Here is a 48,957-nt window from a genome sequence, read left to right on the forward strand (position 1 = left end):
GTGCCCGTCAGGGCGGATAGGATGATTGATATTTCCCCGCACTTGTGCGTGAAAAGCTCTTTCTGCACTTTGAAGCATTCATCTTCCCCCTTGTCGCCTTCGGCGACATCCCCCCTTTCAAGGGTGGATGAACCTTTTCGCCGCTTCGCGGCTTTTTTCAGTTTTTTACATCAATGGTCCATGACGAACCAGTTGATGGGCACATCCAGTTCATCGGCTCTTTCCTGCATTTGCCGAAGGATATCCGAACATACTCCATCGTAATTTTCGTCAATCATTTTATTGTCATAACGGACTACTTTCAGTCCCAGTTCATTGAGCCTGGCAGTCCGGATTCGGTCTTCTTTTTCTCCTTCTTCGCTCCTATGCTGGCTGCCGTCTATTTCTACGACCAGCATCAGTTTGTCACAGCAGAAGTCGACGATATATTCATCATTGATGATTTCCTGATGGGTAAAATCTGCAATTTTCTTTTCCCGCAGGGTTTTGAAAATGCCATAATAGAGGATATTTTCCTGAGGAGTCATGTTCCTCTTCAATTCGTATCTGCGCTTCTTCATATAGGGACTCGGTTTTGCAAACATGATCATACCCTCCTTTATAGTTCACATTTTCTTTGAGTATAGCAGAAATAAAGGAGTATGGTAAGAAATATACGATTCACCGGATAGGATGATTGATTGCTTCATGCACTTGTACCTGAAAAACTCTTTATGCTGTAAGCATCAGTCTTCCCCCCTGTCGCTCCGCGACATCCCCCCTTTCAAGGGTGGATGGTCCTTCCAGGCGGCCATAGGCCGCCATATGCGAAAACCTTCCCTGGATAGGGAAGGTGCCCGTCAGGGCGGATGGGATGATTTTTGCTACCACTGCACTTGTGCTCGAAAAACTCTTTCTGCTGTAAGCATCAGTCTTCCCCCCTGTCGCTCCGCGACATCCCCCCTTTCAAGGGTGGATGGACCTTTTCGCCGCTTCGCGGCTAATGAAAAACCTTCCCCGGATGGGATGATGGATGATTCCCTGCACTTGCGCTTCTGGCCGGCTTTTCCTTTACTTTTTACCGATGGAGTCACATATACGGAGTACCTTTCATCAATCAGCTTCCTATGTGCCTTGTACGATAGATGAACTTACCCGGCTCTGCGGGCCACCCTTCCGGCACTCGGAAGGGTGGTGACCGGTATCATGATTTACTATTTCCTCATAAGTGCCATGAGCGTGCAGTGCAGTGAGGTCCTTTCAGCACACTCCTTTATCCACACGATTGTCTCTACCGGTCAGCATACTTATCGGTTTCCAATACAAAATGGCCGACCCATGAATCTGGCCGCTGCCTTCACGAAGAACGATACAAAAAGCCTCCCGGCCTGAATAGACCGGGAGGCTTTTATTTCTAAATACTAACTGCCAACAACTACTTACCTTTCTTCAGTTCTTCCACAGCCTTCAAAAGTAGTGCGATCTGCTCGTTCTGTTTTTCCATCTGTTCGTTTTGTTTATCCAGTTGTTCCTGCATGGCGGCAATCTGCTTTTTCTGGCTGCTGATTTCTCTGGCCATGGCTGTGCGGGAAGTGGGCATGTGACTGCCCTGGCCGAGGCGGACGGAGATGCCTGCGTTCATCATGTTTTCTCCTCCGCCGAAGCTTCCGCCTATGGAGAGGAGGGTATCTTCATTGGGCCGGTAGAAGGCGCCCACTGCCGCTGCATTGGCATCTCGGTAGTTGCCATAGCCGGCGGCGAAGTCCCATTTGTATTCGGGGTCAAAGTCCAGCGGGTGGAGGGCAGAGAGGGCCGCAGCGCCTGCGCCCACCCGGTTCACGCGGCTGGAGAGTCTGGTAATGGCTCCGCCGGTGACATTGGCAAGGTCCTGAATCTGGCTGAAATTGACGGCATCGGTGGGAGCCGATCCGCGGTCCACATGATGAATCTGCCTTCCTCCCATATCCACCTTGTCTTTTGTGATGGTGGGACCGTCCTTGATGGAAAGGCCATTCGTATCGATGGTGGTATTTCCTGCCTGTAAGGTTGTGGCATTCACTGTCTTAGCATTCACAAGGTTCGTCGTTACGCTATTCAGGTTCTTTAAATCCCTGCTCAAAGTGACCTTCAGGCCTTGCGTTCCGCTGCCATCACCCAGATCAGCAATGCTCGTGGAAATATTTCCATCTGCCACTGTAACATTGCCATCCTTATAAGTTCTCGTACCATCACCAATGATGGCAATGTTTGTACCTGTCTTCCGGATTACTGTCCCCGTTGTTTCATCAGCAAGGCCAAATGTACCTGCGCCGTCAGTCCCGTTTTTACCATCTCTTATGGTCGTAGTGGATGTATGCTTTTCATTATTTTCATCATAATATGTCATGGTAATTGTTTTTACACCGTTACCGTTATCGACGACCTCAGCTGTAGAAGGTTTCCCATTTGCTCCGGCAGGACCCCGGGTACCGGTATCACCCTTGTCACCTTTTTCACCCTGCGGGCCTTGAGCACCTGCATCGCCCTTAGGTCCCTGAGCTCCGGGGTCGCCTTTTTCACCCTGTGGTCCCTGTGCTCCAGTTTCTCCTTTCCCGCCCTGCGGGCCCTGTGCGCCAGTATCACCCTTAGGTCCCTGGGCCCCGGGGTCACCTTTTTCGCCCTTTTCGCCTTGCGGACCCCGGGCACCTGTATCGCCTTTAGGGCCTTGATCTCCGGTGTCACCTTTATCGCCCTTTTCACCTTGCAGGCCCTGGGCTCCAGTATCGCCCTTAGGGCCTTGAGCACCAGGGTCGCCTTTTTCACCTTTTTCACCCTGAGGTCCCTGTGCACCGGTTTCTCCTTTCTCGCCCTGCGGGCCCTGGGCTCCGGGGTCGCCTTTAGGTCCCTGAGCTCCAGTGTCACCTTTAGGACCTTGAGCTCCGGTGTCACCTTTGTCACCCTTTTCGCCCTGTGGGCCCCGGGCACCTGTATCGCCTTTAGGACCCTGGGCTCCGGTGTCTCCTTTGTCGCCCTTTTCGCCCTGCGGGCCCTGTGCGCCTGTATCTCCTTTAGGGCCTACAGCTCCGGTATCACCTTTAGGTCCCTGATCTCCCGTGTCGCCTTTTTCACCCTTTTCGCCCTGCGGGCCCCGGGTACCTGTATCGCCTTTAGGTCCCTGAGCCCCGGTGTCGCCTTTAGGACCTTGAGCTCCGGTATCACCCTTAGGACCCTGAGCCCCGGTGTCGCCTTTGTCACCCTTTTCACCTTGCGGACCCTGTGCGCCTGTATCGCCCTTCGGCCCTTGAGCGCCGGTGTCACCTTTGTCACCTTTTTCTCCCTGGGCGCCTGTATCGCCCTTAGGACCTTGGGCTCCGGTATCACCTTTGTCGCCTTTTTCGCCCTGCGGGCCCTGGGCTCCGGTTTCACCCTTCAAACCTTGAGCTCCGGGGTCACCTTTGTCGCCTTTTTCGCCCTGCGGTCCCTGAGCACCTGTATCGCCTTTAGGACCCGGGGCTCCGGTATCACCTTTGTCGCCTTTTTCACCCTTTTCGCCCTGCGGACCTTGATCTCCGGGGTCACCTTTGTCACCCTTTACGCCCTGAGGTCCCTGGGCACCGGTATCGCCTTTAGGTCCCTGGGCTCCGGGGTCACCTTTTTCGCCTTTTTCACCTTGCAGACCTTGAGCTCCCGTATCACCTTTGTCGCCCTTTTCTCCCTGTGGGCCCTGTTCACCGGTATCGCCTTTGTCGCCCTTTTCGCCCCGTGGACCCTGTTCGCCTGTATCGCCTTTTTCACCCTTTTCTCCTTGCGGGCCCTGGGCTCCTATATCGCCTTTTTCGCCTTTGTCGCCTTTGTCGCCTTTTTCACCCTTCGGACCTTGGGCTCCGGTGTCACCTTTATCGCCCTTAGGGCCTTGAGCACCAGGGTCGCCTTTTTCACCCTTTTCACCTTGCGGGCCTTGTGCACCGGTATCGCCCTTAGGGCCTTTTAGATTATCATCGTTTTTAATATACTCTTCATCTAAACCCACCTGAATGACCTCATTATTTTCTCCATCAAGAGAATATTGAGCCTTCAAGCCTTTGCCGAATGCTATGCGGATATTGCTGTTATCCATTTTTTGAGTAACTTCAGTACCACCGCTGTATGTTGTACTAAAAATATGACCACCATTGTAAATACGTACTTTTGAGGCTCCACCTACTGAATGTATAGCCGCTCTCAACTGGGCAACATTGACGGCATCGGTGTCATTCCACCCGGCGGCTACATTCGTAATCTGGCGGGAAATATTTTTATTGGAATCGCCTATGGAGACAGCTCCACGGGTAGATTTCCAGGCGATGTTTTCTGAAACGGACCTCTCTCCGGTCAGCGGGTCATAGCCCGCCCCGGCGGCTGCGTCTGCCAGAGACTCTGAGCCAAGAGCCACAGATCCGGCCTGGCTTGCCATCGCTCCCACTCCGATTGCCACGGAGTCAGTCCCCGTGGCTCCGTCATTGGCATAATTTTTCTTCGTGCTGTCCGTGGAACCGACGCTGTAGAAATGGGTCGTCGCTTCTTTCAGCTGGGCCACGTTCACTGCATCCGTATCCGCACTGCCCGCAGAAAGGCCTGTAATCTGGCGGGTAACTATGGCACCCAGATCAGAATTTATATTTCCGACAGCAATCGCATTGCCGCTGGCTTTCCAAGCAGGAGTGAGATTATTAATATCCGCTTTACCTGTAGTTGCATGGAAACCATAAGCATTACCATTATCGAAAGTTCTTTGTGCAATAGAACCGGAACCCAGAGCCACTGCATCTTTCACTTTTACCCAGGAGCCTTTCCCAAGGGCGATAGAGTTTTCCACATCCGGGCCTTCAGTGCTGTACTTTCCCGGGGTTCCTGTCCTTTTTTCCGCTGCCACACCGCCAAGGGCTGCAAAGCTGTTACTCCCCAGGGCGATAGAACCATCCCCGAAGGCCAGGGAATTCGCGCCCTGAGCCATCGATTTATTTCCGAAAGCCGTGCTGTTTGATCCACTGGCACGGGTATCCGTTCCCCAGGCAGTAGAGTTATCTCCATAGGCCTTGCTTCTGGTGCCGAAAGCCACGGCCTGTTCGCCGTCGGTACCCTTGTCATTTCCCGCCTGCGTATTCAGTCCGAAGGCCGTGGTATTTCCCGCCGTCGCTTTTGTGCCATCTCCCCAGGCAGTCGAATTCTTTCCTGAGGCCTCTCCGCTCTTCCCGAAAGCCGTACTGTTTTCCTTCGTCGCTTTGGTACTATTTCCCCAGGCAGTGGCATTCAGCCCTGCGGCCTCACCGCCCTTACCGAAGGCCGTGCTGTTTTCCCCTGTCGCCTTTGTCCCATATCCCCAGACGGTGGCATTCGTTCCGGAGGCATCTACATTTACCCCCTGCACGTTCAGTCCCACGGCGTATATATTTCCTGTCATGGCAGCCATGGTGAGGAGCAGGAGAAGTCCCAGCCTGCCGGCCCGGGCGCCGCTCCCTGCATGATTTCTTACGATTTCCGAAACCACTGTATAACAGTTCCTCGCCCTGCTCCAGATGACTTTATAGATTTTATTCATGACAATCCCCCCTTTTGAAACTCCCGCAGTGAACTCTCCCTGCTCTTTGGGAAATAAAAAAACAGCAGAGTACAGGACCTGGTCCGCCGTACCTGCTGTTCACATGCATTCAGATGGAATCCATCCTTTCCATGAAGAAAGCCGATTCCATATATTATGCCTTTAGAGAGCACTCTATGGTTCCAATGATTTCCATCCCGCTGCTATGATTTCACGCCCCTTCCGGGGTCCGGCAAAGTAAGACGAAAATTATCCTTTATTTAATTTCATTATAGCATGATGATTATTTCTGCTATACGAAATAATTTATTAATTCTTTATATGTCAATTGCCTCAAAATTGCATGAAACCGCGCATTTTACCTGCAATACTTCTGATGACGTCTGATTTTCATATTTCCTCCATCCCATCGTCCGCCGCCCGTAATAAAGATAACGATTCCGGAACGAAGGAGGAAATAAAAAAGCCGCGGCATAACCGCCACGGGAAGGAAGTCAAAAATCCCACGAAAAAATCCCCCGGTCTTTCGACGGGGGTATCATCGGTCAGTAAAGATCAATCGGCTGCAGGGACTTTGACCTGGACACGCAGGGACGGAGCTGCCGTTTGACGGAGGTGGTCCACAAGTTTTTCATCTCGTGATGGAACTGATTCTTTTGATATTTTTGGTCTTTCGACCGGAGGATTTTTCGTTTTTGTCTGCAGACATTTTCAGGAGAAAAGAAATCTGATCCGGTCCATCCTTCCGCCCGTTTCGATCGATTCTGTACAGCCGGGTTTCCGAAGGATTTTCCGGGGGCCCTTTCTTTCGCCCTCTGCCTGTATAGTACATAAAGAAGATTTTATTTTCGGAAATTTTATATAAAATTTTCTTATAAACAACTCGCACGGGAACTTATAATCGGGCGGACTGGCCTCTCTGCCGCTTTGCGGCTGAGAAAAACCTTCCCCGGATGGGACAGTCGACGAAGCCGACGGATGGGATGATTAATGTTTCTCCTGCCCTTGTGCCTCTATCCTTTCGAGAAACTATATCTCCGTCCCCAATGGCCTGATTTTCCCTTCCGGGATGAACCGAAAGATTTTCTTTTTCCCTCCTGACAATGGAAAGCCAAAGGCTGCCGCCGGTAACGGCCGGCAGGTTTATTTCCTGATTCCTACCGTTTCTATTTCCTCTGACTGATTTCTTACAAATCCTATATATAGCGTACATTTTCACCAATTATACTGAAGATAGTATAAAAAGGAGTTGTCATTTATGGGAAAAATATCGTATGATAAGGTTATAAAGAATAAGGAACTTCAGATCTATATCAGGCAGGGCAACGACGTACTTGGCGCCCTGGGTTATACGGACCATTCCATCGCCCATGTTTCCAAAGTAGCGGAGACCGCGGGGAGGATTCTGAAGAAACTGGGCTATGACGACCATCTGATCGAGCTGGCGAAGATTGCGGGGCTCATGCACGACATAGGAAACTGCGTGAACCGGACGGATCATTCCCACTCCGGGGCGCTCATGGCCTTTTATCTTCTTCAGAAATGGAATGCGGATCCCGAGGATATCGCTATCATTATCACGGCCATCGGGCAGCATGATGAAGCCACAGGGACAGCCGTTGACCCGGTATCGGCTGCGGTGATCCTGGCGGACAAGTGTGACGTCCGGCGAAACCGGGTGCGGAATCCGGTCATCAATACGTTTGACAAGCATGATAAAGTCAATTATGCGGCCGAGTCTTCAAAGCTTAGCATCGATACGGAAAAGAAGACCATTATTCTGGATATCAAACTGGATGAATCCATCTGCACCATTATGGACTATTTTGAAATATTCCTGCAGCGCATGATCATGTGCAAACGGGCAGGTGAAGTGCTGGGTCTCCAGTTCAAAGCAAAAGCAAATGGGCACAAGATTTGCTGATTTCCTTAAAAAATTTCATAGAGGATGGTGGATGGAATGGTAAAAACCTATGTCATCGACACAAACGTACTGATTCAGGCGCCGGATGCCCTCTTCTGCTTCGATGAGCATGAAAGGCTTCTGCCCCTGGTGGTATTGGAGGAGCTGGACGGCCTGAAGAAGGCAGACGGCGAGCGGGGCGCCAATGCCAGGAAAGTCATCCGGACTCTGGAAAATCTCCGGCTTTCCGGGGATATCCTCTCCGGGGTACCGCTGCCCGGTGGCGGCTCGGTACGGATTGAAACGAATTGTGTCCATGAACCTCTTCCTGAAAGTCTTCCGGAGGACAAGGCGGATAACCGGATCCTCAAAGTCTGCATCCATGCGCAGAAGGAAGGAAAAGACGTCATCCTGGTCACAAAGGACCTGGTGCTCCGGCTGAAATCGGAAATGCTGGGCATCCCGGCGGAAGATTTCTCCAATGAACAGGTTTCCAGCGATTCCGGAAATTACCTGGGCCGCACCACCTGCTACATCAGGGCCGATGTTTCCTCCGCTTTCCAGACCCAGGGCGTGTCATTAGATAATGTATACATAACGGATGAGGAAGGAAATATCCTTCCCCCCGATCTCACGGAAAATGAATTTGTCACTTTAAGAAACGACCTCAATCCCCAGGCCACCCAGCTGGGGCGGGTGGAAAAAGGACGCATCGTGCCCCTCACCTTCGCCGCCGCTTCTCCCTATGGCGTGAAGCCTCACAATGTGGGACAGGTCTTCATCCAGGAAGCCCTCATGATGAGCGCCCAGAGAGCACCTCTCGTCATCGTGAAAGGTCCGGCAGGGACGGCCAAGACCTTCTACTCCCTGGCCGTGGGCCTTGAGAAAGTGGTCAATAACATGCGGGGCGAATACAGGAAAATGCTCATCTGCCGGCCCAACGTGCAGTTTGATAAAGATATCGGCTTCCTCCCGGGGACGGAAGAGGAAAAAATTTCTCCCCTCATGCGGCCCATCATGGATAACCTGGAACAGCTCATGGACAGCGGAGAAGACAATTACCGGGATGAAATGATGCTGCAGGATACGATTCAGGAAATATTCGAACAGCACTACATCGAAATGGAAGCCATGAACTACCTCCGCGGCCGTTCCCTCGTCAATACCTACCTCATCATCGACGAAGCCCAGAATATGACACCGAACCAGGTACAGGGCATCATCACCCGTGCAGGACGGGGCACGAAGATCATCCTCCTGGGCGACCCCAGGCAGATCGATAATGCCTTCCTCGACGAAAGGACAAACGGCCTCTCCTACGCGGCAGAAAAAATGAAGGGCTCTCCCCTCTGCTGGCAGATCACCCTCCTCAACTCCGAATGTGAAAGGTCCGCTCTGGCCCTCGATGCGATTGAACGGTTCTAGTGAGTCATCATCTATATAAGCGATTCGTTTCACTTGTGCGGATCGTTCTTCGTTGTTCGTGATTCGTTCTTCGTTAAGGTGGCGCCTTTGAAATATGGAAGGCGCCATTTTTATGTGGGAAATATGGGTTGCAGCTGCTTTTGAAAAGGAAAAGTGTTTATCAACAGCCTTTGTGTCGGGAGAATCGGGAATCCCGGGGCTATCGGGAAACCCGGGGTGGTGGCGCCCTTTGGGCGCAGAATATATAGGCCTTCGGCATAAATATTCCCGATTTTTAAATAAAGAGAACCTGCCCCCGCCCGGTCTGCATCTTCTTATTCGATGATTTTCCTGTTTGAAATTTATAAAATCAATTTTATAAATTCTGCTATATTTATTATTTTATAAAATTCATTTAACGAATTTTCTTATTATGGTATACTATATCTGAAAAGGATGGTGAGAACTATGATTGAACGCAGACAGTATATCGAAACTTTGAAGCGATTGAAGGACAAGAATGTGATCAAAGTGATCACGGGGATTCGTCGCTGCGGGAAGTCTACGCTGCTCCTCCTTTTTGAGGAGTATCTCCGGGAGACGGGGACTTCGCCGGACCGGATCATTGCGGTGAATCTGGAGTCCGGGGATTTCCGACATCTCCTCACCGCGGATGCCCTCTATGAATACATCGAAAGCCGGATGGGAAAGGACCAGCCTTACTATGTATTTCTTGATGAAATCCAAAACGTCCCTGATTTCCAGCGAGTGGTGGACTGGCTCTATGCAAAGCCGAATGTGGATCTGTACATCACCGGATCCAATGCTTTCCTCCTTTCCGGCGAGCTAGCCACTCTGATTTCCGGCAGGTACATCGAGGTTCGGATGCTTCCCCTGTCCTTTGCTGAATATTGCTCCGCCTTTCCTGAAGAGCACAATACGCCGAAGCTTTATGCCCGCTATCTCCTGAACAGTTCCTTCCCCGGTGCTTTGGAATTCACGGATTCCAAAGATATCCGGGCTTATCTGGAAGGCATTTACAATACGATTCTCGTCAAGGACGTGGCTCTCCGTAAAAGGGTATCCGATATTTCCCAGCTGCAGAGCCTCATCGAATTCATGTATGACAATATAGGAAATATTGCTTCCTCCACGAAAATCGTCAATACCCTGACTTCCATGGGCCGGAAAATTTCCGTCCCCACCGTGGAATCCTATATTTCCGCCCTCACCAGCAGCTTTATTCTTTACCGGGCTGACCGATATGACGTAAAGGGAAAAGAGCGGTTGAAGAACAGCGCGAAATACTATGCCGCTGATATCGGTCTCCGGTATTTCCTCCTCGGTTCAAAGCAGAGTGACAGCGGACATATTCTGGAGAATATCGTCTATCTCGAGCTGCTCCGCCGGGGCTATGAAGTCTATGTGGGCCGGGTGGGACAGTCAGAAGTCGATTTCATCGTCCTCCGTGATGGCCTCACGACGTACATCCAGGTCTCCCAGTCCATTCTGGATACTCGCACCAGGGACCGTGAACTGGCGCCGCTCCTTGCCATCCATGACCATAATCCCAAAATCATCCTTTCCATGGATTACCTCCCCATGGCATCCTACAACGGCATCCGTCAGGTCAATGTATACGACTGGCTGCTAGAAGAAAAATGATTTGTAAAATTCATTTTATAAAATCTTGGAAATAAGGAAATTCGTAAAATCTATTTAACAAATTTCCACGATAAAAAGACTGTGAATCATTTTCATGATTCCACAGTCTTTTAAATTTGTATGACATACTAACGACTATGACTACATCCGCAGTTCTTCTTTCAGTGCTTTTTGGAGAACTTTGGAAAAATTGATATGTTGGGCTTTGGCTGCTTCGTCCAGCCATACGGGAATGGTCAGGGTCTTTTTCACCGATTTCTCAAAGTGATCCCGGGCATAGGATTTCACATCTACCGTGACCATATTCACAAATCCTTTATCATCATCGTCACAGTCAATCTCCTGCAGTACTTTCTTCGGATCGATAGAGCTCATGACGGAAGCTTTCGGAAAGGACTCATGATTTTCCAGAGATGTATAGAGGTACCCGGCGAGACAGTCTACTGCCATGGCAAAAGCATCTTCCAGATTCTCTCCCTGGGTGGCCGTATAGTCCAGGTCCGGAAAAATCACGGTATAGGAACCATCTTTATTTTCATAGAAACATGCGGGGTAAATGGAAATCATACCCATCCCTTCTTTTCCTGAAATACATTCTCTCCAGAATTCGATATGTGGAGTTTTAATGTCTCATCTTTTGGATTTACCGAGAAATACAAGATGCCGAGCGGAGCAATTCAACATATAAAACTCTGCGCCGCCTTTTTCTGTCGCGGCGCACCGCCCCCAATTCCTGATCCCCAATTCCTAATCCCTTTTCAACGAAAGGATCTGTCCTGAATGGGGAAAAGTATTCCGGCTATTCTTCTTTTTTCTTCTCTTTCAGCAGAAATGTGACGAAGAGCGCCAGGAGCGCTATGGGGATGAGGGTGGCCAGGCCTACCTGGAGGCCGTAGATATCGCCTATTTTACCGACCATGGGGGCCATGGCTCCACCGATGGTGATGCCTATTCCCAGGGTGATGCCGGAGGAGAAGCCCACGTTTTTCGCCAGGTACGTCTGTCCCAGGACGATGGTGGGTCCGTACATGGCAAATACGCCGAAGGCTACGGGCAGCATCAGGATATAGGAAAGGATGGGTGTGCCGCTCAGGATGAAAAGGATGAGTCCTGGAATGAGGATCATCAGGCTGTAGCGGATCATATGGACGTAGCCTACCCGGTCGGAGAGGGCACCACCGCAGTAGGTGAGGCAGGCTCCTATGGCAAAGAAGAAGGAAAGGGCCATATTTCCTTCTCCTGCGGTTTTACCAAGCTGGGAAATCCAGAAAAGTGGAATGAAGGTATTCAGGCAGGCAAAGGAAACGGAGCGGGCAAGGATGAGGAAGAAGAGTTTCCCGAAGGATTTCCAGTCGTTTTCCGCTCCTTCTTTTGTTTCTTTTTTCTTTCCTTCCGCCTCTTCCGAGCGGGAAAGGATGAAGCACCAGGTATAGAGGAGTGTGGCGATGACGCCCAGGATGGCGTAGAGCCACAGGCACTGGCGGCCCAGGGTATAAGCGAGAGAGGCAATCATGGGTCCCACGGCAAAGCCCAGGTTCCCGCCCACCGCGAAGAAGCCCATGGCCCGCCCTTTGGCTGGTCCGGTCATGCGGTTCACGAGGAGCGCCCCTTCCGGATGGAAGATGGCGGAACCGATGCCGGAGAAGAGAGCCAGGAGCAGCACCGCTTCATAGGAAGAGGCGGTGGTCCCCATAAGGCTGATGGAAATAGTCACCATCAGTACGCCAAGGGGCGCCAGGAAGGGCAGCTTCACCTTGTCTGCCAGATAGCCGAAGACCGGCTGCACCACTGAGGCACACATGGTATTAGCCAGCATGACGGTTGCCGCTTCGTAGTAGGAAAGGCCCAGCATATTGATAAAGAGCGGCAGCAGTGCCGCAATGGACCCCTGCCCCGTATCATTGATGCAATGGCAGAGAGATGGAATAAAAGGTCGGATTTTATCTCGGATCATAAGAACCTCCGCAGGCCATACGCCATACCGTCTTTCCGGAAAATACATAGAATCTGATTTACAGGGAAAAAGCGCCCGCACCTCTTCAGAAGGGCCGCTTTACCCTTTTTCCCGCTCCCTGAGAAGAAATGTGACCCAAAAGGCCAGCACGGAAACGGGGCTGAACCACGGAAGAACATAGAGAAGCCATCAGCATGACCGTAGCCGCCTGATAGTAAGACAGGTCCAGCAGGCTGATGAAAAGAGGCAGAAGTGCGGCAATGGACCCCTGCCCCGTATCATTGATCAGATGGCACAGCGCAGGAACAAAAAGCCGGATTTTTTCGTGAATCATGAAAGCCTCCGAAATTTGAGATGATTCTTATTATATCACCAATTCAAAAGCCGGAAATTTACCCATATTGATAAAATATAACATTTATCACGGTTTTGACAGTTTTACTGAACATATTGAACGATATAATTTTATATTTCTGCATTATTTTTTCCGTATTTAGATGAAATAAAAGGCGGAGCCCTCTGCCCCGCCTTTCCAATCATTCTTTTCCGGTCCGAAAAGTCTTTCCATGCCCTGCCGGGTTACCAGCCAGGTACCGCCGGACTTGTTGCATTCATTTTCCATAAACCTCGGTGGATACCCTTTTTGCCCTGAGCAGGCAAGTTTGACCGTCTGGGCAGTCACTTTCCAGCGCTGTGCCGCTTCCGTAGTCGTCATCACATCATTAATCATTCAGATAACCTCCAGGATACAAAAATATTTTCCAATTAAACTGCTTTTATTTCATCTTTCTCTTTCAGGAATTTCTTCAGCAGGAAGGTGAGGAAGTATGGGAAAGTGTAGAACTTCCCGTTGAAACCGATATTTTTATTCCCCAATTTGATGCCGTAGTGGATGTCTTCATAGGTATCTTTGGTGATCAGGCGATTCAGGGATGGGGTGGCTCCGTCCTGTGCCTTGATTTCCACAGGCACCAGGGAGTCACGGTCGCGAATCATGAAGTCCATTTCTACTGTGGATTTCGGATTCCGGTAGAAAAAAAGAGGAAATCCTGCTTTGGTCAGCATGTCGGCCGCCGCATTTTCATAGAGGGCACCTTTATAGATGTTAAAGTTCTTATTGAAACGGAGGTCTTCCTGTACTTCCTCATCAAGCGATGCCACGAGAAGGCCCGGGTCGCCGAAGTAAAGCTTGAAATCTTTGGGATTGTAATTTCCTTTGAGCGGCAGCTCCGGCAGGTCCAGGTTATAGCAGATATTGACGATGCCTGCGTTGGAGAGCCACTCCACCACCCCCACATAGTCCCGGTTCCTGGCATTTCTGGCCACTTTGGAAATCTGGAATTTCTTGTTTGACTGTCCAAGAAATACAGGAATGGCCCGATAAACATTGAGTATTCTGGCCTTATCCAGACCGCCCGCGTATTTCGTAATATCTTCCTCGTAGTCCTGAAGGATCTGCTGCTGCATGGCAAGGATACCGGAATAGTTACCCTGTTCCATGAAGCGGGCAGCAATGGCCGGCATACCGCCTGCTACCAGGTATTCCAGAAAGATATCATGAAATACTTTCATCCATGTCTCCGGAAGAGGGGTAAGATTTTTCATATGATTGTAAATGACATCAATCTGTGCCTTCCCATAGCCATGGGCCCAGAGAAATTCTTCAAAATCAAGGGAATGCATGACTACGTCCTGCTTGTAACCCACACTGTTTGATTCGATTTCCCCATAATTGATGCCCATGAGGGAACCGGAGCAGATGACATCATAGCGCCCATCTATTTTGAAGGCTTTCAGGCTGGTGGCCCCGTTGATGCATGCCTGGATTTCATCAAAGAAAATGAGGGTCTTATGGGGAATGAGACGAATTTCCGGATGGATGAAGGTCATATTTTTCAGAATTTGTTCCACTTCATAGCCATCATCAAAAATAGTCCTGTATTCTTTCTGCAGGATGAAATTGATTTCTATATAGGATTCATACTGAGTCTGTCCGAAATGGCGGATGGCATCGGTCTTTCCAATCTGCCGGGCTCCTTTCACAATGAGGGGCAGGTGGTACGGATCCTCTTTCCAGCGAATCAGTTCTTTATCCATTTTTCGTTTCAGTCGTTCCATAATGTCCTCCCACATTTTTCTGATACTTTTATATGTATTCTATCACAAAATTCCATATGTTTTCACAGTTTATTTACACATTTTCCATATTTCCTGTTTTCCCCTCCACGATTTATAATAGTTATAGTCTGAATGAAGGAGGTTCATCATGGTTCGCAAGGTCATGAAAGTGCTGCCGGCTCTTTTAGCCGCAGCTATCATGTGTTCTCCGGCATTGGCTCCGGTTGAGGCAGCCGATGCCGGAGGTCTCGCGGGAATCGCGATTCTCCCGGGCATGATGAATGACAGGAACAATCATTATTACAAATATGAAAATCCGGCAGGCGCCATGGAGAAGAAATATACGCCCCCTGGACCGGAGAAAGTCTCCAGGGCTTCTTACAAGGCGGAAGGGACGGCATGGAAGAAATATGAGGTCTGGTACCCGAAGTCTTTGAAGGAAGGAAATAAAACCTGCCCCATGGTCATCATGGCCAATGGGACCGGCACGAAGGCTTCCGCTTACGGAGAAGTTTTCAATCATCTGGCCACCTGGGGATTCATCGCAGTGGGCAATGAGGATGACAATTCCCGCACCGGCGCATCGTCTTCCCACGCTTGATTATATACTGAAGCTGAATGAGGATCCGGGGAGTATTTTTTATCATAATATCGATACGGACCATATCGGTATCGCCGGCCATTCTCAGGGAGGCCCGGGCGCTTATAATGCGGTGACAAAGCAGGAAAACGGATATTATTACAAAGCCATTTTCACGGCCAGCGCCACTTCTTCCTTCTGGGGACGGGCGGACAAGCTGGGAACCGAATGGTCTTATGACCTTTCCAATCTTTCCATTCCCACCCTCATGGTGGCAGGTACGAGAGCCTGGGATGCGGGCTCTACTGCCGACAAGACGGCCGAATCCGGCCAGAGCATCGCTCCTCTATGGTCGCTGACGGAAAATTTCGAAGCCATCCCCGATTCCACGCCGAAAGTGATGGCCAGGGAAAAGGATAAAGACCATGGCGATATGCTGCGCTATGCAGACGGTTACATGACCGCCTGGTTCATGTACTGGCTCAAAGGGGACGAAGAAGCAGGAAAGGCTTTCTTTGGTGAGGAGCCTGAAATTTCCAGAAATAAAAACTGGCAGAATGTGCGGATCGGAGGAAGGTAAATCCATTTCTATCCGTACATTCTGCCACGCCAAAAGGCCCGGCTTTCGCCGGGCCTTTTCCCATGCAGGAAAACAAGGAAAAACTGCATGGTTTCGATATTTCAATCATTCTTAATCGGGATCCCGTTATGCGGAAAGGATTCATTCCTCCTGCCTTTCCCGGGGAATTGCGCTTTAGCAGGACCTGCGGAATTTTTCCTTTCTGCCTATATAGTACAAACGGAAGTCATGGTGGTCTCCCTTTTCAGACCCGTCAGGGCCAGGAAAGGCTTTGCCTGAAGCCTGCGGTACAGCGATTTTCCTCGGGCCGTGAGGAAATAAAGACTTTTTCCGTCAGTGAGCATCCTATCGATGACACAAGTCACAGGAAGCCCTTCCTCATCATTTGTGGCTACGATGGTACTGTGTATTTTCCGCTGCAGGATTTCTAATATTTCCTCTGTCTTCATGATTTTCGCCTCATTTGTTGTAATATTATTTATTACATCAAAAAGTAACACTCCGGGAAAAGATTGTCAATGAACTTCCATTTCCGTTGCATAAGCTCTTGAATTTTTATATAATGAAGAAAACAAATTTACATAGTCATGACTATGATAGTCGTAACTATATAAAATGGAAAGGAGACTCCCATGTTCATCGGACGAGAAAAAGAACTGGAAGCGCTGGAAAAGCGATACCGGTCAGATCATTTTGAATTCCCTGTCATCTATGGGCGGCGGCGAATCGGAAAGACCAGGCTCATTCAGGAATTCATCCGCGAAAAAAAAGCCATTTATTTCATGGCCACCGAGCAGAGCGAAAAAGAGCAGCTGAAAAGTCTCACGGCTGCCATCCGGGAACAGTACCCTGATGAGCAGACAAAGCTGATCGATAGTTTTTCCGGTTTTGAAAGCCTCTTTTCGTATATGACGCAAATTTCAAAAGACCGGCGAATCATCCTTGCCATCGATGAATATCCCTATCTGGCAAAGGCAGTACCTTCTATTTCCTCACTCCTTCAGAAATTCATCGACCAGGAATGGTCGCATACAAAACTGTACCTCATCCTTTGCGGGTCATCCATGAGCTTCATGGAACGTCAGGTCCTTCAGTATAAGAGTCCCCTCTATGGACGCCGGACGGCGCAGCTCAAGCTCCATCCCCTGCCCTGGTATGAAAGCATCCGTTTCTTCCCGGAATGGCAGGCAGAAGAAAAACTCCTGGCCTATGGAATCTGCGGCGGAATTCCACAGTACCTTTCTTACTTTTCCTTCCATAAAAATCTGGAAGAAGCGGTGGTGGAGGAATTTCTTTCTACCGACGGTCATCTGCAGGAAGAGCCTGAAAACCTGATGCTGCAGGAGCTCCGGGAGCCGGCAGTGTACAATTCTCTTCTTTCTGCCATCGCCAATGGCGCAAGCCGGCTGAATGATATAGCCATGGCCGTGGGCAGGGATCCGGGGAAAATTACCTTCTACCTGAATAACCTCATGGATCTGGAACTGGTAGAAAAAATACAGCCTGTCGAATCAAAAGAGACGCGCCGCTCCATTTACCGCATCAGGGACGAACTTTATCTTTTCTGGTACCGCTTCATTCCCTCCTGCGCTTCCCTTATTGCCATGGGCCTGGGACGGGCAGCCTGGGAGAAACACATCCTTCCGCACCTTTCGGAATATTTCGGCCATATATTTGAAGAAATAAGCATGCAGTATATCCAGCGTCTCATTATGACAGGAAATATGAATGAACTCTATACCACCTACGGCCACTGGTGGGGCACGAATCCCGTGAGGAAGCGGGAAGAGGAAATCGATATCGTCTGTGCCAATGAAACCGATATCCTCTGCGGCGAATGCAAATGGAGGAGCGAACCCGCAGGCATGGACGTACTGGAAATATTGAAAGAACGAAGCCTCCTCATCTCCAAAGGCCGAAAAATTCACTATGCCCTCTTCTCAAAAAGCGGTTTTACGGAATCTCTGCAAAAAGAAGCTGAATCAGGAAATATCCTCCTTGTGGACACAGAGAAGCTTCTTGCCATTCAATAAAAACTACAGCAAAAAGTCAGTCTCCATTCGGGGACTGACTTTTATTTCAAAATCCATTGTAGTACAGGAAATCCTCTTTGCTCAGGAGCCCTTCATGGCCCAGAAGAATGGCCTGGCAGTCAAGGTTCCTTACTGCTTCCAGAAGAGCATTCATTTTCTCCCGGTCCATGCGGCCCGTTTCGAAAGACGAAAGAGAGGCATCGCCAAGAAATAAAACTTTATCTTCCGGTATGTAAATGAAGGTGGAATCGGGCGTATGGGGCGCTTCCACATGGAAAAGCTCTGCCCTCACGGCTCCCGGGTACAAGGTAAGATGGTCATGAAATTCGATTTCTCCGGTCCGGATGGTGGGAATGGGGACGTCCGGAAATTCTTCATCCACGTAAATATAGCTCATCCGCAGCCGCTTTTCATAAGACGGATCGGCCAGCCTCTTCCGTTCCTCCCGCAGCAGGTCATTCGTCCTTTCTTCCGCGATGACCAGACCGGAAACAGCCGGAAGGCCCAGGGTGTGGTCCCAGTGCCAGTGCGTGAGGGCCGTAAAATCGGGCTTTGGAAGATTGGCCGCTTTCAGCTCTCTATAAAAACCTTCCACCTGATCCGGCGAAAATCCGCCGTCAATGGCAAGAGAAAATTTCTCTCCTTTCACATAACCCAGCATGGGCCGGTCCTTCTGATTATCCGGTGGCAGATACCAGATATGTTCAGAAATCTGTTCCAGTCTCATTCATATCACCCCTTTTCTTTATTGTACAGAAATCTCCGGAATGACGCAAAAAGAATATAAAAGGCGGCGCCCTCAATCTGCCGCGCCGCCACCGCCCCGATACTCCCGAGACCCCCGAGATCCCCGATTTAAAAGTTGTCAGACTTATAGTTATCCTTACAGAAACAGGCTGGTCAAGAAGCCTTTATCTCACTTTGTCTTGCATCAATTACTTTTCATATAAATATAATAAGGGCGGCGCTTCCCAATTATGCTGCGCCGCCACCGCCCCGACAGCCCCGATACTCCCGAGACCCCCGAGATCCCCGATTTAAAAGTTTTTAGACTTACAGCTATCTCTCACAAAGACAGTCCAGTAAAGAAAAGTTTATCTCACTTTGCCGTAAACAGGATACTTCGCATATTTCCCATAATCCTTAATCTTCTCCATTTCCTTCAAAGTCTTCATATCTTCTTCGGAAATTTCAAAGTCTACGGCAGCATTGGACCTCATATGGTCCGGATTAGCCGTCTTCGGAAGAGGCAGAGTCCCCAGCTGGAGGGTGTAACGGATGCAGAGCTGTGCCACATTCACCCCGTAGCGCTCAGCCATTTCGAGAAGCTTCGGATGATTCATCATCACCCCATGGCCCATGGGAGAGTAAGCTTCCACGAGCATTCCTTTTTCTTCGGAATGACGGATGAGGTCAAAAGGCGTATTTGTCACATGTACCAGCAGCTGGTTCACCAGGGGCATGATTTCCGCCGTTTCCAGCAGGGAGTCAATATCACTTTCCAGGAAATTGGAAATACCAATGGCCCGGAGTTTACCGGCTTTATAAGCCTCTTCCAGTGCCCGCCAGGCTTCCCTGTTTCCTTCGATGCAGCGGTCATCGGACTTATTCACCATGGCCCAGGGCTGGGGACTGTGAATGATCATCAGATCGATATAGTCAAGGCCCAGGGTCTTCAGGGACCCGTCGATGGCTTCCACTGCTTTTTCATAGGATTTCGCTTCGGCAGCCAGTTTCGTGGTGACGAAGAGTTTTTCTCTGTCTGCACCGCAGGTGCGGACGCCTTCCCCTACTCCTTCTTCATTGCCATAGGCCTCTGCCGTATCAATATGACGATAACCCATAGCCACAGCCCCGCGGACTGCGTCACTCACCTTTTCATTTCTGATAAACCAGGTCCCCAGGCCCAGCTTTGGAATCTTTACCCCGTTGGATAAGGTATAATCCTCGTCTAAAATCATGGCATTTCTCCTTTCTGAAATCCTTTTCTATATTATATGTAAATATATATATCCTGTCGAATACCTGATTTCCATCAGGTCAGTATGCCTGCAAGGCATACGAAAAGGGCGCCTCATGATTCTGGCGCCCACTTTCACTGATAACTTTTATTTCCGTTTTTTCTCACAAAAGCTCGATTAAAGCCTTCACATCTTCTTCCGTCGTTGCCCAGGAAGTGGCGATTCTCATGACCACATGACCATCCGGGAGATTTTCCCAGAAGCCAAGTTCCACGGATCTTGCCAGTTCTTCATTCTTTTCCTTTGTGAGGACGATAAAAATCTGGTTCGTCGTATTCCGGATGTACTGGGTATAGCCTTTTTCGTCCAGCGCTTTCCGGATTTCATTGGCCTTTTCGATGGCATTTCTGCCCAGCTTTTCATAGAGGCCGTCGGACATAAGAGTCAGGAACTGGCTCCCTGCGCCCCAGCCCTTCGCAAAAAGAGCGCCATTCTGCTTCACCATGGTGAAGAAATGAGGAATGGTATTTTTCTTCGGAAATACCACAGCTTCCCCGTAAAGAGCGCCGCACTTGGTTCCTCCGATGTAGAAACCATCGCAGAGTCTGGCGATATCCGGGAGCGTCAAATCATAACCGTCGGAAGCCAGGGCATAGGCCAGACGGGCACCGTCCATGTAAAGAGGCAGCTGGAATTCATGGCAGACGGCGGAGAGTTCTTCCAGTTCCTTGAGGGAGTAGACTGTGCCGTATTCGGAAGGATTGGAAATATAAACGAGTCCAGGCATCACCATGTGTTCATGATTATCATCGGCATAGTAATTTTCTACAAAATTCCTGATGCCATCCGGTGTCACCTTCGCATCCACTCCCGGAATGGCCAGCACTTTATGTCCCCCATGCTCGATAGCTCCCGCCTCGTGAAGGGCCACATGGCCGGTAGTGGCTGCAATGACCCCCTGATAGGGAGCCAGCCAGGTATTGATGACCACTTCATTGGCCTGGGTGCCTCCCGAGAGGAAATACACCTCTGCCTCCGGCGCATCGCAGAGCTCACGAATTTTATTTCTTGCCGCTTCGGAAATACGATCGAAACCGTAGCCTGTGAAAGATTCATGGCCAAGAGATGCCAGCCCCTTCAGGATTTCAGGGGTGCAGGTCACAGTATAATCAGAAGTAAAGTTCAGTCTGCTCATTTGATTTCTCCTTTAAAATCAGTCTCATGGAGCTATCATACCGCAGAACGGGACGGAATACAAAGGGGGATAATAAAAGTTATTGGTCATTACCCGGCACCGGTTCTCGAAACATTTCCAAATGACAGTGCCCCCTTCCCTGCGATGGAAAATCCCAAAAACTCATACCCACTGCGTCCCGTGTCCGAAAGCAAGTAAAGGGGCTGCATACCGGAGACGGGGAGAGTGACTCTTACTTTTCATGCGTTACGTATTTATGGAAATTCCTTTTTACGGTACGTTCTTCCCTTTCTCTCCATTTCCGACTTGCATGATCGTACGCGTCGGGAGCTCCCCGGACGCGGGGAGCACTTGCTGACGGGTAGTGTCATCTGTCAGAAAGAAGAATTTCGAAGGGCACATAACCGATGCGTCCTGTGTCCCCCAACGGGGGAAACTCCGCGAAGCGGTAAAGGGGGCTGCATTTGGCACATGTCGAAGTGACTCTTTCTTTTCACGCGTACCGCAGTGATGGGATTTCTTTATTACGGTACGGGACTTCCTTTCTCCCCATTTTCGACATGTAAGATCGTACGCCCCCTCACCCTGTCGGGAGCTCCCCGGACGCGGGGAGCACTTGCTCATCTGCAGAGTCAATTGTCACATAGACGGATTTCGAAAGAACACATAATTGATGTCTCCCGTGTCCCCCAACGGGGGAAACTCCCGCGAAGCGGGTAAAGGGGGCTGCATACTGGACATGCCGGAGTGACTCTTACTTTTCATGCGTTACGTATTTATGGAAATTCCTTTTTACGGTACGTTCTTCCCTTTCTCTCCATTTCCGACTTGCATGATCGTACGCCTTGCTTACCGATAGAGTCAATCATTATGACTTGCTCTTCGAAAGTTCGCATATCGCTGATGTCCCATGTCTGGGAGCGGGGGAAACTCCCGCGGAGCGGGTAAAGGGGGCTGCATCTCGGACGCGGGGAGAGTGACTCATTCGGTTCATGCGTACCGTACCTATCCATCCTCTGTGATAAAATCATTTCCGCAAACGAAAAAATCCCCCAGTCGCACTGACTGAGAGATTTTATTTCTAAATATTCCGCGCGCTATATAATTTCAAGCGCGCACCTTCACGAATCACGATCAGGCACAAGTGACTCAGGCCGATATCCGGGATTTATGAACCTACAAGAAAAATCCCCCAGCCGCTCTGACTGAGGGATAATTTCTAATACTCCGCGCTGCCTATATACTGTCGCAGCGCACCTTCACGAACCACGAATCACGAAGAGCGAAGAACGAAAAGCACGTTCGACTTTATCCGTCAGAAGGAAATTGTTCAGAGACCTTATTTCCTTCCCGGATACCGTTTCAGTCCTTCGCCGAGGATGCGGATGGCTTTTTCCAGGTCTTCTGCTTTGAGGACGTAAGCCAGGCGGGCTTCGTCGATGCCTTTGCCCGGGGTGGAGTAGAAGCCGTTGCCAGGAGCGATCATGACGGTTTCTCCGTCTACGTCGAAGTCTTTCAGCATCCAGATGGCAAATTTTTCTGCATCATCTACCGGCAGTTTGACCATGACGTAGAAGGCGCCTTTCGGATCGGAGGAAATAACGCCCGGCAGTTTTGCCAGTTCGGCGGCAATGGTATCGCGGCGATGTTTGTATTCTTTATTGACTTCCTGGAGGTAGGAAGAAGGAGTGTCATAGAGGGCAGCGGCAGCAGCCTGTACCACGTCTGCTACGCAGAGACGGGCCTGGCAGAATTTATTGAACTGGGCCAGCATATCTTTATTCTTGGTGATGAGGCAGCCGATACGGGCACCGCAGGCACTGTAGCGTTTGGATACGGAATCGATGAGGATGAGGTTTTCTTCCAGATCTTTATAGGTGCCAAAGGATACGTATTTTCCGTCATATACGAATTCACGATAGACTTCATCGGAAATGAGGGCGAGGTCGTATTTCTTCACAACTGCTGCGATTCTGTCCATTTCTTCTTTTGTGTAAACCACACCGGTCGGGTTGCCCGGGTTGGTGAGGATGATCGCACGGGTCTTGTCGGTCACATAGGATTCGATGGTTGCAAGGTCCGGCAGGCGGTAGCCGTTTTCAGCAGAGGTCGGAATGCCTTTTGCCTTGGCGCCTGCAATCTTTGCGAAGGAATTGTAGTTTGCATAGAACGGTTCGAATACCAGGATTTCATCGCCGGGATCACAGAGAGAAAGGATGGCAATCTGCAGAGCTTCACTTCCGCCGTCGGTGATGTAGATTTCCTTTTCGCTGTAATCCATATCCCATTCTTTGTAATATTTCTGGATCTGGCTGATCAGCTTTGCATCGCCCTGGGAAGGACCGTAAGCGATGACTTTCTTATTATAGTTGCGGATAGCATCCATGAACTGCGGCGGAGTCTCGATATCCGGCTGGCCGATGTTCAGATGATATACCTTCTTCCCTGCCTTGACCGCATCCTGGGCATAAGGTCCCAGCTTGCGAATCGGGGAAGTGGTGAGGCTAAGAGCACGCTGTGAAATTTTCATACTATCTCTCCTATCAATGAATTGATAAAAAATCATCAAAAGACAATTTCATTATATAACGAAATGACCTGCCATGCACTATAAAATTTAAGAAATATGGACACATGGCCCTTCGTTTCCAAAATGATTGATGGAAACAGAATGATGAAATTCAGCCGTTAGTAGTTAGTTATTAGCAGAACTGACCGGTCCTGAATTCTGAAAGTTCAAACGGGACTCATATTTTGGAAAATTTATTATTCAGTATAAAAAATTCCTCGTATTAACGATTTTTTATTTTTAAAATATAGAACTGAGCCGCCCTGCAGAAATCCCACGAAAAGAAGGCGGAGTCTCCTCCGCCTCTTTCCGGGCTCTTTTCCCTGCAACGTTCATTTCTTTTTACGGTACCGTATTTTCGAAGAAACGCCCCGCCCGCCTGCCGCTTCAGAAAGGGCGCCCGGCAGACTTTCGCGGCGGTTTGATTTCTTCTATCCATATAGTACAAAAAGCGGAATTTATTTTTTGAAAAAATGAAATATAATGAAAATTTAATCCTTCTGCTGCTTTCACGCAAAAACGGGATACCTTACGGTATCCCGTTTTCCGCTGATTTATGCTTTCGCCCAGTGTTTCGGTATGTAGACGATATTGATTCTTCCGTTGTCAAAGTACTGCACGTCGCATTCCACATCATACAGATTATGGATGAAGTCCGGCGTGAGGAGTTCTCTGGGCGTACCCATGCCTACGACCTGACCGCTCCTGATGGCAATCAGCCGGTCGCAGTACATGGCTGCGATATTGAGATCATGAATAGCGCTCATCACAGTCAGGTCCAGGGATTTCACGATATCCATGATTTCCAGCTGGTACTTGATATCCAGATGGTTCGTCGGTTCATCGAGGACGAGACATTCGGACTGCTGAGTGAGGGCCCTTGCGAGGATCACCCGCTGCTGTTCACCGCCGGAAAGGGTGGAGAAATTTCTTTCTTCAAATCCTTTGAGGCCCACCACTTCGAGGGCCCTCCTGGCCAGCCGATAATCTTCCTCCGTATCCCGCTGGAGCAGTTTCTTGTGGGGAGAGCGGCCCATGAGGACTACGTCGAGCACGGTAAAATCGAAGGAGTACGCATTGTGCTGGGCCACGACTGCCAGTTTCAGTGCTGATTCCCGATAGGAAAGTTCGTCCAGTTTCTTTCCGTCGAAATAAATTTTCCCGTCCGTCGGTTTCTGCACGCGGTACACGCATTTCAGGAAAGAGCTCTTTCCGCTGCCGTTTGGCCCGATGATGCCCAGGAATTCTTTCGGATGGAGGGTAAGGTCGATGCCTTTCAGTATTTCCTTCTTTCCGATGAAAAGCTTCACTGCTTCGGTCAGTATTTCCATCTTACTCACCTCCGCCAAAGCCATAAGTACGCTTCACCATCAGGTAGATAAAGCAGGGCGCACCGATCATGGAAATCAGGATGCCTATAGGAAGCTCCGTATGGGGAATGATCACCCGGCAGAGCCCGTCGGAAATAACGAGGAAAATGGCCCCCACCAGGGCAGATACGGGGATGAGCCGCTTGTGATCCGGCCCGATGACCATACGCACCACGTGGGGAATGATGAGTCCCACAAAGCCGATCATACCGGCCGAATACACGACGAATCCCACGATGAGGGAAGAAATGAGGAGGTACCACTGGCGGTACACATGAAGGTCCGTACCCATGGTGATGGCCGATTCATCGCCCAGAAGCATGAGATTCAGCACCCGGCTCTGGGTCCAGAAGAAAAGGATGGAAATAAAGACAATCGGCGCAATGACTGCCATGGTGGACCACTTGGCCCCCGCCAGGCTCCCCATCATCCAGTAAGCGATGGTCTGCATCCCTTCCTTATTGTTTGCAAAATAGACCACGAAACTCGAAAAAGCGCCGCATACCGCAGAAAGGGCCATGCCTGCCAGAAGAAGCTTCATGGAATTGGACCGTCCGCCCAGGTTGGAAATAAAGAGCACCCCCAGGGAAATGGCAAAAGCGCCGATAAATGCACAGATGCCCACGAAATTTTCTCCCAGGAACGCCCCCACACCGAGAAGGATGGCCGTAGTGGCGCCAAGGGATGCGCCGGACGAAACGCCCAGAATGTAAGGATCCGCCAGAGGGTTCTTGACAATCGCCTGCATGACTACCCCGCATACCCCGAGACCCGCGCCCACGATAAGCGCCAGCACCAGCCGCGGCAGACGGAGAATCCACACGATATCATGCACCGGCCCCTGCCCCGGCGCCTCGATGGAAAGACCCGAAGAAAACTGCTGCATCAGAGCGTTCCAGATTTCCCCCGTAGAAATCTTCACCGTACCGATCGAAAGCCCCCACATAAGCGCAAGGCCCAGAACTGCCAGAAGCAGCAGGCAGAGCGCAGCGAAGCCCAGATCTTTAATCAAACGTTTCATACGCCCTCCCTGTCAGTCTTACTTTCTATTTCTCTCAAACTTTCCGGTCCTTCGAAGATGGAATGGGTACCGAAGACGATGGAAATATCCCGCTCTTTGAATGTATGGCAGATGGCTTCCACTTCGGGGCAGAGGGTCCGGTCTCTTCCGTCGTGGCAGCAGCAGATGCCCACGTGCACTGCATCCGGATGGATGCGAAGGATATAATCGATCTTTTCATCCAGTCCTTTGTCCTTCCCCGGGAAGTGGCCGCAGCCGGAGCATTTCATGAAAGCTTCCATTTCCAGTTCTTCCTCACCATAGGCGGCAAATCGCTGCGTGCGGTGGTTGAATGCGTGGAAACAGCCTCCCCCGGTGCATACATCTTCCGACTTCGGGCAGGTAAGGATTACGATTTTCTTCATTTTTCCTCCTCGTAAAGTTCCGGATAAAGGCCTTTGGCAATGCTCCTGATTCCATCATAGGTCCGGATACCGGAGCTGTAGACGGAGTAGAGGGGAAGCGAATAAATCCGGCGGTTCTGCACGGAAGAAAGGCTCTGGAGTCCTTTGTCATTATAAAGGATATTCAGTATATCGTCTGCCCGGTCGTAATTGGACTCGATGACTACCACAAAGATAGCATCCGGGTTCATTTCGATCAGCTGTTCTTTACTGATATTGTGAAGGTCTGCTGCCAGAAGTTCCCCGTTCACTGCTTTCAGGATATGGCCGGCCAGTGTCTTTTCTCCGTAAACCATGAGGTTTCTTCCGTTCAGCTCCACAATGAGCCCCTTCCGGTGAAGACCCATGGCTGCCGCTTTCCCGGTTACCCGGTCGATTTCGCCTTTCATCCGGCCCACGATTTCTTCTGCTTTTTCCTGACGGTCAAAGATTTTCCCCATATTGAGGATATCTTCGTATTCTTGCTCCAGCGATTTTTCGCGGACTGCCGAGGAAGAAGCGGGAGCGATATAGGTGTGTACGCCTCTTTCATGCCAGAAACCGGTGCTCCGGAGGACTTTGGCCTGGAATGTGGAGTACCAGCCTACAATGAAGTCCGGTTTCATCATCATGATGGTTTCCATATCCAGATTTTCCAGGCTCGTATAGGGGATCTTCTCATAATCCGCCCGGTACTCGGGCAGGATATATTTCTCACTGGGAATCCCCATGCCTGCCACAATGCGGTCTCCCACACCGAGAGCCAGCAGGGTCTCGATGGAATTCTGCCATACGGCCACCACCCGCTTCGGAGGTTCCTTGAAAGTCTGTACCTCTTCTTCTCCTTTGGAGTTTATATTGGTGATATCCACCGGATAATGGACCGCCTCATAGCTGCCGCTTTCTCCGGGGACAGGCCCATTTTCCTTCACAACAGGCGAACACCCGCAGAAAAGAGCCGATACCACCAGCGGAAGGAGGCAGAGCGCCCATTTCTTCTTAGCTGGGACCATAGTTTTTTCCTTTAGAAATATCTACCGGGGAAATAAATGGGATTCGGATATTCTCCGATCCACTGATCATAAGTTTCCTTGTCTACGCCAAAATATTTCTTCGCAAATTCCGGCCAGCTTTCGGAATACTTCCTCTTTGCCAGGATATCCTCCATAGAGAGGTCACCGTGCTTAGAAAGTACGAAGGCTGCCTTCACATGGTGCATGGCATAGCCCTTCTGCATGGCTGCCAGGGCCCTCGCTTCATCGATGCCCCACCATTTATTGAGAAGATGCGCCCGGTGCATGAGCCGGCGGTCATGATAAGTTTCCGGGGAAATTTGGAGAAGATACTCTACCCTCGTCCAGGATTCATCCTTCTTCAGGGCAAGGATTTCCTCAATCGGCTTTTCTGCCACATAGGCATACAGGCCTGCCCGATCGATATCCCTGAAATTGGCTCCCGAATGAATGAGCACATCGGCCTGATAGGAAGGGATATCATATTTCTCCCAGAGGATTTTCTCCTTTTCCTGATTCGTCAAAGGTTTCCGCATAGGACGGCGGGGCTTCTGCTGATCGGCTTTCTTTTCCACCTTGACCGGCTGGGCATGAGTGGCATGTCCCTCGGCCCAGACAGAATCGGTCACACAGGCTCCGCTGATGAGAGCGGTCATGATGAGAATGGCTGCTTTCCTGTTCATTTTTTACCTCGTATATAACGCAGGAAAAAGTGCGCTCCTGAAAACGCACTTTTCCTGTAGTTATAAAAGACTATCTTTCGTAAAGATTAGAACTTATACTTGGCACCAATCATCCATGCTCTGCCCGGCTGTGGAGCTGCACCCTTGCCGTTGTAAGCAGAGTATGCATTTTCATAGCCTTCATTGGTCAGGTTGGAAACAGTGACATAAGTAGTCAGATTCTTGTTGACTTCGTAGTTAAGGTTCCAATCCAGCACGAGGAACTGGTGATCGGTGAAAGCTTCGGTGCTGCAACCGGTATACCAGTTGAAGAGGAGTCCGGAGTACCATTTATTGCATTCATAGGAGAGGTTTGCAGTATAGTGGTTAGCCGGACGAAGTGCGTTAATCATGGTATTAACGTTGCTGGTCTTGGAGAGGCTGAGATCCGGATCGAATTCCATACCATCTTTTGCACTGTATTTATCCTTCAGGTGAGAATATGCCAGGCCCAGGGTCCATTTTTCATTGAACTTATGGTCCAGTGTAACGTTGAAAGACTTCTTGGTTTCCTTTGCATTGACTGCTCTGCTGGTGAAGTCATTCTTCTTAGTATCCCAAACCGGATAATAAGTTACTGCATTGGACATCTTGGTCCAGTCATAGTGAACGGCCAAAGTGGTATTTTCGCCGAAGTCCTTATGAGCACCGATAGTCCATACATTACCTTTTTCATCATCCAGTTTATCACCATTCGGAGTGGAAACGGTATAGTCTTTAGCCTTGATAGGACGGTAAATCGCTGCCCAGCCAATATAGGCGCTCAGGGAATCACTGAAGGCGTATTCGGTATTGATAGTCGGTGTAACTTTTGTATAGCCGCCCACACCAGTGTAAGTACCACCAGTAAAATCTTTATAATGAGAATAACGGAGAGCCGGAGTGAAATCCCACTTATCTGTAATATGAATCTTATCCTGAATAAATCCGTTGATACTCTTTCTTTCGGTGCTTGTATTTTCCATCACACCAGTTCTACGGTTCAATCTTCTAGTAGTCAGTTTAGATTTATCATAGGTTACGGATGCCAGGATATCATTGATACCTACAGATTTACCATACTGGATCTGGAAGCCGCGATTATGTTCATCATAAATGGTCGTTGGGCTTAATCCCCGATCGAACTTATAATTTTTAATGAATTCAGGCCATTCCGGTCCATCAGGGAACGGTACATAGGAGCCGTCTTCCAGTACCCAGTCCGGATAACGGTCTACGCCCCAGTAATGATGTTTCTGATCATAGACACGAACGAAGCTTTCCATACCATTATCTTTATCAAAGGTATAAGAAATATCTACATCATTGTTACGGTATGCGTTGTAAGAACCGGAAAGTGCATCCAGAGAGAACAGGTTTCTGTAGCCAGGGTTGTCGGTATTACCATAGCCGCCGGGACGGGTAGTTCTTTCAATAATACGATTCCAGTCTGCTGCAGACCAATAACGCCAATCTCTTGCTGTAATCGGATACCCATCCTTACCGTCCTGATGGTTGTACCAGATTTTTAAGTTCTGTTTATCATTGATATCATGGTCCACACGGAGAGATACGCCGTCTTCTTTATAGCTGGTGCCATTATAGGTATGATCGGAGCCGGTCAGTCCATCATGGTACTTGCTGTCATGAGCCATATTTCTGCTGGCAGAGAAGAAATACTTCCAGTCCCGCTTCGGGCCTGCTGCGCCGGAATAGGTCAGGTTGTATACGTGTTTATGCCAGGAGCCGGTAGATACATCAATGGTCCCCTGATCATGAATAGTACCTTTACGGGTAATGATGTTGATAACACCGCCAGTTGCATCTGCCCCATAAGCAGAAGCGCCCGGCCCTTTGATTACTTCAATTTTATCTACATTTGCCATGGAAACGACCTGGTTCAAATCTACCATGGTTCGACCGCCGGAAGCATTACTGCTGCCAAAACGAGTGGATGCGCTATTATCTACACGGCGTCCATCTACCAGGACAATAACACGGGTATCACCATTGATAGCCATACTGTTATTATAAGAATTGTAGCCGTATTCACCGCCACGATAACCTGCATTGGTAAAGGTGACACCAGGAATACGTTTAATAGCTTCAGATACATCGGTATAATGACGCTTGTCAATTTCTTCTCTCGTAATGACCTTGGCATCACCACCGGTACGATAATAGGACTGTTCTGTGATAGTATCACCGAATTGGTTCTTTGTCTTTTCCGCTTCTACTACTACCGTATCCAATGTATAGACGTTCAAATTTTCATCGAAAGCGGCATTAACATTAGTTACTCCGCTGAGCAGAGTCATTCCGATGGCTGCGCTGAGCCATAATTTTTTGCTGTAGTTCATTTATTTCCCCTTATTGATTGACTACCATGAAGCACCATTAATGTAAGTAAAGACGCAATCACTGTTAACTACCCAGCTGTCCCAGGTCCCCTCAAATGGCCCAAGATTTAATGTGGTAGATTTAGAACCGCCTGCCCTGATTTTCAGCATCGGCTTCTTGACAGGTTTTTTCGTAACTACGCTTTCTGTACCATCTTTCTGTTTCAACGTGATATACAAAACCATATCATTCAGTTTTGTGATAGTTAAATCATTCCGCTTGTTGTAGAATGTCCCTTTCACGCAAAGATTACCCTTATCAATCCAAACCTTATTTGCGCTGAATTCCATAATCATGTCATCAGAAGAAATTTCCGCAGCTGATGCCATAGTCGGAACGACCAGGCAGAGAATCCCCAGCACAATGGCCAGAATCCACTTTTTCATACTCCACCTCCTTCCTCTCACTCACATGGAAACAGAATTTATTTTCACCTTCCTCCGGCGGCTGTCCGTGTTTCGCCCCGGAGGAAAATAAAAATCGCTCTTTCTCCTCGCGGAAAAAGAGCTTGCGAAAATCCCCTTATGATCGTCGTGCCCTGTCTGCCGCAGGAGAACCATTTTCTCTGCAGGCAGTTCTCCTGGCTCGGATTCATCGCTTCTTCACCCTTCTCAGCCTAAGGCCAATGGATTCATGAAAAAGCTCCACCATACAGTGACGGGATCGCTCCGGACTTGCACCGGAATTCTCTGTTGGGCCCTCACGGGCACCTGTAGGATATGTATATATTAAATATAAATGCTTACCTTGTTGATGTCAAATAATTTTATAATAAATTTCATGTATATGTTAATGTAACCATCATTATTATCCATATGTTGTGCTTTAATTTCAAATTTTTATATACTTATTCTTAAGAATTAATTTTATTAATTCCAATTATCCGTCGGTTAAGCAGCTAATCTGCACAGGGAAATGCGCAAGATTGGAAGACGATTTACCAGTTTTATCTGATTCGATTCCCAATGATCCCGACTGTCCCGGACTTTCCCAAATAGCAAAAGCCGTTCATGCCGATGCATGGCTAAAACCGGGATACAGAAAATGAATCAAACCACTTTATCTGACAAAGGACTCCGAAAATCTACTATTCACCTGCGCCCCGTTTCCCCCAGCGGGGAAATTTTACTTTCCATTTAGCACAACTTTGACATGTCCCAAAGTACGACCCTTTGCCCCTTCGGGGACTTCCCCTGACCAGGGGCAGTTGGTGCCGCGAAGCGGGTAATGGAGGCTGCATATCGTGCTCGCCAGGGTGACTCTTCCCTTTCATGCGTTACGTATTTTTACGTTATGTGTTTACCTTTTTCTTCATTTCCGACAACCATGAGCACAACCCCTTTCCCTCCGCTTCGCTCTGGAACCTCCCCGGACCCGGGGAGGATGGGGAGTTTCGACATGAACGTTGTTTCAAACTCGTCTGTGCAAAATCCCCATATACTCGCGCCGCATCAGCGGCGCCACCTCCCCGACAACCCCGACCACCCCGACCACCCCGAAATCTCGAATTTGACAAAAATGGGGCGTGCCGATGCAGGGCTAACCCCGAATACCGAAGCTGACTCAAACCACCTTATCTGACAATTGACTCTAATCAAAAATCTCCACCGGAATATTTCCGATGGAGTTTTTTCAGTGCAGGTCAAATCGTACGGGTACCCGGGAGTTGACGGTGATGGCAAATCCATTCTGTTTGGCTGGGAGGAATTTCCAGCGGTAGACGCCGTTTACGGCTGCCTGGTCCAGGTCTCCGTTTCCGGAGGAGCTTTCTACCCAGGCGGAGGTGACGCTTCCGTCGGCGCTGATGGTAAGGCCTACGACGACTGTCCCGGTAACGCCTGCTTTTCTGGCGGACGACGGATAGGATGGTTTCGGTGCAGAGAGGATCTGGGGTCCTATGGTTTCTCCGCCTCCCTGGCCTTCGCCTCCGGGCTGTCCTTCCGGGCTGCCGTTCGGGTCCCCTTCAGGGTCTCCTTCTTCAGAGCCATTGGGGTCTCCGGCTCCTTCTGCGGGTGCGGGGGAGTGTCTTCTGGGCGGGGCGGGCGGCGCTTCTCTCTCGGGGTCCGGTATATCTTCTTTCGTAAACCGTTCTACCGGTTTTTCTTCCACTTTTTCTTCTTCCGGTTCCGGCTCAGGGATGGGTTCTTCGGATCCTTTTTTAATGAGCGGGGCAGGCGGCGGTTCATTCTGGACGATATCCACTTCCAGTACTTCCGTGGGCGGATGGTTGTAGAAGTGAATGCCCCAGACGCCTAAAGCAGCAGCTGCCGCGATGTGGATGAGGACGGTAGCCCCTGCGGAAGCAAGGAGTCTCTTTTTACGTTCCTGCATTGCGACCACCTGTTTCTGTTGCCAGGCCGAACCGGGTGACCCCGGCTCCTTTCAGTTTATCCAGCAACTGGATGACTTTTTTGTAGTCCGCTTCATCTTCGCCGCGGATGATGACGGAGAATGTGGAGTCCCTCCTGCTTTCCGCAGCTGCCCGAGCGACCAGTTCATCCATAGGGATTTCCTTGTCTTCCAGGTAAATGGACCCGTCTTGTTTCACGGTAACAGAAAAGTTGCTCTTGCTGACTTTTTCCGAATTGACCGCTTTAGGCATACGAATCGGGATGGTATGGATTTCGGTCATATACATGGTGCTGACCATGAAAAATACGAGGAGGAGAAAAATCATATCAATCATCGGCGAGAGCATGAGGCCCGGTTTTTCATCCTCGATCTGGCGTCTTCTTCGCATAATGATTCTCCTTATTTCTCCTGTGTAAATTCATCGGCCATTGCGCCTGCCACTTCTTCCATCCCGCGGGAGGCTCCTTTGACGCAGCCCGTGAGGTAGGCATGGACGCACATGCCAAAGATGGCAATGCACAGTCCAAAAACGGTGGTGATCAGCGCTTCGCCGATACCGGCTGTAATGGCCATAGGATTGGCCAGTCTTTCATTCAGTGCATTAAAGGAAGCCATCATACCGGTGATGGTCCCCAGAAGTCCCAGCATCGGGGAGAGGCCGATGGCCAGGTTCAGCGCGGAGATGTACTGTTTCCATTCAGCTGTGGTATGGTCTACCATGGCATAGGCGGTGGAGGAAAGTTTCCTGCCCAGCTGTTCTCTGGCTTCGATGATCTGGACGGCCAGGTCCGATGTCTTTCCCCGGGTCTTCTTTGCCAGTTCATAGGCTTCGTCCACTTTTCCTTCATTGATCAGTTTGACGAAAGCCGGCGCAAAGGCGGAGGGAGAGAAGGTCTTTTTATAGTAAAGACTTCTTTCCACGGCCACCACACATACGACGATGGAACAGAGAAGGAGCGGCCACATGCACACGCCGCCTCTCTGGAAATAATCAACTGCTGCTGCAAAGATACCCATACTGCACCTCCGGGCCATGCCCTCTAACGATTTTTCCCTGATGTCCTTTCGGCCTGCAGGCTGAATGCCCGCCGGATAAGAAATAATTAAATAAATCCGCTTAATTATTGTGATTATCCTCGTATTTTTTATTATACAGTTAAATAATCATCTAATCAATTATCTCTAATTTTTCTTAATTTTTACGAAATATATTCCCTTGAGGCATTTTGGGAAATAACGTTCATTTCCCCGCTTCTTCCAGTACCGTGCGGATCCGGATTTTAAGGGCTCCCGTATTTGTCCCCTGGTCCACGGTGAGAGCGATCCAGGGGCGGCGGATTTCTCTGAAAAGCTGCTGCGCTTCTTCCATGGCCTCCCGGTCCATACCGCAGCTCGAGGAGCGGAGGGGCACGGGGAGGAGAAATTTCTCTCCGGAAATAAAGGGCAGCGATCCGCGGATGAAGGAGCCTCCATTTCTTATTTCCTCTTCCCCATTCAGAAGGGACAGTCCTTCTGCCGTGAGCACCGGTGCGCCCAGGGTGGTCACCATCCCGGGAAGGCCTTTGTGGATCAGCGGGTCCGCCTGAAAGGAACGGGCGAGAAGAAGGATGGCCGGTTTCCCGGATTTCCTGCAGAAAGAGAGCGCTTTTTCCGTCTCTTCCGCATAAGCCTTCCGATAGGAAAGGAGATTTTCCCTTCCCTTTTCTACGGCTTTCTCCAGGGATTTCCTGTCAAAAGGCAGGAAACCTGCCAGCGCATCCAAAAGGCGGGGATGGAAGAGGTCCGGCAGGGACGGCGCAAGGCAGGGTACGCCTGCTTCCTCTATATTTCTTCTCATATAGACTTTGAGAATCCTCGGATAGTGGGCGTGTCGTTTCTCATCGGTGCCGTTTCCACGGATGCCCCGCCTCATGGCAGGAAACCAGATGAAGTCCGGCTTTGCATCGAGGAGCTCCTGTACGTGGGCATGGGCGAGGAGGCAGGGATGGCAGTGCACCCGGCGGGGAATGGTGGAAACTGTCTTTTCCACCGCTTTTTCCGAATACCGGGAGAGCCGCACCTCGTAGCCCAGGCTCGCCCAGAAAGCTGCCCAGAAGGGAAAGTCGCTCCACATGGTGAGGGCCGCCGGAATCCCCACGGTTCCTTTCTTTTCGCCCTCTGCCGGACATTTTCTGAAGACGTGGTCCTTCACCCACTGCATAAGGTCCGGAAGTTTCTCCTTCTTCCTTCCCGGAATGAGGGCTGCGCCCGTCTCGCAGCGGTTCCCTGTGCCAAAGCAGCGGCCGCCGAAGTCATAAATGGAAATCACGCAGTGATTGCCGCAGCCCTGACAGGTACGGTTCACGTGGGTAAAGGTGAGCTTTCCCATTTCTTCTGCGGAAATCATGGAAGAAATATGATTTTCCTCAAACATTTCCCTTCCGTAAAGTGCCACTCCATAGGCCCCCATGAGGCCTGCCGCATCGGGGCGGATGACCTGAAGGCCCGTGATTTTTTCGAAAGAACGGAGCACTGCATCGTTATAGAAAGTACCGCCTTCCACGACTACTTTATTTCCCAGTTCCTTCGGCGATTCCAGCTGGAGCACCCGGGTGAGGGCATTTTCCACTACTGCATAGCATAGCCCGGCCGCCAGGGCTTTCCCATCAGAGGCACGGTTCCTTCCCCGGTGGATGCGTGTATTCATGAGCACCGTGCAATGGGCCCCGTAATGAGGAAAGGGACCGGAAGAGAGGGCTTCTTTGCCGAATTCTTCGGCCGTGAGTCCCCTGTTGCCCGCAAACGTTTCCAGGAAAGCCCCGCAGCCCGAGGAGCAGGCGCTGTTCATGAGCACTTTGTCCACCCGTCCGCCGGAAAGGTGCATGTACTTCATATCCTGTCCGCCGATATCTAAAAGGGACGTGAGGTCCGGGCAGAAATAGCGGGCCGCCTTCAGATGGGCCATGGTCTCTACTTTTCCGAAATCAAGGGAAAGGGCGGTCTTCACCAGTTCTTCCCCGTAGCCGGTCACCCCGGCTCCTGCAATAGTGCATCCGGAGGGAAGGGCTGCGAGAAGTTCCCTCATCATGGAGGCAGCTTTTTCCACCACTTCTCCCCCGTGCCGGCCGTAGGAAGAAGCGACAATGCACCGGTCTTTATTGACGAGTACCGCTTTCATGGTGGTAGAACCGGCATCGATGCCAAGCCAGAGAGGTTCACCGGCCATGGGCCGGGCGGAAGGCACCCTTGCCCTCTCATGGCGGAGGCGGAAATCTTCGTATTCCTTCGTATTTCCAAAAAGAGGAGGCAGAGTCTCATCGATTTCTTTTCTCGCCCTCATCCTCCGGATGGCCGCCGGAAGCCACTGCTCCGGAAAGTGCGGTCTCTTCCTGTCTCTGGCAAAAACCGCTGCCCCCAGGGCTCCATAAAGGGCAGGCGAAGGATAAATGACCCGGTCTTCCTCTTTCACTCCCAGAAGGTCATAGAATGCATCCCGAAGGAGCGGCAGGAAGGCAAAAGGTCCGCCCAGAAGAGCCGCTTTCCCCGTGACCGCCCTTCCCTGGAGGAGATCCGATACCGCCTGGTACGCCAGCCCGTGAAAGACGGAAAGGGCGAGATCCTCCTTCGATGCGCCTTCATTCAGAAGTCCCTGGATATCCGTCTTCGCATAGACCCCGCAGCGGGAAGCGATGGGATACACCCGCTTCCCCCTCTCCGCCAGCTGCTCCAGTCCTTCCGTATCCGTCCCGAAAAGGCAGGCCAGATTGTCCAGAAAAGCGCCGGTCCCTCCCGCGCAGCCGCGGTTCTCCCGCTGCACGATGGACGGATGGAAAAAAGTGAGCCTTCCGCTCTCCCCGCCCAGCTCCAGTACCGCCGAAACGTCCGGCATGAAAGAGCGCACGAAAAGAAGGAGCGCCTCCTGCATGGAAAGATAAGGGAAATCCAGCTCCTCCGCCAGTTCCTTCCCCTGCTCCCCGGAAAGAGCAATCGAAAGACGGGCTTCCGGAAAAGACGCCCCCACCTCGCGCAGGATATCCCTCACGAAATGAAGAGGCTCCTGCCGGTGACGGAAATACCTTTCATACACAGGAACCCCCGCCCCATCGAGCCCCACCGCCTTCACCGCAGAAGCCCCCACATCGAGGCCAAGAAATAAACTCTCCATAGATTCGCCCTCAGATAAAAATAAATTTCTTTAATTTATTATATCATTTCCATCATTTCTTTTTAATTCAAAGGCAAAAAAGAAATGCGCACCCCAAAAGGAATGCGCATATTTTTCAAGCCTTGTCTTCCGGATACAGACCGCGGGTAAACAGGTCAATGGCATCTTCCACACGCACCGCCGGGCAGCGGATGGTATAGAAAGGAATGGCATAGACCCTTTTATTCTGCACGGCAGAGATTCCTGCAAGGGCCGGCGTATTGTAAACGTCAGCTATTCTCATTTCATCCTGTTCCGGAGTGGACTGGACGAATATAACGTCCGGATTCTCCGTAATCACGCTTTCCATGCTGATGATTTCATCATGGCCCACGTTTTCCAGATTTTTTCCGATTACGTCGCCTCCAAGGCGTGTGACGATATCCCCGGGAAGGGTCCTGGGCGTATAAATATGGATTCCTTTCTGAAGGGATGAAACGATCAGTACTTTCTGGTGAGGCTGCTTTTTAAGGTTCTCTCCTTTTTGAAGCTTGGCAAGGATACGCCCTGTGATTTCAGCGGCTTTCTCCTTTTTTCCCACAATAGAGCCTACGTCGGAAATATACTGCAGCTCATCTTCCACCCTGTGTTTTTCCAGGAAATCCGCTCCGTCCATCATGGTCATATAGACCGGCACGTGCCGTTCCTTCCAGAAACTGTAGGTGCCTATTGAATTGGCGCGGCCCGAGAAATCGAAGCGCCAGGCAAGGATGAAATCAGGATGCATGGACAGCGTCTGCTCCTGGCTGAAGACATGCCTCTCATGAAGAGGAAGCTTTTCATATTTCGCCCGGTCTTCTTCCGTGAGATGGATGGGATCATCGATGCCTGCTGCCGCGATAATCTGATCTTCGGCGCCCAGCTGGAGAAGGGTCTCTATGGAATTCTGCCATAAAGCGACGATGCGCTTCGGCGGTTTTTCATAAGTCGTTTCCACCGGATTTCCCTGGCTGTCGAAATTTTTAATTGTCACCGGGTAACCGGTCTGCTGATTAGCCGAAACGGCAGCTTTACTGCTGCTGCCGGAGGGATTTCCCCCGCAGCCGCCAGCTGCAAAGAGGAGCAGGGCACAAAGCCCTGCTGCCAGTAATTGTTTCTTCAATGAATTCTCCTATCAGAAGTGCATAGCCATGGTGACTGCATAGGTTCTCGGAGCGCCAAGGCCGATAGCATTGGTGCCGGAGCCGTACCAGTAGTGTTTATCAAAGAGGTTGTAGCAGTATGCGGAGAAAGTGGTATCGTAGCCTGCAATCTTCGTATCATAGGATACGCCCAGGTCAAAGAGAGTAACGGAAGGCATACGGATAGAGGATGCATAGCTGCTTGTATTTCTGATGAGGGTGGAACCGGTGTAGCTCAGGCGGCCGGTGATATTCCAGTTGTCTGCCGGTTTGTAAACGAGGGCCAGGTCGGTCTTCCATTTCGGCAGGCAGTTCACACGGCGGTCATTGTTTCTGCCTTTATAAGTCTTGGTAGTCTTGGCATCCATGTAGCCGATACCCCAGATGACGCTCAGTTTATCATTGATATCCCCGGCAATGGAGTATTCAATGCCCTTATGCTTTTCTTCACCGTCCAGTACGTATCTTTCCGTACCGTCTCCGTTCGGAACACCCATGCCGCTTGCTTTCTTGATTTCATAGAAGCTCAGAGTGCTGAGGAAATCTCCGGTCTTGTACTTGAAACCGAATTCATTCTGTTTCGTCTTGCTCGGAGCAAGCATTTCGCCGACGTTCGTATAGCCGGAGCTGACGGTGCTGCCTTCTACGAAGTTTTCCATATGGTCAGCAAAGAAGGAGAAATTCGGGGTGAATTTGTAAGCCAGGGCGAGGATTGGAGCGGTAGCATCGGAGGAATCATGTCTGCCGGATGCGGACTTGTCATCATGGTGCTGGGTATCTACCTTATGTCCATGGTAGCCCAGGGTCAGATGGAGTTTATCGTCCGGGCTGGAAATGGTATCCATCAAAGTCCAGCCGACCATCTGGGTGGTATACTGCTTCGTAATCGGATCATAGGTAATCGGCGGTTTCGGGGAAGAAATATTCTTGTAAATATTTCCTGTTACAGAGTACTTGTTGGCAGCAGACACATTGTTGTCGCGGCGTCTGGAGAACCAGGTCTTGTCTACGGAAGCAATCCATTCATTCTTCCAGTCACCGATCCAGAAGTTGCCCTTGAATCCGGTATTGACGTAATAGTAGCGGTGGAAGACAGGCATCTGGGTGTAAGTGCCTTTATAATTTCCTTCATAATCCTGAAGGACACGGCCGGACCACTGCTGCAGCCAGCTGTCATAGTCTTCTTTTCTGTAGCCTGCGTTCATGAACCAGGTGAGGTCATCAGAAAGGTACTGTTCGTGATTCAGGATGAAAGTGTAGTTTTCATACTTATCGTTGGACCATTTCGGGGAAAGGTTATTCTTTGCCCGCGGGAGTCTCGGCAGGTGCTTCAGGGAACCGGCAAGGTTAATGGTATTGGAACGACCGTCCACATTATCATAGTCGTAGCCCATGAAGAGGTTCGTCTTGCTTCTCTTGGCCCGATGGTCGATATTGATGTAAATATCTCTCTTTTTGTCGTGTACTCCGTCAACGGCCAGATCACCATTGCTGTTCTGTGCGTTTACGCGGATGCCCCATTCATTATCATCACCGAAGCGGCGGCCCACGTCCACTGCCTGGGTGAAATAGGAATCAGAAGCCCAACTCAGCTTGACGTCCGTATTCGGCTTGTCATAGGCCTTCTTCGTGGTAGCGCTGACTGTGCCGCCTACGGAGCCGGACATGAAGACACCTACTCCGTTGACACCGATATTCGGGCCGGAAAGGACGGAAACATTTTCAATAAAATTATCAGGCATGGTCATCTGATGGCTCATGCTCGGGATACCGTTCAGGATCCAGCTGCCGCCGCCGGCAGAAAAACCGCGGATATTGATATTGGAATCATAGGACCCGTGAGATACAGTGACAGACGGGCTCAGGGACAGGGTATCCATGACGCTTCTGTTCGGCTGGGAGAACGTATCCAATGCCTTTCTGCTGAAAGTCACCTGCTGCACAGGCATATCCAGCACATCCTTCGTGCCCAGGGTGCCGGCCGTTTCCACCGTGCCCACCATGCCGGAAGCCACTGGTTTGATCTGGTCTCTGTCAGCTGTGACAATGACTTCATTTAAAGTAGTCACATGCTCTGCCATAACCGGAGTAGCCATGCCAAAAACTCCTGCCACGCAGGATAAAACAGCTGCTGTAAGTAATCTGGATTTTTTCATTTTATCCCCCATACTTTTAAAAATACCTCTCTCACCTTTAATGAATCAAAAGGTTTGGTTTTATGTTATTATAAAGGTGTTAGTAACTCACAGGTCAATAGGGAGATTAAAATAAATGAAAAATTTTATGACCATTAAAGAATTCAGCGAACTCACCCACACTTCCGTGGACACGCTGAAACACTATGACCGCATAGGGCTCTTTCATCCCGCGAAAACGGGCAGCAACGGATACCGGTACTACCTTCCCGAGCAGTCCATCTACCTCACGCGGATCCTCTTTGGCTCCAAAGCGGGCATTCCGCTGAAAGATATCGAAACATACGTAAAAATCAATGACAGTGAAGTCGTTTTAAAATCGTATGAGAATATCATCGCACGCCTGACCCAGTCAAAAAGAGACTGGGGCGCCATTGAAAATGCCATCGGAAATCTCCGATACTATTACAGCCTCACAGAGAAATACAAAGAAGGAGAACTCTTCACCATGTACCTTCCGGAATGGTTCATCATCCAGTCCCCGCTGCAGACGATCGCCCCGGCAGAAGAAATCTCCAACTCCGAAGACATCGTGAACGACCTTTTCTTCAATGAATACAGGACCGAACGCTGGCCCCACTACCTTCTGGGCGCCCTGTACACCCCGGAAGAATACCGGGCCGGAAATTTCAACTCCATCTGCTATTTCCTGAAAATAGACCATCCCGAAAACTATGCAAAATCCCAGATCACCTTCATCGAGCCCGGCTACTGGGCCTGCATGCTCTTCTACACCGGCGGAAAAGGCCTGGGCCGGTCAGTCAGAAAATACCTGGAAACCCTCCATGAAAAACACATAACCATTCATGGAAATATCCTGGCTATGGACGTCATCAATAACCTGATCACCTCCAACCCTGAAGAATACTGCACCATGATTTACGCATTGAAAGGAAATAAAGACCATGACTGAACCCGACCGGATGCAAAACGTCCTTTTCCTCCGGATCCGCTGCACCGCCCGCCGGACCCGCTCCGACTTCTCCCCTTTCACCGACTTTCCGGAAGCCCTCTTCCTTCTGGCCGGAAAAATCCGGGAGAAAACCGCTTCCGATCCGGACTGCCTAGACCTCATATGCTCCTTTGCCGGAATCACCCTCGTTTTCAAAGGAGAAGAAACCGGAGACTTTGCGAAAGTTCTGGCCTTCATCCCTGCCATCAGGGACATGGTGGGAGAGTGCAATGAACTCTTCCGAAAGAAAAACTTCAACTTCTGCATGACCACCTCCCTCGTCCTGGACGCCGGAAAAAGCCGTCACCTCATCCTTCCCGCCTCCCCCTGCTGCACAGGCCTCTCCACCTGGACCGGCCTCTTTGCAGACAGACTGGATAAACTCACCCGCTCTATGGACGAAAGCATCCCCTCCCTCCTCATCACCCACGCCTTCTACACAAACCTCTCCCCCGAAAAACAGGACACCTTCCCCACTGCCTACTACATCCAGCACATCTGCTGCTACGGGGAAAAATAAACAGCACAGAAAAAACGCGCCGGCCTTTTCAGGCTGACGCGTCTTATCATGATTGATCCCTTTATGACAGATACCATTCACATCCGGCGAATGATTCGAAAAGAAGAACCCCAAAAGACGGCAGGCCGGCAGGGCTGCTGTCTTCTGGGGTTTCTTTTTTCCTCACCCTTTTCAGGGCTCGGAGCTGCGTGCTTTTCGATTTTCAGGTTTTGTTACATGGTACCATGTTTTTTGAGCGGTCCATTCCTCTCCGCTTTCTCTGAGATTGGCCGTTGCGGAGGTTTCAGGAATTTCCCTGCTCTGTCTATATAGTGCAATAAAGCAATTTTATTTTATTATATTTTCATTAGAAATTTGACCTGTTTTTTTCGTACAGGATTTTTTATTTTCATCAGAAAAGCGCAGTCCTATTTTTCATCCGCTTGTAAAACAAAAAGTTTATTCTCCAGCTAAATCATCCTGGCAGTTTCTACCGGCACACCACCGCCTACTGCCTGAAAAGCATAAACGCAGTCCATTTATGACCAATCCAGGAAATATACTGTCATACATCATTCAGCAAATTAACATAATGTGTATCATATTTATCAAAAGAAAACGTTTTCACTCCATAAATATGATGGATGTTCTCCGGATTCAGTACTTCTTCAGGTGTCCCTTCTTTCCAGAGGGTACCTTTTTGAACAAGAAGAATTTTATCACAAAACATTGATGCAAGATTCAGATCATGTATGGTCATGATGACAGAGATATTTCTATTTTGAATAACTGCTTTAGCCAGTCTTAAAACCTCCAGCTGATATTTGACATCAAGACTGCTGGTCGGTTCATCCATCAATATAATATCCGGCTTCCCGGATAAAGCTCTGGCAATAAAAGCTCTTTGCTTTTCCCCACCAGATAAGTAACGAATATCGCGAGTTTCGAAACCTGACAGCCCGGTTTCCTCCATTGCATTTATGGCAGCTTTTCTATCGGTTTCAGTAAATCGTCTACCACTATAAGGGAGTCTTCCCATCATTACCGTATTCAAAACAGAAACCGGAAACTGCGTCTCAATGTGCTGAGGCACATAAGCTATTCTCTGGGCGATTTTCTTTCTGGTCAGACTTGCGATATCTTCACCATCCAAAAGAATCTTCCCATGCTGCAGTGGATAGATTTTGTTGATACATTTGAGCAAAGTACTTTTTCCCGCACCATTGGGTCTAAGAATTCCGGCAAAAATCCCTCTATCAAGAGAAAAGCTGATATGTATGTATTCTCATTTTCCTCTGCTCGAGTGTATGAGTTTACTTCCTTTTTTGCTAAAAAAACGACATATTTTATTAATTGTTTGTGTAATTTATTTCATTAAAATTGAAATTTGCCATCTATATATAAGAATTTCTTTTATAGAAATAAAAGAACCTTCCCGGAAAATCAGGTGCTGGCTGGATTTCCCGTTCGGGTTCTTTTTATCATAAAGGCTGTTAATGAAGGTTAAATGTCACAGGGACTCTGGAGTTGACGGTAATCGCTACACCGTCCTGTTTGGCCGGTACGAAGCGCCAGCTGTAGACGGCAGAGACTGCCGCACTGTCCAGGGCAGAGCTTCCGGAGGAGCTTTCTACCCAGGCAGAGGAGACGGAGCCGTCGGAGCTGATGGTCATACCTACCACGGTCGTACCGGTGACGCCTGCTTTTCTGGCTGATTCCGGATAGGAGGGTTCCGGTGCGGAGAGGATCTGGGGACCCATGGTTCCACCACCGCTTCCGCCGCCGTCTCCGGGGCCATATCCGCTGCCGTTTCCTGTGCCGTGACCGCTGCCGTTACCGCCGCCGGAGCCTGAGCCTGTGCCCGGGCCGTAACCGCTGCCGGTACCGGTGCCTACACCGCTTCCATGTCCGCCGCCTGATCCGGTGCCGCTTCCTATGCCGCGGCCGCCTTCACTTTCGGAGGAGCTTTCAGATGCAGATTTAGAGGAGGTAGAAGAAGTGGTATCTGTTTCTTCCGCATCAGAAGAGGGCGATACCTGATGGACGTCGTTTTCTGCTTCCGGGTCCGGTTCAGGGGGAATTTCGGGAGGAGGAGCCGTGGGAGTCGCTTTGGCTTCGTGAATTTCGGGGAGCTTCGCAGCTTCTGCTGCTTCTTCGCTGCCGCCTCCCCCGCCACCACCTCCGCCACCTCCGCCTACGTCAGCGACGAGGTCGACTTCGATGATATTCTTGCTGGGAACCTGCGGCGGAAAGAGGATGAAGAAGCCAGTAATGGCTCCGAGGACCAGGCCATGGCATATGACAGATAATCCAAAGGCGCTGGGCCAGTGATTTCTAAATTTATCCATGGAACCTCCTCTTATTTCTGACCGGATTTGGATTCTGTAGCGATACCGATTTTGCTGATGCCTACAGATTTCAGCTGGTCAAGAACAAAGACGAAGTCTCCATGTTCGGACTTGGAATCGGCACGGAGGACGATGGCCAGATCCGGATTTCTGTTCTTTTCTATTTCCATACGGCGATGGAAATCATCTTTGGAAATTTTTTCCTGTTCCACATAGATAGTCCCATCAGAGGTGACACTGACAGGGAGGGTTTTCTCCACGTTCAGCTTGGCCGAGGCCGTCTGGGGCAGGTTCAGGTTGATGGTTTTCTGGGTAACCATGGTGAGCATGCTCATCATGAAGAAGACAAGAAGGAAAAATATGATATCGATCATAGGGATGATCATAATTTTCGGTTTCTTCTCCACGTTCATAGAAGAAAGTTTCATTATTTTCTCGCCTCAACAATCGCTAAATAGACAGAACCCAGTTTTTCCATCTGGGAAACATAGTTGCTTACCTGCTGGGAGAGGTAAGTATAAGCGATTAATGCGATGATGGCTACGAAAAGGCCGGTAGCGGTGCAGACGAGGGCTTCTGCGACGCCCCCGGTAACGGCAAAGGGCTGGCCTTCGGATACGGAAAGGACGTTGAAGGAACCGATCATGCCGATAACGGTACCAAGGAGGCCCATGAGCGGGGAAAGGGTGACGATGACGTCCAGGTAGTTCAGGTAATTCTTAAGGAGACCGGAGGCTCTGGCGGCTGCGCCTTCGATGAGGGTGGTCTGGGATACGTTCATATCCAGGTGTTCAGCGCCTGCAAGTACGACGGATGCCGGGAGACCGCCATCTTTTTTCAGGGCTTCCTTCAGTCCTTCGATATCATTATTGGCCAGGTAGTCCGGAATTTCTTTGGCCAGCTTGTCCACATTCGTCCTGGATGAGTGGTAATAACGGAAACGTTCGATAAAAATGGCTACTACGATAATAGAAGCCAGAACGAGCGGGTACATCATGAACCCGCCGGCGCGGAATAAATGCAGGAAATCCATCAATTGCCTCCTAAAAAATGAAATCTTTTTCAGCCTCGTCGCTGATTATTAATAATTCCTTTAAAGGGTACCACCTTTATCCTTGATAGTCAAATAAATATTAATCAATTTAATAATCAGAAATTAATTTTTGAAGAGTTAAATGATAAATATTCATTTTCATTATTCATATTTCCCCAATAAAAAAACCGGCGCTCTGCCGGGTCTCTGTTCCGTGATGACTGAATGCTTCATTCGTCCATTTCTTTTTTATGGTATGGGGCGATAAAGATATAAAAAGTCAGGAGGGAAAGCACTTCGCAGGCCAGGATGATCACGCCCATGGGAAGGGCCGTGGTATCCCCTGCAATTCCAACGACCGGCATGAGGATACCACCGAGGAACATATTGCAGAAACCGAGAAGCGCCGAGCCGCCGCCTGCATTTTTGCCGCATTTTGAAAGGGCCAGGGACATGGAAGCGGCACCCATGACGGAAAGAGGAGTCACCGTGATAAAAATAGCCGCAATCAGGAACCAGGCCGGAAGGGAAAGAAGAATGCCGCCCAGCAGCAGGATAGCCCCTGCCACGGGAACCATGAGGGAATATTTCAGCATCACCACTTCACGAACCACATTGGCCAGTTTGGCAGGAATGGAACCCATAATGGCAATTCCGATCCCGATTCCGCCGAAAATGAAGCTGTAGGTCTGGGCGGAAAGGTGGTAAATATTCTGGAAAAGGAAGGCAGACCCTGCGATGTAGGAGAAAAACGCGCCGAAGGTGAAGCACTGGAGCAGGCAGTGACCGTCGAAATACTTATTTCTAAGAAGGGTGCCGAAAGCTTTGAAGCCCTCGCCCAGGGAATGGACCCGTTTTTCTTTCGGAAGGGTTTCCTTAAAAATCAGGGTAGCCAGGAATTGCAGGACCCCGATGGCCGTAAGCACATCGAAAACGATATGCCAGGAAAAGAAGCGAAGAATCTGGGCTCCTGCCACCGGAGCCAGAATGGGAGCAAGGCCATTCACCAGCATGAGGATCGCCAGGAACTGCATAAGGGCGGGCCCTGCGCAGACATCTCTCGCCACGGCCCTGGCAATGACAATGCCGAAGGACCCGGAAAATCCCATGAGAAAACGGAACCCCAGAAAAATATAGATATCCCTCACCACGGAGCAGGCAAAGGCGGAAAGGGCAAAGAAAACCATGCCCGCCAGGAGGGGCAGCTTCCTCCCGTACCGGTCGCTCACCGGTCCGCCCATGACCTGTCCCAGGGCCATGCCGATCATGGTCATGGTTAAAGTCATCTGGGTCATGGAGGTGGAAATACCGAAATCCTTCGCCAGCTCCGGCAGCGACGGCAGGTACATGTCCGTGGAAAGAGGCGCCATGGCCGTCATAATGCCCAGAAAAATAACCAGAAATATATACACTTTCCTGCTCATTCGTTCCTCCTGAAAAAATCGCCCGGCTCCTGCGGACGATTTCAATTATTATTTACAAAGTCCCGGCTCATGGATAGAATCCCGGCCCCTCTGTGAATTTATTTACCCTTAGTAATATTTGATTTACTGATTTATGTTAAACGATTTTTGATCATTTGTCAAATAAAAATTGGGCTGGAGTCAATTTCTTTGATTTTATACCTGTCAAACGAATATAGGACTTGAAAATATATGATTTATCCTATATTGTAATTATGAGCAAAAGGAGGACATAAGAAATAAGTTTCGAGTCGAGTTCTACACCGATGAGTCAGGGAGAAAGCCGGTGAAAGATTTCCTTCTATCTCTTGACAGGAAAATGCGTGCCAAACTGGTAACCTTAATCGGACTGCTCGAAGATAATGGATATGAACTTCGAGAGCCCTATTCCAAATACCTGTCTGAGGGAATATTCGAATTACGGACAAAGCAGAGTTCAAATATAACCAGGGTTTTATATTTTTTCTTCATTGGAAGACGAATTGTGCTGACAAACGGTTTTGTAAAAAAGACACAAAAGACTCCGCCGGAAGAAATCGAAAGAGCTAAAAGATACAGGTCTCTTTATCTGCGGAGAAAGGAGCATGAAGATGAACAGTGAATTTGATGATTTCCTGCAGGAACAGTTAAAAGATCCTGAATTCAGGAAAGAATATGAAGCTTTACAGCCCAAGCGGGCCATCATTCAGGCCATTATTGACGCCAGGCATCAATCCGGTCTGACACAAAAGGAGCTGTCTGAAAAAACAGGAATTAGCCAGGGAGATATCAGCAAGCTGGAAAAAGGAAATGCAAATCCCTCTATCAGAACTCTCCAGCGCCTGGCTGCCGGAATGGGTATGACGCTGCATATTGAATTTCAACCCATCGGGATCATCGGCAAAAAGACCGCCAGTGAATAAAAAACGGAAATGGTGATTCACCATTTCCATTTTTTTATTTTCACACATCAAAGAATCGCACTTCCGTCCCATGGTCTTTCAGTATCTGCACCAGGTCTTCCACTTTCATGGCCACTGTGGCACTGTTGTCATTGGGATGGATACCGATGATGGCAGGAGGCTCCAGGAATTTCCGGTCCAGATAGAAGACCACTTTCCGCTCTTCGTCATTCATGAGACCCAGGGGCGAGACGGCACCGGGGATGAGGCCAAGCATACGGTCCATTTCCTCCGGCGTGGCAAAAGAAAGGCGGCGGGTCCCCTGATTTGCCCTGAATTTCTTCAAATCCACCGGCACATCCCCTTTCACGGTAAGGAGGAAATATTGTTTCTTCCCGCTGTCCCGGATAAACAGATTCTTCCCCTCCGCTTCCGGATAAGCCAGCCCCACATGGGTGAGCTCCTCCATGGTAAAGACTGGTCCGTGCTCCGTAACCACATGCCAGATGTGGTGGTCATCGAGGTATTTGTAGATATCCGCTTTATTCATACGATCAGCTCCTCTATGCTTTATATAGAATATTAGATTATCTCTTTATGGACAAGAAACATAAATTCCATATATAATATAAAATATACGTTCTGTCTCTACTTACAGAATTAATACATTGTGTCTCACACGAAAGGAATATCTTATTATGAACCTTTCTTCCAAACTCATCGAAGATCTATTGGATAAAAGTCAAGAAGCTTTTATTGTTGGATTAGAAATATACAACAAACCCACAATCCGATATCGTGTGGAAGGTTTTTCTTTCTTCATTTGCAATGCCTGGGAATTAATGTTGAAAGCATACCTGATGCAAGAAAAAGGTGAAAATTCGATATATTATTCCAACGACAAAAAGCGCACAATCTCGTTATCTAATTGTATTGAGCAAATCTTTACCAACAAAAGCGATCCTCTTCGCATGAATTTGGAAAGAATTATTGAGCTTAGAAATACGAGCACCCATTTTATTACAAAAGAATATGAGCAGATTTATGTTCCTTTTTTTCAATCTTGCGTTTTAAACTATACAAATAAAATGTTGGAATTTTTTGGCCGGGATATTACGGAAAGTATACCAGCAAATTTTCTAACACTCTCAATCAAACTATCTCCACTGGATCCTCATGAGATACAGGCCCGCTATCCCACCGCAATTGCTGACAAAATGTTAGAAACCTGGACCAAAATAAATGAAACCATCCCGAACGAAGGTAATGAAAAATATGCTGTTCTTATAAAGCATGATATTTATATAACAAAAAAAGCCGATATAGCTACCGCAAGTGTTTCCATCACTAAAGATGCATCAAAAGCAGCATTTATTTTCAAAGAAGTTAAAGATATACAGTTAACATCAATGTCATTAACTTAAGAAATTCATAAAATAGTTCAAGTACGCATCGAAAGGTGCGTGCTTTTTTGTGCAAAAAAGTCGAAAAAAATACGACAAAAT

At 49.5% G+C, this 48,957-nt stretch carries 42 protein-coding genes and 1 riboswitch; of the genes, 11 read left to right on the forward strand and 31 right to left on the reverse strand.

Annotated features, from left to right (window positions below; genetic code table 11):
• Positions 1-170 precede the first annotated feature (170 nt).
• Together QZN42_RS06675 and QZN42_RS06680 are read right to left on the reverse strand one after the other, a co-directional pair.
• Complete coding sequence (locus tag QZN42_RS06675) at positions 171-584, reverse strand: endonuclease domain-containing protein (RefSeq protein WP_296955667.1); 414 nt, start codon at positions 582-584, stop codon at positions 171-173.
• An 830-nt stretch (positions 585-1,414) separates the two neighbouring features.
• Positions 1,415-5,536 carry an ESPR-type extended signal peptide-containing protein gene (locus QZN42_RS06680; RefSeq protein ID WP_296955670.1) on the reverse strand — a complete coding sequence of 1,374 codons (4,122 nt, stop codon included), beginning with the start codon at positions 5,534-5,536 and terminating at the stop codon, positions 1,415-1,417.
• 1,258 nt (positions 5,537-6,794) lie between these two features.
• On the opposite strand from QZN42_RS06680, the gene QZN42_RS06685 reads away from it, so the two are divergent.
• From QZN42_RS06685 to QZN42_RS06695, 3 genes are all read left to right on the forward strand, one after another.
• Positions 6,795-7,460 carry an HD domain-containing protein gene (locus QZN42_RS06685; RefSeq protein WP_296955674.1) on the forward strand — a complete coding sequence of 222 codons (666 nt, stop codon included), beginning with the start codon at positions 6,795-6,797 and terminating at the stop codon, positions 7,458-7,460.
• A gap of 36 nt (positions 7,461-7,496) precedes the next feature.
• The gene (locus QZN42_RS06690; RefSeq protein ID WP_296955677.1) at positions 7,497-8,864 is read left to right on the forward strand and encodes a PhoH family protein; all 1,368 of its coding nucleotides are present in this window, start codon (positions 7,497-7,499) and stop codon (positions 8,862-8,864) included.
• Positions 8,865-9,311: 447 nt separating this feature from the next.
• Positions 9,312-10,508 carry an ATP-binding protein gene (locus QZN42_RS06695; protein ID WP_296955679.1) on the forward strand — a complete coding sequence of 399 codons (1,197 nt, stop codon included), beginning with the start codon at positions 9,312-9,314 and terminating at the stop codon, positions 10,506-10,508.
• A 141-nt stretch (positions 10,509-10,649) separates the two neighbouring features.
• Here QZN42_RS06695 and QZN42_RS06700 read toward each other — a convergent pair whose 3' ends face one another.
• The 5 genes from QZN42_RS06700 to QZN42_RS06720 all read right to left on the reverse strand — a co-directional run bounded on the left by QZN42_RS06700 (position 10,650) and on the right by QZN42_RS06720 (position 14,580).
• Entirely contained in the window at positions 10,650-11,075 is a 426-nt protein-coding gene (locus tag QZN42_RS06700; RefSeq protein ID WP_296955681.1) for a type II toxin-antitoxin system HicB family antitoxin, read from the reverse strand.
• A gap of 232 nt (positions 11,076-11,307) precedes the next feature.
• Complete coding sequence (locus tag QZN42_RS06705) at positions 11,308-12,462, reverse strand: MFS transporter (protein ID WP_296955682.1); 1,155 nt, start codon at positions 12,460-12,462, stop codon at positions 11,308-11,310.
• Positions 12,463-12,547: 85 nt separating this feature from the next.
• Entirely contained in the window at positions 12,548-12,796 is a 249-nt protein-coding gene (locus QZN42_RS06710) for a hypothetical protein (RefSeq protein ID WP_296955683.1), read from the reverse strand.
• Positions 12,797-12,955: 159 nt separating this feature from the next.
• Positions 12,956-13,192, reverse strand: a complete 237-nt coding sequence (locus QZN42_RS06715; RefSeq protein WP_296955684.1) for a helix-turn-helix domain-containing protein — start codon at positions 13,190-13,192, stop codon at positions 12,956-12,958.
• A gap of 35 nt (positions 13,193-13,227) precedes the next feature.
• On the reverse strand, positions 13,228-14,580 hold the full coding sequence (locus QZN42_RS06720; RefSeq protein WP_296955686.1) for an ATP-binding protein: 1,353 nt from the start codon (positions 14,578-14,580) through the stop codon (positions 13,228-13,230).
• A gap of 148 nt (positions 14,581-14,728) precedes the next feature.
• Between QZN42_RS06720 and QZN42_RS06725 the strand changes: the two genes are divergently transcribed.
• A complete protein-coding gene (locus tag QZN42_RS06725) occupies positions 14,729-15,181 on the forward strand; it encodes a hypothetical protein (protein ID WP_296955689.1) in 453 nt (150 codons plus the stop codon).
• The gene (locus QZN42_RS06730; protein WP_296955691.1) at positions 15,135-15,740 is read left to right on the forward strand and encodes a hypothetical protein; all 606 of its coding nucleotides are present in this window, start codon (positions 15,135-15,137) and stop codon (positions 15,738-15,740) included. Before QZN42_RS06725 ends, QZN42_RS06730 begins: the two co-directional genes overlap by 47 nt.
• 206 nt (positions 15,741-15,946) lie before the next feature.
• Here QZN42_RS06730 and QZN42_RS06735 read toward each other — a convergent pair whose 3' ends face one another.
• Entirely contained in the window at positions 15,947-16,189 is a 243-nt protein-coding gene (locus QZN42_RS06735) for a pyridoxamine 5'-phosphate oxidase family protein (protein WP_296955693.1), read from the reverse strand.
• 183 nt (positions 16,190-16,372) lie between these two features.
• Here QZN42_RS06735 and QZN42_RS06740 point away from each other — a divergent pair, with 183 nt between their 5' ends.
• The gene (locus QZN42_RS06740) at positions 16,373-17,773 is read left to right on the forward strand and encodes an ATP-binding protein (protein WP_296955696.1); all 1,401 of its coding nucleotides are present in this window, start codon (positions 16,373-16,375) and stop codon (positions 17,771-17,773) included.
• Positions 17,774-17,819: 46 nt separating this feature from the next.
• Here QZN42_RS06740 and QZN42_RS06745 read toward each other — a convergent pair whose 3' ends face one another.
• The 17 genes from QZN42_RS06745 to QZN42_RS06825 all read right to left on the reverse strand — a co-directional run bounded on the left by QZN42_RS06745 (position 17,820) and on the right by QZN42_RS06825 (position 40,237).
• Positions 17,820-18,500, reverse strand: a complete 681-nt coding sequence (locus tag QZN42_RS06745) for an MBL fold metallo-hydrolase (RefSeq protein WP_296955698.1) — start codon at positions 18,498-18,500, stop codon at positions 17,820-17,822.
• 367 nt (positions 18,501-18,867) lie between these two features.
• Positions 18,868-19,734 carry an aldo/keto reductase gene (locus QZN42_RS06750; RefSeq protein WP_296955701.1) on the reverse strand — a complete coding sequence of 289 codons (867 nt, stop codon included), beginning with the start codon at positions 19,732-19,734 and terminating at the stop codon, positions 18,868-18,870.
• Between the two features lie 163 nt (positions 19,735-19,897).
• Positions 19,898-20,929, reverse strand: coding sequence for a low specificity L-threonine aldolase (locus QZN42_RS06755; protein WP_296955704.1), 1,032 nt, complete (start codon positions 20,927-20,929; stop codon positions 19,898-19,900).
• A gap of 1,339 nt (positions 20,930-22,268) precedes the next feature.
• Positions 22,269-23,459, reverse strand: coding sequence for a pyridoxal phosphate-dependent aminotransferase (locus QZN42_RS06760; protein ID WP_296955706.1), 1,191 nt, complete (start codon positions 23,457-23,459; stop codon positions 22,269-22,271).
• Between the two features lie 593 nt (positions 23,460-24,052).
• Positions 24,053-24,829, reverse strand: a complete 777-nt coding sequence (locus QZN42_RS06765) for an ABC transporter ATP-binding protein (protein WP_296955708.1) — start codon at positions 24,827-24,829, stop codon at positions 24,053-24,055.
• Between the two features lies 1 nt (position 24,830).
• Positions 24,831-25,889, reverse strand: coding sequence for an iron ABC transporter permease (locus QZN42_RS06770; RefSeq protein WP_296955711.1), 1,059 nt, complete (start codon positions 25,887-25,889; stop codon positions 24,831-24,833).
• Positions 25,886-26,293: a CGGC domain-containing protein gene (locus tag QZN42_RS06775; protein WP_296955713.1), complete on the reverse strand. Its 408-nt coding sequence runs from the start codon at positions 26,291-26,293 to the stop codon at positions 25,886-25,888. Before QZN42_RS06775 ends, QZN42_RS06770 begins: the two co-directional genes overlap by 4 nt.
• On the reverse strand, positions 26,290-27,324 hold the full coding sequence (locus QZN42_RS06780; RefSeq protein ID WP_296955717.1) for an ABC transporter substrate-binding protein: 1,035 nt from the start codon (positions 27,322-27,324) through the stop codon (positions 26,290-26,292). The genes QZN42_RS06775 and QZN42_RS06780 overlap by 4 nt, the downstream gene beginning before the upstream one ends.
• A gap of 11 nt (positions 27,325-27,335) precedes the next feature.
• Positions 27,336-28,007: a hypothetical protein gene (locus QZN42_RS06785; protein WP_296955719.1), complete on the reverse strand. Its 672-nt coding sequence runs from the start codon at positions 28,005-28,007 to the stop codon at positions 27,336-27,338.
• Positions 28,008-28,093: 86 nt separating this feature from the next.
• On the reverse strand, positions 28,094-30,385 hold the full coding sequence (locus QZN42_RS06790; RefSeq protein WP_296955721.1) for a TonB-dependent receptor: 2,292 nt from the start codon (positions 30,383-30,385) through the stop codon (positions 28,094-28,096).
• A 21-nt stretch (positions 30,386-30,406) separates the two neighbouring features.
• Positions 30,407-30,811 carry a hypothetical protein gene (locus QZN42_RS06795; RefSeq protein ID WP_296955723.1) on the reverse strand — a complete coding sequence of 135 codons (405 nt, stop codon included), beginning with the start codon at positions 30,809-30,811 and terminating at the stop codon, positions 30,407-30,409.
• A 166-nt stretch (positions 30,812-30,977) separates the two neighbouring features.
• Positions 30,978-31,154, reverse strand: a riboswitch (cobalamin riboswitch).
• Between the two features lie 903 nt (positions 31,155-32,057).
• Positions 32,058-32,756, reverse strand: a complete 699-nt coding sequence (locus QZN42_RS06800; RefSeq protein WP_296955724.1) for an energy transducer TonB — start codon at positions 32,754-32,756, stop codon at positions 32,058-32,060.
• Positions 32,743-33,165 (reverse strand): biopolymer transporter ExbD, encoded by a 423-nt coding sequence (locus tag QZN42_RS06805; RefSeq protein ID WP_296955727.1) that lies wholly within the window; start codon positions 33,163-33,165, stop codon positions 32,743-32,745. Before QZN42_RS06805 ends, QZN42_RS06800 begins: the two co-directional genes overlap by 14 nt.
• Before the next feature lie 11 nt (positions 33,166-33,176).
• Positions 33,177-33,794: a MotA/TolQ/ExbB proton channel family protein gene (locus tag QZN42_RS06810; RefSeq protein ID WP_296955729.1), complete on the reverse strand. Its 618-nt coding sequence runs from the start codon at positions 33,792-33,794 to the stop codon at positions 33,177-33,179.
• A 223-nt stretch (positions 33,795-34,017) separates the two neighbouring features.
• Positions 34,018-36,921: an acyl-CoA dehydratase activase-related protein gene (locus tag QZN42_RS06815; RefSeq protein ID WP_296955731.1), complete on the reverse strand. Its 2,904-nt coding sequence runs from the start codon at positions 36,919-36,921 to the stop codon at positions 34,018-34,020.
• Between the two features lie 115 nt (positions 36,922-37,036).
• Positions 37,037-38,062: an ABC transporter substrate-binding protein gene (locus tag QZN42_RS06820; protein ID WP_296955734.1), complete on the reverse strand. Its 1,026-nt coding sequence runs from the start codon at positions 38,060-38,062 to the stop codon at positions 37,037-37,039.
• 12 nt (positions 38,063-38,074) lie between these two features.
• Entirely contained in the window at positions 38,075-40,237 is a 2,163-nt protein-coding gene (locus tag QZN42_RS06825) for a TonB-dependent siderophore receptor (RefSeq protein WP_296955738.1), read from the reverse strand.
• A gap of 115 nt (positions 40,238-40,352) precedes the next feature.
• Between QZN42_RS06825 and QZN42_RS06830 the strand changes: the two genes are divergently transcribed.
• Together QZN42_RS06830 and QZN42_RS06835 are read left to right on the forward strand one after the other, a co-directional pair.
• Entirely contained in the window at positions 40,353-41,189 is an 837-nt protein-coding gene (locus QZN42_RS06830) for a MerR family DNA-binding transcriptional regulator (protein WP_296955741.1), read from the forward strand.
• Entirely contained in the window at positions 41,182-41,748 is a 567-nt protein-coding gene (locus tag QZN42_RS06835; RefSeq protein WP_296955744.1) for a hypothetical protein, read from the forward strand. Before QZN42_RS06830 ends, QZN42_RS06835 begins: the two co-directional genes overlap by 8 nt.
• Before the next feature lie 544 nt (positions 41,749-42,292).
• On the opposite strand, the gene QZN42_RS06840 is transcribed toward QZN42_RS06835, so the two are convergent.
• From QZN42_RS06840 to QZN42_RS06860, 5 genes are all read right to left on the reverse strand, one after another.
• The gene (locus QZN42_RS06840; RefSeq protein ID WP_363916421.1) at positions 42,293-43,006 is read right to left on the reverse strand and encodes an ABC transporter ATP-binding protein; all 714 of its coding nucleotides are present in this window, start codon (positions 43,004-43,006) and stop codon (positions 42,293-42,295) included.
• A 214-nt stretch (positions 43,007-43,220) separates the two neighbouring features.
• A complete protein-coding gene (locus QZN42_RS06845) occupies positions 43,221-44,075 on the reverse strand; it encodes an energy transducer TonB (protein WP_296955747.1) in 855 nt (284 codons plus the stop codon).
• 11 nt (positions 44,076-44,086) lie between these two features.
• The gene (locus QZN42_RS06850) at positions 44,087-44,503 is read right to left on the reverse strand and encodes a biopolymer transporter ExbD (protein ID WP_296955750.1); all 417 of its coding nucleotides are present in this window, start codon (positions 44,501-44,503) and stop codon (positions 44,087-44,089) included.
• On the reverse strand, positions 44,503-45,108 hold the full coding sequence (locus QZN42_RS06855) for a MotA/TolQ/ExbB proton channel family protein (RefSeq protein WP_296955752.1): 606 nt from the start codon (positions 45,106-45,108) through the stop codon (positions 44,503-44,505). The genes QZN42_RS06850 and QZN42_RS06855 overlap by 1 nt, the downstream gene beginning before the upstream one ends.
• Positions 45,109-45,338: 230 nt before the next feature.
• Positions 45,339-46,532, reverse strand: coding sequence for a multidrug effflux MFS transporter (locus tag QZN42_RS06860; protein ID WP_296955756.1), 1,194 nt, complete (start codon positions 46,530-46,532; stop codon positions 45,339-45,341).
• A gap of 325 nt (positions 46,533-46,857) precedes the next feature.
• Here QZN42_RS06860 and QZN42_RS06865 point away from each other — a divergent pair, with 325 nt between their 5' ends.
• Both QZN42_RS06865 and QZN42_RS06870 read left to right on the forward strand, forming a co-directional pair.
• Positions 46,858-47,172 carry a type II toxin-antitoxin system RelE/ParE family toxin gene (locus QZN42_RS06865; RefSeq protein WP_296955758.1) on the forward strand — a complete coding sequence of 105 codons (315 nt, stop codon included), beginning with the start codon at positions 46,858-46,860 and terminating at the stop codon, positions 47,170-47,172.
• The gene (locus tag QZN42_RS06870; RefSeq protein ID WP_296955761.1) at positions 47,162-47,473 is read left to right on the forward strand and encodes a helix-turn-helix domain-containing protein; all 312 of its coding nucleotides are present in this window, start codon (positions 47,162-47,164) and stop codon (positions 47,471-47,473) included. Before QZN42_RS06865 ends, QZN42_RS06870 begins: the two co-directional genes overlap by 11 nt.
• A gap of 40 nt (positions 47,474-47,513) precedes the next feature.
• On the opposite strand, the gene QZN42_RS06875 is transcribed toward QZN42_RS06870, so the two are convergent.
• Positions 47,514-48,002 (reverse strand): prolyl-tRNA synthetase associated domain-containing protein, encoded by a 489-nt coding sequence (locus QZN42_RS06875; RefSeq protein WP_296955763.1) that lies wholly within the window; start codon positions 48,000-48,002, stop codon positions 47,514-47,516.
• 148 nt (positions 48,003-48,150) lie between these two features.
• Here QZN42_RS06875 and QZN42_RS06880 point away from each other — a divergent pair, with 148 nt between their 5' ends.
• Positions 48,151-48,876: a DUF3644 domain-containing protein gene (locus QZN42_RS06880; RefSeq protein WP_296955766.1), complete on the forward strand. Its 726-nt coding sequence runs from the start codon at positions 48,151-48,153 to the stop codon at positions 48,874-48,876.
• The last annotated feature ends 81 nt before the right edge of the window (positions 48,877-48,957 follow it).

The sequence above is a fragment of the uncultured Dialister sp. genome, assembly GCA_900314595.1.
In the GTDB taxonomy this organism is placed as follows: domain Bacteria; phylum Bacillota; class Negativicutes; order Veillonellales; family Dialisteraceae; genus Dialister.

Bases quoted from the DNA above. Each gene is read 5' to 3' on its own strand.
- QZN42_RS06695 (WP_296955679.1), top strand. From the start codon at position 9,312: ATGATTGAACGCAGACAGTATATCGAAACTTTGAAGCGATTGAAGGAC.
- QZN42_RS06780 (WP_296955717.1), bottom strand. From the start codon at position 27,324: ATGGTCCCAGCTAAGAAGAAATGGGCGCTCTGCCTCCTTCCGCTGGTG.
- QZN42_RS06750 (WP_296955701.1), bottom strand. From the start codon at position 19,734: ATGATTTTAGACGAGGATTATACCTTATCCAACGGGGTAAAGATTCCA.
- QZN42_RS06880 (WP_296955766.1), top strand. From the start codon at position 48,151: ATGAACCTTTCTTCCAAACTCATCGAAGATCTATTGGATAAAAGTCAA.
- QZN42_RS06730 (WP_296955691.1), top strand. From the start codon at position 15,135: ATGAGGATGACAATTCCCGCACCGGCGCATCGTCTTCCCACGCTTGAT.
- QZN42_RS06835 (WP_296955744.1), top strand. From the start codon at position 41,182: ATGACTGAACCCGACCGGATGCAAAACGTCCTTTTCCTCCGGATCCGC.
- QZN42_RS06755 (WP_296955704.1), bottom strand. From the start codon at position 20,929: ATGAGCAGACTGAACTTTACTTCTGATTATACTGTGACCTGCACCCCT.
- QZN42_RS06720 (WP_296955686.1), bottom strand. From the start codon at position 14,580: ATGGAACGACTGAAACGAAAAATGGATAAAGAACTGATTCGCTGGAAA.
- QZN42_RS06765 (WP_296955708.1), bottom strand. From the start codon at position 24,829: ATGGAAATACTGACCGAAGCAGTGAAGCTTTTCATCGGAAAGAAGGAA.
- QZN42_RS06850 (WP_296955750.1), bottom strand. From the start codon at position 44,503: ATGAAACTTTCTTCTATGAACGTGGAGAAGAAACCGAAAATTATGATC.
- QZN42_RS06740 (WP_296955696.1), top strand. From the start codon at position 16,373: ATGTTCATCGGACGAGAAAAAGAACTGGAAGCGCTGGAAAAGCGATAC.
- QZN42_RS06810 (WP_296955729.1), bottom strand. From the start codon at position 33,794: ATGGGTATCTTTGCAGCAGCAGTTGATTATTTCCAGAGAGGCGGCGTG.
- QZN42_RS06815 (WP_296955731.1), bottom strand. From the start codon at position 36,921: ATGGAGAGTTTATTTCTTGGCCTCGATGTGGGGGCTTCTGCGGTGAAG.
- QZN42_RS06685 (WP_296955674.1), top strand. From the start codon at position 6,795: ATGGGAAAAATATCGTATGATAAGGTTATAAAGAATAAGGAACTTCAG.
- QZN42_RS06795 (WP_296955723.1), bottom strand. From the start codon at position 30,811: ATGAAAAAGTGGATTCTGGCCATTGTGCTGGGGATTCTCTGCCTGGTC.
- QZN42_RS06845 (WP_296955747.1), bottom strand. From the start codon at position 44,075: ATGGATAAATTTAGAAATCACTGGCCCAGCGCCTTTGGATTATCTGTC.
- QZN42_RS06745 (WP_296955698.1), bottom strand. From the start codon at position 18,500: ATGAGACTGGAACAGATTTCTGAACATATCTGGTATCTGCCACCGGAT.
- QZN42_RS06860 (WP_296955756.1), bottom strand. From the start codon at position 46,532: ATGAGCAGGAAAGTGTATATATTTCTGGTTATTTTTCTGGGCATTATG.
- QZN42_RS06770 (WP_296955711.1), bottom strand. From the start codon at position 25,889: ATGAAACGTTTGATTAAAGATCTGGGCTTCGCTGCGCTCTGCCTGCTG.
- QZN42_RS06825 (WP_296955738.1), bottom strand. From the start codon at position 40,237: ATGAAAAAATCCAGATTACTTACAGCAGCTGTTTTATCCTGCGTGGCA.
- QZN42_RS06785 (WP_296955719.1), bottom strand. From the start codon at position 28,007: ATGAACAGGAAAGCAGCCATTCTCATCATGACCGCTCTCATCAGCGGA.
- QZN42_RS06790 (WP_296955721.1), bottom strand. From the start codon at position 30,385: ATGAACTACAGCAAAAAATTATGGCTCAGCGCAGCCATCGGAATGACT.
- QZN42_RS06725 (WP_296955689.1), top strand. From the start codon at position 14,729: ATGGTTCGCAAGGTCATGAAAGTGCTGCCGGCTCTTTTAGCCGCAGCT.
- QZN42_RS06735 (WP_296955693.1), bottom strand. From the start codon at position 16,189: ATGAAGACAGAGGAAATATTAGAAATCCTGCAGCGGAAAATACACAGT.
- QZN42_RS06680 (WP_296955670.1), bottom strand. From the start codon at position 5,536: ATGAATAAAATCTATAAAGTCATCTGGAGCAGGGCGAGGAACTGTTAT.
- QZN42_RS06800 (WP_296955724.1), bottom strand. From the start codon at position 32,756: ATGCAGGAACGTAAAAAGAGACTCCTTGCTTCCGCAGGGGCTACCGTC.
- QZN42_RS06775 (WP_296955713.1), bottom strand. From the start codon at position 26,293: ATGAAGAAAATCGTAATCCTTACCTGCCCGAAGTCGGAAGATGTATGC.
- QZN42_RS06690 (WP_296955677.1), top strand. From the start codon at position 7,497: ATGGTAAAAACCTATGTCATCGACACAAACGTACTGATTCAGGCGCCG.
- QZN42_RS06675 (WP_296955667.1), bottom strand. From the start codon at position 584: ATGTTTGCAAAACCGAGTCCCTATATGAAGAAGCGCAGATACGAATTG.
- QZN42_RS06855 (WP_296955752.1), bottom strand. From the start codon at position 45,108: ATGGATTTCCTGCATTTATTCCGCGCCGGCGGGTTCATGATGTACCCG.
- QZN42_RS06870 (WP_296955761.1), top strand. From the start codon at position 47,162: ATGAACAGTGAATTTGATGATTTCCTGCAGGAACAGTTAAAAGATCCT.
- QZN42_RS06715 (WP_296955684.1), bottom strand. From the start codon at position 13,192: ATGATTAATGATGTGATGACGACTACGGAAGCGGCACAGCGCTGGAAA.
- QZN42_RS06805 (WP_296955727.1), bottom strand. From the start codon at position 33,165: ATGCGAAGAAGACGCCAGATCGAGGATGAAAAACCGGGCCTCATGCTC.
- QZN42_RS06710 (WP_296955683.1), bottom strand. From the start codon at position 12,796: ATGATTCACGAAAAAATCCGGCTTTTTGTTCCTGCGCTGTGCCATCTG.
- QZN42_RS06830 (WP_296955741.1), top strand. From the start codon at position 40,353: ATGAAAAATTTTATGACCATTAAAGAATTCAGCGAACTCACCCACACT.
- QZN42_RS06875 (WP_296955763.1), bottom strand. From the start codon at position 48,002: ATGAATAAAGCGGATATCTACAAATACCTCGATGACCACCACATCTGG.
- QZN42_RS06705 (WP_296955682.1), bottom strand. From the start codon at position 12,462: ATGATCCGAGATAAAATCCGACCTTTTATTCCATCTCTCTGCCATTGC.
- QZN42_RS06700 (WP_296955681.1), bottom strand. From the start codon at position 11,075: ATGATTTCCATTTACCCCGCATGTTTCTATGAAAATAAAGATGGTTCC.
- QZN42_RS06760 (WP_296955706.1), bottom strand. From the start codon at position 23,459: ATGAAAATTTCACAGCGTGCTCTTAGCCTCACCACTTCCCCGATTCGC.